This window comes from Albimonas marina (assembly GCF_029223255.1).
Taxonomy (GTDB): domain Bacteria; phylum Pseudomonadota; class Alphaproteobacteria; order Rhodobacterales; family Rhodobacteraceae; genus Albimonas.
In genome coordinates this window covers 390,522-446,726 of sequence record NZ_JARHUC010000003.1, presented here as the reverse complement: position 1 = coordinate 446,726, position 56,205 = coordinate 390,522, and the positions used below count along the sequence as shown (strand labels likewise).

Annotated in this window: 50 protein-coding genes (1 of these 50 cut by a window edge); 25 read left to right on the top strand and 25 right to left on the bottom strand. The window is 74.2% G+C overall.

Features of this window, described 5'->3' with window-relative positions; all coding sequences use genetic code 11:
• The 4 genes from P2H44_RS09660 to P2H44_RS09645 form a co-directional block, all read left to right on the top strand.
• Positions 1-44, top strand: the final stretch of a protein-coding gene (locus tag P2H44_RS09660; protein ID WP_462976276.1) for a HesB/IscA family protein. 328 nt of this gene lie to the left of the window's left edge; only the last 44 of its 372 coding nucleotides appear in the window; its start codon lies off the left edge, out of view; its stop codon occupies positions 42-44.
• 440 nt (positions 45-484) lie between these two features.
• Entirely contained in the window at positions 485-2,587 is a 2,103-nt protein-coding gene (gene recQ / locus P2H44_RS09655; RefSeq protein ID WP_275763306.1) for a DNA helicase RecQ, read from the top strand.
• 453 nt (positions 2,588-3,040) lie between these two features.
• Positions 3,041-3,823 carry an exodeoxyribonuclease III gene (gene xth / locus P2H44_RS09650; RefSeq protein WP_275763305.1) on the top strand — a complete coding sequence of 261 codons (783 nt, stop codon included), beginning with the start codon at positions 3,041-3,043 and terminating at the stop codon, positions 3,821-3,823.
• A 254-nt stretch (positions 3,824-4,077) separates the two neighbouring features.
• On the top strand, positions 4,078-5,196 hold the full coding sequence (locus P2H44_RS09645) for an Mrp/NBP35 family ATP-binding protein (protein WP_275763304.1): 1,119 nt from the start codon (positions 4,078-4,080) through the stop codon (positions 5,194-5,196).
• Between the two features lie 129 nt (positions 5,197-5,325).
• Here the strand turns inward: P2H44_RS09645 and P2H44_RS09640 are convergent, their stop codons facing one another.
• Positions 5,326-6,132 carry a delta-class carbonic anhydrase gene (locus P2H44_RS09640; RefSeq protein WP_275763303.1) on the bottom strand — a complete coding sequence of 269 codons (807 nt, stop codon included), beginning with the start codon at positions 6,130-6,132 and terminating at the stop codon, positions 5,326-5,328.
• Positions 6,133-6,517: 385 nt separating this feature from the next.
• Here P2H44_RS09640 and P2H44_RS09635 point away from each other — a divergent pair, with 385 nt between their 5' ends.
• Complete coding sequence (locus P2H44_RS09635) at positions 6,518-7,324, top strand: transglutaminase family protein (protein WP_275763301.1); 807 nt, start codon at positions 6,518-6,520, stop codon at positions 7,322-7,324.
• Positions 7,325-7,373: 49 nt separating this feature from the next.
• Here P2H44_RS09635 and P2H44_RS09630 read toward each other — a convergent pair whose 3' ends face one another.
• From P2H44_RS09630 to P2H44_RS09605, 6 genes are all read right to left on the bottom strand, one after another.
• Complete coding sequence (locus P2H44_RS09630; protein WP_275763299.1) at positions 7,374-8,450, bottom strand: zinc-binding metallopeptidase family protein; 1,077 nt, start codon at positions 8,448-8,450, stop codon at positions 7,374-7,376.
• A gap of 70 nt (positions 8,451-8,520) precedes the next feature.
• Complete coding sequence (locus P2H44_RS09625) at positions 8,521-9,147, bottom strand: glutathione S-transferase family protein (RefSeq protein WP_275763298.1); 627 nt, start codon at positions 9,145-9,147, stop codon at positions 8,521-8,523.
• A gap of 57 nt (positions 9,148-9,204) precedes the next feature.
• Complete coding sequence (gene nikE, locus P2H44_RS09620) at positions 9,205-10,899, bottom strand: nickel ABC transporter ATP-binding protein NikE (RefSeq protein WP_275763297.1); 1,695 nt, start codon at positions 10,897-10,899, stop codon at positions 9,205-9,207.
• The gene (locus P2H44_RS09615; RefSeq protein WP_275763296.1) at positions 10,896-11,840 is read right to left on the bottom strand and encodes an ABC transporter permease; all 945 of its coding nucleotides are present in this window, start codon (positions 11,838-11,840) and stop codon (positions 10,896-10,898) included. Before P2H44_RS09615 ends, nikE begins: the two co-directional genes overlap by 4 nt.
• Positions 11,841-11,844: 4 nt before the next feature.
• Positions 11,845-12,864 carry an ABC transporter permease gene (locus P2H44_RS09610; RefSeq protein ID WP_275763295.1) on the bottom strand — a complete coding sequence of 340 codons (1,020 nt, stop codon included), beginning with the start codon at positions 12,862-12,864 and terminating at the stop codon, positions 11,845-11,847.
• A gap of 58 nt (positions 12,865-12,922) precedes the next feature.
• Positions 12,923-14,506: an ABC transporter substrate-binding protein gene (locus tag P2H44_RS09605; protein ID WP_275763294.1), complete on the bottom strand. Its 1,584-nt coding sequence runs from the start codon at positions 14,504-14,506 to the stop codon at positions 12,923-12,925.
• Between the two features lie 376 nt (positions 14,507-14,882).
• Between P2H44_RS09605 and P2H44_RS09600 the strand changes: the two genes are divergently transcribed.
• Positions 14,883-15,113: a hypothetical protein gene (locus P2H44_RS09600; protein WP_275763293.1), complete on the top strand. Its 231-nt coding sequence runs from the start codon at positions 14,883-14,885 to the stop codon at positions 15,111-15,113.
• Positions 15,114-15,129: 16 nt separating this feature from the next.
• Here P2H44_RS09600 and P2H44_RS09595 read toward each other — a convergent pair whose 3' ends face one another.
• Positions 15,130-15,912: a glycosyltransferase family 2 protein gene (locus P2H44_RS09595; RefSeq protein WP_275763292.1), complete on the bottom strand. Its 783-nt coding sequence runs from the start codon at positions 15,910-15,912 to the stop codon at positions 15,130-15,132.
• A gap of 377 nt (positions 15,913-16,289) precedes the next feature.
• Here P2H44_RS09595 and P2H44_RS09590 point away from each other — a divergent pair, with 377 nt between their 5' ends.
• The 3 genes from P2H44_RS09590 to P2H44_RS09580 all read left to right on the top strand — a co-directional run bounded on the left by P2H44_RS09590 (position 16,290) and on the right by P2H44_RS09580 (position 20,623).
• Entirely contained in the window at positions 16,290-17,993 is a 1,704-nt protein-coding gene (locus tag P2H44_RS09590; RefSeq protein WP_275763291.1) for a bifunctional sulfate adenylyltransferase/adenylylsulfate kinase, read from the top strand.
• A gap of 249 nt (positions 17,994-18,242) precedes the next feature.
• Complete coding sequence (locus P2H44_RS09585; protein WP_275763289.1) at positions 18,243-19,415, top strand: glycosyltransferase family 4 protein; 1,173 nt, start codon at positions 18,243-18,245, stop codon at positions 19,413-19,415.
• A 119-nt stretch (positions 19,416-19,534) separates the two neighbouring features.
• Positions 19,535-20,623, top strand: coding sequence for a GGDEF domain-containing protein (locus P2H44_RS09580; protein WP_275763288.1), 1,089 nt, complete (start codon positions 19,535-19,537; stop codon positions 20,621-20,623).
• A 22-nt stretch (positions 20,624-20,645) separates the two neighbouring features.
• Here the strand turns inward: P2H44_RS09580 and P2H44_RS09575 are convergent, their stop codons facing one another.
• Together P2H44_RS09575 and P2H44_RS09570 are read right to left on the bottom strand one after the other, a co-directional pair.
• Positions 20,646-21,542, bottom strand: coding sequence for a cytochrome c biogenesis CcdA family protein (locus P2H44_RS09575; protein ID WP_275763287.1), 897 nt, complete (start codon positions 21,540-21,542; stop codon positions 20,646-20,648).
• A 103-nt stretch (positions 21,543-21,645) separates the two neighbouring features.
• Positions 21,646-22,659: a cytochrome c family protein gene (locus P2H44_RS09570; protein ID WP_275763286.1), complete on the bottom strand. Its 1,014-nt coding sequence runs from the start codon at positions 22,657-22,659 to the stop codon at positions 21,646-21,648.
• 125 nt (positions 22,660-22,784) lie between these two features.
• Between P2H44_RS09570 and P2H44_RS25550 the strand changes: the two genes are divergently transcribed.
• Positions 22,785-23,105, top strand: coding sequence for a sulfurtransferase TusA family protein (locus P2H44_RS25550; RefSeq protein WP_462976275.1), 321 nt, complete (start codon positions 22,785-22,787; stop codon positions 23,103-23,105).
• Between the two features lie 260 nt (positions 23,106-23,365).
• On the top strand, positions 23,366-25,297 hold the full coding sequence (locus tag P2H44_RS09560) for a calcium-binding protein (RefSeq protein ID WP_275763285.1): 1,932 nt from the start codon (positions 23,366-23,368) through the stop codon (positions 25,295-25,297).
• 89 nt (positions 25,298-25,386) lie between these two features.
• Here P2H44_RS09560 and P2H44_RS09555 read toward each other — a convergent pair whose 3' ends face one another.
• Entirely contained in the window at positions 25,387-26,352 is a 966-nt protein-coding gene (locus P2H44_RS09555; RefSeq protein ID WP_275763284.1) for a ChaN family lipoprotein, read from the bottom strand.
• Between the two features lie 285 nt (positions 26,353-26,637).
• Here P2H44_RS09555 and P2H44_RS09550 point away from each other — a divergent pair, with 285 nt between their 5' ends.
• On the top strand, positions 26,638-27,558 hold the full coding sequence (locus P2H44_RS09550; RefSeq protein WP_275763283.1) for a DUF2927 domain-containing protein: 921 nt from the start codon (positions 26,638-26,640) through the stop codon (positions 27,556-27,558).
• A complete protein-coding gene (locus P2H44_RS09545) occupies positions 27,555-28,559 on the top strand; it encodes a DUF2927 domain-containing protein (protein WP_275763282.1) in 1,005 nt (334 codons plus the stop codon). Before P2H44_RS09550 ends, P2H44_RS09545 begins: the two co-directional genes overlap by 4 nt.
• Before the next feature lie 52 nt (positions 28,560-28,611).
• On the opposite strand, the gene clpS is transcribed toward P2H44_RS09545, so the two are convergent.
• The gene (clpS, locus tag P2H44_RS09540; protein ID WP_275763280.1) at positions 28,612-28,920 is read right to left on the bottom strand and encodes an ATP-dependent Clp protease adapter ClpS; all 309 of its coding nucleotides are present in this window, start codon (positions 28,918-28,920) and stop codon (positions 28,612-28,614) included.
• A 351-nt stretch (positions 28,921-29,271) separates the two neighbouring features.
• Between clpS and xylB the strand changes: the two genes are divergently transcribed.
• Positions 29,272-30,741 carry a xylulokinase gene (gene xylB / locus P2H44_RS09535; RefSeq protein WP_275763279.1) on the top strand — a complete coding sequence of 490 codons (1,470 nt, stop codon included), beginning with the start codon at positions 29,272-29,274 and terminating at the stop codon, positions 30,739-30,741.
• 10 nt (positions 30,742-30,751) lie between these two features.
• On the opposite strand, the gene P2H44_RS09530 is transcribed toward xylB, so the two are convergent.
• Both P2H44_RS09530 and pepT read right to left on the bottom strand, forming a co-directional pair.
• Positions 30,752-31,906, bottom strand: coding sequence for an MFS transporter (locus P2H44_RS09530; protein WP_275763278.1), 1,155 nt, complete (start codon positions 31,904-31,906; stop codon positions 30,752-30,754).
• Positions 31,907-32,511: 605 nt separating this feature from the next.
• Positions 32,512-33,768, bottom strand: a complete 1,257-nt coding sequence (gene pepT, locus P2H44_RS09525) for a peptidase T (RefSeq protein ID WP_275763277.1) — start codon at positions 33,766-33,768, stop codon at positions 32,512-32,514.
• A 225-nt stretch (positions 33,769-33,993) separates the two neighbouring features.
• On the opposite strand from pepT, the gene P2H44_RS09520 reads away from it, so the two are divergent.
• From P2H44_RS09520 to P2H44_RS09510, 3 genes are all read left to right on the top strand, one after another.
• The gene (locus tag P2H44_RS09520) at positions 33,994-35,601 is read left to right on the top strand and encodes an AMP-binding protein (RefSeq protein WP_275763276.1); all 1,608 of its coding nucleotides are present in this window, start codon (positions 33,994-33,996) and stop codon (positions 35,599-35,601) included.
• 566 nt (positions 35,602-36,167) lie between these two features.
• On the top strand, positions 36,168-36,929 hold the full coding sequence (locus P2H44_RS09515; protein ID WP_275763275.1) for an SDR family NAD(P)-dependent oxidoreductase: 762 nt from the start codon (positions 36,168-36,170) through the stop codon (positions 36,927-36,929).
• Between the two features lie 95 nt (positions 36,930-37,024).
• On the top strand, positions 37,025-38,158 hold the full coding sequence (locus tag P2H44_RS09510; RefSeq protein WP_275763274.1) for an acyl-CoA dehydrogenase family protein: 1,134 nt from the start codon (positions 37,025-37,027) through the stop codon (positions 38,156-38,158).
• Positions 38,159-38,347: 189 nt separating this feature from the next.
• Here P2H44_RS09510 and P2H44_RS09505 read toward each other — a convergent pair whose 3' ends face one another.
• A complete protein-coding gene (locus P2H44_RS09505; protein WP_275763273.1) occupies positions 38,348-38,788 on the bottom strand; it encodes an Lrp/AsnC family transcriptional regulator in 441 nt (146 codons plus the stop codon).
• A 168-nt stretch (positions 38,789-38,956) separates the two neighbouring features.
• Here P2H44_RS09505 and P2H44_RS09500 point away from each other — a divergent pair, with 168 nt between their 5' ends.
• The gene (locus tag P2H44_RS09500) at positions 38,957-40,135 is read left to right on the top strand and encodes a type III PLP-dependent enzyme (protein WP_275763272.1); all 1,179 of its coding nucleotides are present in this window, start codon (positions 38,957-38,959) and stop codon (positions 40,133-40,135) included.
• A gap of 95 nt (positions 40,136-40,230) precedes the next feature.
• Here the strand turns inward: P2H44_RS09500 and P2H44_RS09495 are convergent, their stop codons facing one another.
• From P2H44_RS09495 to P2H44_RS09465, 7 genes are all read right to left on the bottom strand, one after another.
• Positions 40,231-41,139, bottom strand: a complete 909-nt coding sequence (locus tag P2H44_RS09495; RefSeq protein ID WP_275763271.1) for a hypothetical protein — start codon at positions 41,137-41,139, stop codon at positions 40,231-40,233.
• 61 nt (positions 41,140-41,200) lie between these two features.
• Positions 41,201-42,616 carry a TolC family outer membrane protein gene (locus P2H44_RS09490; RefSeq protein ID WP_275763270.1) on the bottom strand — a complete coding sequence of 472 codons (1,416 nt, stop codon included), beginning with the start codon at positions 42,614-42,616 and terminating at the stop codon, positions 41,201-41,203.
• A gap of 309 nt (positions 42,617-42,925) precedes the next feature.
• On the bottom strand, positions 42,926-43,579 hold the full coding sequence (locus P2H44_RS09485) for a protein-L-isoaspartate O-methyltransferase family protein (RefSeq protein WP_275763269.1): 654 nt from the start codon (positions 43,577-43,579) through the stop codon (positions 42,926-42,928).
• A gap of 331 nt (positions 43,580-43,910) precedes the next feature.
• On the bottom strand, positions 43,911-44,561 hold the full coding sequence (locus tag P2H44_RS09480) for a hypothetical protein (protein ID WP_275763268.1): 651 nt from the start codon (positions 44,559-44,561) through the stop codon (positions 43,911-43,913).
• A gap of 277 nt (positions 44,562-44,838) precedes the next feature.
• Positions 44,839-45,390 carry an AAA family ATPase gene (locus tag P2H44_RS09475; protein ID WP_275763267.1) on the bottom strand — a complete coding sequence of 184 codons (552 nt, stop codon included), beginning with the start codon at positions 45,388-45,390 and terminating at the stop codon, positions 44,839-44,841.
• A gap of 118 nt (positions 45,391-45,508) precedes the next feature.
• The gene (locus P2H44_RS09470) at positions 45,509-46,312 is read right to left on the bottom strand and encodes an enoyl-CoA hydratase-related protein (RefSeq protein ID WP_275763266.1); all 804 of its coding nucleotides are present in this window, start codon (positions 46,310-46,312) and stop codon (positions 45,509-45,511) included.
• 26 nt (positions 46,313-46,338) lie between these two features.
• A complete protein-coding gene (locus P2H44_RS09465; protein WP_275763265.1) occupies positions 46,339-47,919 on the bottom strand; it encodes a class I adenylate-forming enzyme family protein in 1,581 nt (526 codons plus the stop codon).
• 186 nt (positions 47,920-48,105) lie between these two features.
• Here P2H44_RS09465 and P2H44_RS09460 point away from each other — a divergent pair, with 186 nt between their 5' ends.
• The gene (locus tag P2H44_RS09460; RefSeq protein WP_275763264.1) at positions 48,106-48,906 is read left to right on the top strand and encodes a TIGR03084 family metal-binding protein; all 801 of its coding nucleotides are present in this window, start codon (positions 48,106-48,108) and stop codon (positions 48,904-48,906) included.
• Positions 48,907-49,042: 136 nt separating this feature from the next.
• Positions 49,043-49,399 carry a low molecular weight protein tyrosine phosphatase family protein gene (locus P2H44_RS09455; RefSeq protein ID WP_275763263.1) on the top strand — a complete coding sequence of 119 codons (357 nt, stop codon included), beginning with the start codon at positions 49,043-49,045 and terminating at the stop codon, positions 49,397-49,399.
• A gap of 94 nt (positions 49,400-49,493) precedes the next feature.
• Here the strand turns inward: P2H44_RS09455 and P2H44_RS09450 are convergent, their stop codons facing one another.
• Together P2H44_RS09450 and mce are read right to left on the bottom strand one after the other, a co-directional pair.
• A complete protein-coding gene (locus P2H44_RS09450; protein WP_275763262.1) occupies positions 49,494-49,823 on the bottom strand; it encodes a DUF1467 family protein in 330 nt (109 codons plus the stop codon).
• Entirely contained in the window at positions 49,820-50,224 is a 405-nt protein-coding gene (mce, locus tag P2H44_RS09445; protein WP_275763261.1) for a methylmalonyl-CoA epimerase, read from the bottom strand. Before mce ends, P2H44_RS09450 begins: the two co-directional genes overlap by 4 nt.
• A gap of 373 nt (positions 50,225-50,597) precedes the next feature.
• Here mce and P2H44_RS09440 point away from each other — a divergent pair, with 373 nt between their 5' ends.
• From P2H44_RS09440 to P2H44_RS09420, 5 genes are all read left to right on the top strand, one after another.
• Complete coding sequence (locus P2H44_RS09440) at positions 50,598-51,173, top strand: PRC-barrel domain-containing protein (RefSeq protein ID WP_275763260.1); 576 nt, start codon at positions 50,598-50,600, stop codon at positions 51,171-51,173.
• A gap of 280 nt (positions 51,174-51,453) precedes the next feature.
• Positions 51,454-52,476 (top strand): ketol-acid reductoisomerase, encoded by a 1,023-nt coding sequence (ilvC, locus tag P2H44_RS09435; RefSeq protein ID WP_275763259.1) that lies wholly within the window; start codon positions 51,454-51,456, stop codon positions 52,474-52,476.
• Between the two features lie 221 nt (positions 52,477-52,697).
• Positions 52,698-53,201, top strand: a complete 504-nt coding sequence (locus P2H44_RS09430; protein WP_275763258.1) for a hypothetical protein — start codon at positions 52,698-52,700, stop codon at positions 53,199-53,201.
• 488 nt (positions 53,202-53,689) lie between these two features.
• Entirely contained in the window at positions 53,690-54,814 is a 1,125-nt protein-coding gene (locus P2H44_RS09425; RefSeq protein WP_275763257.1) for a hypothetical protein, read from the top strand.
• A 196-nt stretch (positions 54,815-55,010) separates the two neighbouring features.
• Complete coding sequence (locus P2H44_RS09420) at positions 55,011-55,613, top strand: hemerythrin domain-containing protein (RefSeq protein ID WP_275763256.1); 603 nt, start codon at positions 55,011-55,013, stop codon at positions 55,611-55,613.
• A 128-nt stretch (positions 55,614-55,741) separates the two neighbouring features.
• Here the strand turns inward: P2H44_RS09420 and P2H44_RS09415 are convergent, their stop codons facing one another.
• Positions 55,742-56,092, bottom strand: coding sequence for a DUF4864 domain-containing protein (locus P2H44_RS09415; protein WP_275763254.1), 351 nt, complete (start codon positions 56,090-56,092; stop codon positions 55,742-55,744).
• Positions 56,093-56,205: the final 113 nt, after the last annotated feature.

Below are 56,205 nucleotides of genomic sequence, written 5' to 3'. Positions count from 1 at the left end.
ACGCCACCAGCTCCTGCGGCTGCGGCACCTCCTTCTCGATGTAAGCCGCGCCCTCGCGCGGCCCGCCCCACGCGCCCGGCGCGACGCCCGCAGGCCCGCGCGAAGCGCCTGTTCTTCGGAGCCGTCCATCGCTGATGCCGTAAAGAGCGAGTCGTCGGGAGGGGTCCAGGATCGCGAAGCGACCCGCGCTTGCGCGGGCTTGTCCTTGACCCCTCCCGGCGACTCGCTCAGGCATCTTCAGCGACGGACGGCTGCGAAGAAGAGGCGCGGCCCTGTTCTTTGGTGAGCTCCCGAAGCGGCCTTCCGGGCGCGCAAGCGCCCCCGCGCAGCGGCCAGCCGACGAGCCCCGCCTCGGAGGCCCCCCGCTCCCGCGCCGCTCGAAGGCCCGGATCGCGCCCCTCCCTCTCGCCTTCCCCGCCCCCTGCCGATACCCTGCGCCACCCGCACCCGAGAGACAGATTCCCAAGGTCCGCGCAGCATCCCCATGCCCACACCCGAGACGCTCCTGAAATCCGTCTTCGGCTTCGACGCCTTCCGCCCCGGCCAGGAGGAGATCGTCTCCGCCATCCAGAACGGCCGCGACGTGCTGGCGATCATGCCGACCGGCGGCGGCAAGAGCCTGTGCTACCAGCTTCCCGCGCTGGCCCGTGACGGCGTCACGCTGGTCGTCTCCCCCCTCATCGCCCTGATGCGCGACCAGGTGGCGGGGCTGCGCGAGGCGGGGGTGGAGGCGGGCGCGCTGACCTCGGCCAACACGCCCGAGGACAACGAGCGGATCTTCGACGCGATCGACCGCGGCGCTCTGAAGCTTCTTTATCTCGCGCCCGAGCGGCTCTCCTCCTCCCGCCAGCTGCTCGCCCGCCTGCCGATCTCGCTGCTGGCGATCGACGAGGCGCATTGCGTCAGCCAGTGGGGCCACGACTTCCGCCCCGACTACCTGCGCATCGGCGAGCTGCGCGCGGCGCTGGGCAACATCCAGACCGCCGCCTTCACCGCCACCGCCGACGAGGAGACCCGCGCCGAGATCCTGCGCCGTCTCTTCGACCACGACGACGCGGCCCTGACGGACGAGGGCGAGGACCCGGGCGCCCCGGCCGTGTTCCTGCGCGGCTTCGACCGGCCCAACCTGCATCTCGCCTTCGAGGCCAAGGCCTCGCCGCGCAAGCAGCTGATGGATTTCGTGATCCCCCGCCGCGGCCGCTCCGGCATCGTCTACGCGGGCTCGCGCAACAAGTGCGAGGTGCTGGCGACCGCGCTCCGGGCCGAGGGCTTCGACGCCCTGCCCTACCACGCCGGCCTCGACGCAGAGACCCGCGCCCACACCCAGGACCGCTTCAGCCGCGAGGACGGGATGGTGATCTGCGCCACCGTCGCCTTCGGCATGGGCGTGGACAAGCCCGACATCCGCTTCGTGGCCCACGCCGACCTGCCCAAGTCGGTCGAGGCGTACTACCAGGAGATCGGGCGCGCCGGGCGCGACGGAGCGCCGGCCGACACCTTCACCCTCTACGGGGTCGAGGACATCAAGCTCCGCCGCCTCCAGATCGACGAGAGCCTCGCGCCGGACGAGCGCAAGCGCGCCGACCACCAGCGCCTGAACGCCCTGCTGGCGCTGGCCGAGGCGCCCGGCTGCCGCCGCCAGACCCTGCTCGCCTATTTCGGCGAGGCCCGCCCCCAGCCCTGCGGCAACTGCGACCTCTGCCGGAAGCCGCCCGAGCTCTTCGACGGCGCGGTCGCGGCGCAGAAGGCCCTCTCGGCCATCTACCGCACCGGGGAACGCTTCGGGGTCGAGCACGTGGTCGACGTGCTGCTGGGCAAGACCAACGAGCGGGCCGAGCGCCTGGGCCACGACCGCCTCACGGTGTGGGGCATCGGCAAGGAGTTCGATCGCAACGCCTGGCGCGGCATCCTACGCCAGCTGCTGGCGCTCGGCCTGACCCAGGTCGACGGCCAGACCGGCGGCTGGCGCCTGAGCGAGGACGCCCGCCCGGTGCTGCGCGGCGAACAGGGCCTGCAGCTGCGCAAGGACGCGCTGACGTCCCGCGGCTCGAAGAAGGACGAACGCCGCCCCGCCCCCGCCGCGCTGGTGGACGAGGCGGACGAGCCGCTGCTCTCGGCCCTCAAGGTGCTGCGCCGGCGCCTGGCCGAGGCGCAGAACGCGCCGGCCTACATCGTCTTCAACGACCGCAGCCTGATCGACATGGCCACGAAGAAGCCGCGCACGATGGACGAGCTCGCCCAGTGCCACGGCGTCGGCGCGGCCAAGCTCGCCCGCTACGGGGCCGAGTTCCTCGAGGTGCTGACCGGCGCCCCCGCCGGCGACGCCCACCCCGGCCGGATCCGCGCGGCCGCCTCCGGCGACGGGGAGCTGTTCGACGCCCTCCATGCCGCGCAGCTGCGCCTGTCGCGCGGCGTCGAGGGCGCGGACAAGCCGCTCAACTGCACCAACGCGACGCTCGCCAAGATCGTCGAACGGCGTCCCGACAGCCTCGAGGCGCTGGGCCAGATCCCCGGCATGGGTCCCCAGAAGGCCGAGCGCTTCGGCCCCGCGTTCCTGTCGATCCTCGCCGCCGCCGCCGAGGCGTGAGCCGCGCGCCCGGCCGCGAGGCGCCGCGTCGACCGGGGCGCCTTGCGGCCCCCTCCCGCCCGCGGCGCGCCCCGGCCTCGGCGCGCGGGGCCCCCGTCTCCCGTCGCCGCCCGCCGTCTCCGACGCCCGCCGCCGGCGCCCCTGCGCCGCAAGCGCCCCCCGCGAGCGCCTGTTCTCCGGAGCCGTCCGTCGCTGATGCCGTGAAGAGCGGCTCGGGGGGCGAGGTCAGGGATCGCGAAGCGACCGGCGAAGCCGGCTTGTCCTTGACCCCGCCCCCCGAGTCGCTCAGGCATCTCCAGCGACGGACGGCTCCGGAGGACAGGCGCGGGCCTGTTTTCTGGTGGGCTCCCGAAGCGCCCCTCTTGCGCGCATCGCGCGCCCCGGCGTAGCCGGGCATGGCCCGAGCGAGCCCCGCCTCGCGAGGCCCCCGACGACAGGCAGGAGACTTCGCCGATGAAGATCGCGACCTTCAACATCAACGGCGTGAAGGCCCGCCTGCCCGCCCTGCTGGAATGGCTCGACCGCGCGAAGCCCGACGTGGTCTGCCTGCAGGAGATCAAGTCGCTCGACGAGACCTTCCCGCGCGAGCCCATCGAGGACGCCGGCTGGAACCTCGAGACCCACGGCCAGAAGGGCTTCAACGGCGTCGCCATCCTCTCGCGCCGCCCGATCGAGGACGTGATGCGCGGCCTGCCCGGCGACGACTCGGACGAGCAGGCCCGCTACATCGAGGCCACGATCTCCGGCGATCAGGGCGCGGTCCGCGTCTGCGGCCTGTATCTTCCCAACGGCAACCCCGCGCCGGGTCCGAAATACGACTACAAGCTCGCCTGGATGGAGCGGCTGGAGGCGCGCGCGGCCGAGCTGATCGCGTCGGAGGAATGCGCCGTGCTCGCCGGCGACTGGAACGTGATCCCCCAGCCCGAGGACGCCGCCCGCCCGCAGGCCTGGACCGAGGACGCGCTGTTCCTGCCGAAGACCCGCCAGGCCTTCCGGCGGATCCTCAACCAGGGCTGGACCGACGCGCTGCGCATCCACCGCCCCGGCCCGGAGGTCTACACGTTCTGGGACTACCAGGCAGGCGCCTGGCAGAAGAACGACGGCATCCGCATCGACCACCTCCTGCTGACCCCCCAAGCCGCCGACCGGCTGAAGGGCGCCGAGGTCGACGCCTGGGCCCGCGGCGGCGAGAAGCCCTCGGACCACGCGCCGGTGTGGATCGAGCTCGACATCTGATCGTACCGCCGAAGCCTCGTCCCCCGGCCCCGCCGGCCTGGGCGGGGCGCGGGCCCCGGCGCCCGGCGCCCCGGGCTCGCCCCGAGGCCTCGCCCTCGCCGCCCCGATGCGGCGGACGGCGAGGGGGCGCCCCGTCCGCGGCCATGGCGCGGCGCGCGCCCTCCCGCGCCCCGCCGCCGCCTTGCAGGCCCTCGCGCGGACCCATAGGTAGGCGCGAACCGCCGGCGCCCCCCGGGCGCGAGAGGAGATCCCAGATGAGCGTGACGCGCGAGGACATCCTGAAGGCCCTCTCCCGGGTCGTGGATCCCGGCCAGGGCAAGGACCTGGTGGCGGCCGACATGGTCCGCGCCCCGGTCTTCGAGAACGGCACCGCCCGCTTCATCCTCGAGGTCGACCCCGCCCGCGGACGCGAGATGGGCCCGGTGCTGAAGGCGGCCGAGGCCGCGGTGGGCGCCCTGCCCGGCGTGACGAAGGTTCAGGGCGTGCTGACCGCCCACGGCCCCGCGGCCCCCGCCCAGCCCGCGGCCCGCGGCCCGGCCGGCGTGCCGCCGCCGCCGCCGGGGGGGGCCCCCAACCTCAAGATCGGCCGCCATCCGCAGCCGCAGGCCAGCAAGAAGATCCCGGGCGTCGACAAGATCATCGCCGTGGGCTCGGGCAAGGGCGGCGTGGGCAAGTCCACCGTCTCGGCCAACCTCGCCGTTGCGCTGGCCAGGGCCGGCAAGCGGGTGGGCCTGCTCGACGCCGACATCCACGGGCCCAGCCAGGCCCGGATGCTGGGGCTGTCGGAGCGTCCCCGCTCGGACGGCGAGACCATCATCCCCCTCCAGGCCCACGGGCTGACGGCGATGTCCATCGGCCTGATGCTGCCCGAGGACGAGGCGGTGATCTGGCGCGGGCCGATGCTGATGGGCGCGCTTCAACAGATGATGAACCAGGTGCGCTGGGGCGAGCTCGACGTGCTGGTGGTGGACCTGCCGCCGGGAACGGGCGACGTGGCGCTGAGCCTTTGCCAGAAGGCGGAGGTGACGGGCGCGATCATCGTCTCCACCCCCCAGGACGTGGCCCTGCTCGACGCCAAGAAGGCGGTGGCGATGTTCCGCAAGCTCGAGACGCCGATCCTGGGGCTGGTCGAGAACATGTCGGTCTTCGTCTGCCCCCATTGCGGCCAGCCCAGCCACATCTTCGGCCACGACGGCGCGAAGGCCGAGGCGCAGCGCCTCGGGTTGCCCTTCCTGGGCGAGATCCCGCTGCATCTCGACATCCGCGTCTCGGGAGACGAGGGCGCGCCGATCGTGGCCCGCGATCCCGACGGCCCGCAGGCGCAGGCCTTCCACGCGCTGGCCGCGAAGCTGATCGACGGCGGGCTGGCCTGAACCCACGCCGGGGCCGGGCCCTGCCCGGCCTCGTGCGTTCGGCAGCCGCCGCACGGTTTCTCCCGCCCCGCCCCGCCGCGGCCGCTCAACTCCTCCCGGCGACGGCCGCGCGGGGCCGCGCGCGCGACGTCACTCGATCGGGGCCAGCAACGCGGGCGCGGTGACCAGTCGGCGCACGCCGTGGGCGTGGTCCTCCTCGAACGCGTTCTCGGCGCACCAGCGGTGCAGGGTCATCACGTCCACCCGTGCGCACCAGGGCCGCACCGACCAGGTCACCTGGTAGGGCGAGCAGCTCGCGTCCGAATACGCGGGCCCCGTCGTCGAGCCGGCGAACACCACCGGCTCCCCGAAGCCGGTGGGCAGCGCCCGGGGCTGGCTGAGCGCGAGGCCCGCCGGCTCGACCGACGAGGCGTAGTCGAAGGCCGAGAAATCCAGCGCCTCGGGATCGTTCACCGCCAGGAACACCTGCGTCTCGACCCGGAGCTGGGGGTTGGCGCAGGTCTCGGTCGCGCAGGCGCCCAGGCCCGCGCCGGGGCCCGCGTCGCAGGTCGTGTGGACCCAGTGCACCTCGACCGTGTCGCCCGGCTTCAGCCCGCCGCAGGCGCCGTGGCCGCGCAGGGGGTCGTCGAGCTCCTCCGCCGTCAGCGCCGCGGTCTCGTTGCAGCGCCAGCCGCCATGCTCCCCCGGCCCGCCGGGGACCGAGAAGCCGGGGCCCTTGTGCTCGGCGTTCACGTGGAAGTGGATGTTGCACAGGTTCATCCGCGACGCCGGAGGCGCGAGCGCGAAGAGGCGCGCGTTGGCGCCGGCCTTGGCCGAGATGTCCCGCGGCGTCTGCGGGCCGAACCCCTCGCACAGCGGATCGGCCCCCGCCCGCGCCGAGGCGACGGGCGCCGCCGCCGCGAGGGCCGACAGGAGAAGGACGGCGGAACGGATCATGCGCGGCGTCTCCAGCAAGGCCCGGCCAGGCCGGGCGGTCGGAGGGCAGCAAGGCGCGGAGTCGGGTTGAAACGGCGTTAAGACCCGCTCGCACGGGCGTGAGCGCCAAACGGCCGCCCGCCCCGCGAAACGCCGCAGGCCGCCGGGCCGAATTCCCTTGCCCGCAAGGCCGCGCGCCGACACGCTGGGCCCCATCGCCGTTCCGCGCCGTCGACGTCCGCGCAAACCGCGCGCCCGCAGCGGCGGCATCGTCGCGCGTGCCGAAACGGCGCGGGCGGCGGATCGCGCCTTTCCGACGCGGGGCCCCTTGCAACCGGCGCGAGGGTCGCCACCTCCCCGCCTTCCCGACGCCCGCCCCGGACCCGACGGCCAAAGAGGAGACCTCATGCGCCTGCGCCTCGGATGCGAGATCGCCTGCGACTACCAGGCCCCGACGCCCATCGTGGCGATGCTGAACGTGCACCCCTCGCGGGTGTCCCACCTCGAGCGGCCGGACCACCTGACCGTCTCGCCGGCGGTGCAGGTCGACCACTACCGCGACGCCTTCGGCAACTGGTGCGCGCGCATGGTGGCGCCGGCCGGGCGCTTCTCGATCCGCACCGACGGCATCATCCGCGACGACGGCGCCCCGGACCCGGTGTTCCCCGACGCCCGCCAGGCCGCGATCCAGGACCTGCCGTCCGAGACGATCCAGTTCCTGCTGCCCTCGCGCTACTGCGAATCCGACAAGCTGATGGAGGAGGCCTGGTCCCGCTTCGGCCACCTGCCCGAGGGCTGGGCGCGCGCGCAGGGGGTGGTGGAATACGTCCACAACCACATCCGCTTCGACTACATGGCCGCGCGCAACACCCGCACCGCCTTCGAGGCGAACGCCGAGCGAACGGGCGTGTGCCGCGACTTCGCGCACCTGGCCGTGGCCTTCTGCCGGGCCCTGAACCTGCCTACGCGCTACTGCACGGGCTACGTCTCGGACATCGGCCAGCCGCCGCCCTATTCCCAGATGGATTTCGCCGCCTGGATGGAGGTGTTCCTCGACGGGCGCTGGATCACCTTCGATCCGCGCAACCTCACGCCCCGCATCGGGCGCGTGCTGGTGGGGCGCGGGCGGGACGCGGCGGACGTGCCGCTGACCCACACGTTCGGCTTCGCCCAGCTCGCGAAGTTCGAGGTCTGGATCGACGAGATCCCCTGATCCCCGCCCCGCCGCCCGCGCCGGGGGCGCGGGCGGCGGGCGCGTCGGATCAGGCCTCGGCGGGCGCCTCGGTCGGCTCCGCCGGCGCGGCCCGGGCCGCGTCCGCCAGCGCCTGCGGGCCGGCGGCGAGCCAGCGGTGCACGAAGGCGAGCTTCTCCCGCGCGGGCTTCGGCATCACGAACGGGTAGAGATCCGCGAGCCCCATCGAGCGGTTCACGTGGTTCAGCGCCAGCCCCAGCTCGCAGCCCCGGTCGATCAGCGCGGGCGCGTCGCGCTCGGCATAGGCGTCGTAGCCAGGCGCCACCGCCGGGACGCTCAGCCCCGCCGAGACGAAGCTGTCCACGATGTCGGTCAGGTGCAGGAGATGCGCGCAGCTCTCCGCCCAGTCCTCATGGGCGTGGGCCGAGGCGTATTCGCTCACGTGCCGGTCCTGCCAGTCCGCGGGCGGCCCCTCCTCGTAATGCCTGGCCAGCGCCGCGCCGTAGTCCTCCCGCTCGTCGCCGAAGAGGGCGCGGAACGCGTCCAGGAATTCCTGCGAGGCCGAGAGCCGCAGCTGGAGCGCGTGGGCCAGCTCGTGGCGAAAGTGGCCGTTGAGGGTGCGGAACGCCTCGCCCAGGTCTTCCCGCCGGCGGGCGCGCTCGGCGCGGTCGGCCTCGGCGAGGTTGATGGTCACCACGCCGTCGGCATGGCCCATGATCACGTCCACGGGGCCGTGGCGCGTCTCCTCCGCCAGCATCCGGAAGCGGGGGCCGGGGCCGGGATCGTCCGGCGTCCACCAGCGCCAGCGGCCGAGGTTGGCCAGCACCCAGCGCTTGGCGGCCTCGGCCTCGGCCCACTGGGTCATCGCCTCGGGCAGCGACGGGTCGGGGGCGGTCTCGGTCATGGCGCAGGCGCGGCAGAACTCGCCGCCCTCCGCCCGCCAGTTGCAGCCCAGCCGCTCGCGGTGGGCGCAGGGGGCGGGCGGGTCCGCGGCAGGCGCCTCCCCCTCCGCGGGCAGGTCGAGCGTCAGGAACGCGCCCGCCCCGCCCTCGGCGTCCGGGTCGTAGACGACCCGCACGCCGCAGGCGCAGGACAGATTGTGAAACCAAAGCGACCCGCCGCAGGCGGGACAGGTGAACAGGCGCATCGATGCTCCTCGCTCGCGCGACGTTCCGCCCCGGCGGACGCGCCCCCCGTCCCGGCCGCGCCAAAAGCGCTCAGAGGGGCTTGAGCCCCTCCGCCTCCAGCGCCGCCTGGACGGCGGGTCGCGCCTGCATCCGGGTCCGGTGCTCATGCACCTTGGGGAACCGCGCGGGATCGATCTTGTCCGTCTCCATCCAACGGGAGACCGTGTAGAGATAGGCGTCCGCGACCGTGTGACCATCCCCCATCACGAAGGGGCCCTTGAAGACCTCCTCCTCCAGGTGGCGGAAGCTCTCGCCCACCGTCTGCGGCACCTTCGCGCGCATGTCGGCGTGGGAGCTCTCCTGGTCCGCCCAGCGGGCCGAGCGCCGGCCGTGGGCGTGGTTCACGTGCAGCGTGGCGCAGATGTAGGCCAGCACGCTCTGCATCTGGGCGAAGTCCCAGGGGTCGGCCGGGGCCAGGTTCGCCTGCGGAAAGCTCTGCGCGATCCAGGTCAGGATCGCGGGCGTCTCGGTCAGCGCGCCGCGCTCGGTCTGCAGCAGCGGCACGCGGCCCTTGGGGTTGAGCGCCAGGTACTCCGGGCTGCGCTGCTGGTCGGCGGCGAAGTCGACGCGGCGAAGCTCGAACTCCGCCCCCGCCTCGCGCAGCGCGATGTGGGAGGCGAGCGAGCAGGCGCCGGGCGCGGAGTGGATGACGATCACGGGGGGCTCCTTCGGTGGGGTCGGCCGCATCCTGTCGCGCGGCCTGCGCGCGGCACCCTAGCCGGGGGGATCGCGGCGGGGAAGCCTCGCGCCGGGGGCCGGGTCGGCGGGCGCCGGCGGCTCCAGCGCGCGGGCGAGGGCCGCCAGGCGCCGCGTCTCCTCGGCGCGCGGGGCGGCGAGCACCTCGGCCGCGGGCCCGGTCTCGACCACCCGCCCCCCCTCCATCACCGCGATGCGCGCGCAGGTCGCGCGCACCACCGCGAGGTCGTGGCTGACCAGCAGCAGCGCGAAGCCGACCTCCGCCTGCAGCCGGCGCAGCAGCGCCAGCACCCGCGCCTGCACGGTGACGTCGAGGGCCGAGGTCGGCTCGTCCGCGATCAGCAGCTGCGGCCGCGCGGCGAGCGCCCGGGCGATGGCGATGCGCTGGCGCTGCCCGCCGGAGAAGGCGTGGGGCCGCCGCGCCGCCGCATCCTCCGGCAGGCCCACCTGGGCGAGCAGCCGGGCGACCGCCGCCCGCGTCTCCGCCCCCGGCCGGGAGAGGCCGAGGTGGGCGATGGGCTCGGCCACGATCTCCCCCGCCCGCATCCGCGGGTTCAGCGAGCCGAACGGGTCCTGGAACACCATCTGCACCCGCGCCGCCCGCGAGGCCCGCCCCTCGGAGGGGCGCAGCAGCCCCGCCGCGATCCGCGCCACCGTGGACTTGCCCGAGCCCGACACGCCGGTCAGCCCCAGGCTCTCCCCCGCCGCCAGCCGCAGCGAGACCCCCTCCAGCGCCCGCGCCCGCCGCCGCCCCGCCAGTCCGCCCCGCACATAGGCATGGCCGACCCCCTCGAGCGAGAGCGCGGGCGGAGCGTCCGCAGGCCCGAGGGCGCCCAGCCCCCCGGACGACGAGACGACGGCCGGCGCGGCGAGCGATCCGGGGCGCGGGCCGTCGGAGGCCCCGGCCTTCGGCTCTGCCGCTTCCAACGGCCCGTCCAGCCGCGGGATCGCGGCGATCAGGGCGCGGGTCCAGGGATGGGTCGGGGCGCGCAGGACCTCGGCGGCGGGGCCGGTCTCGACGATCCGGCCGTCGCGCATCACCGCCACGCGGTCGGCGACGGCGGCCGCGGCGGCGAGGTCGTGGCCGATCAGCAGCGCCGCCATCCCCCGCTCCCGGCACAGGCGCCCCAGCAGCGCCAGCACCCGCGCCCGGTTGGCGACGTCGAGCGAGGCGGTGGGCTCGTCGGCCACCAGCAGCGCAGGCTCGCCGGCGAGCGCCAGCGCGATCACCCCGCGCTGGCGCTGCCCGCCCGACAGGCGGTGGGGGTGGCGGCGCAGGGCCTCGGCCGGGTCCGGCAGACCGACCTCGGCCAGCAGCGCCTCGGCCCGCACCGTCGCGGCCGCGGGGGCGAGGCCCCGGCGCAGGCGCAGCGTCTCGACCAGCTGCGCGCCCAGCGTCGCCAGCGGATCCAGCGCCGCCGAGGCGTCCTGGAACACCGCCCCGATGCGCACGCCCCGCAGCCGGCGCAGCTCCGCCTCCGGCGCGGCGACGAGGTCGCGGCCCTCGAACAGGATCCGCCCCGCCTCGATCCGCCCGGGCGGGGGCAGCAGGCCCAGCACGGCGGCGGCCAGCGCCGACTTGCCCGCGCCGGATTCGCCCGCCAGCGCCAGCACCTCGCCGGGCGCGAGCGCCAGGTCCACGCCGTCGACCGCCGGGGCCGCGCCGGGCGCGAAGGCGACCCGCAGCCCCTCGATCCGCAGGAGCGCGCTCACCGCCCCCCCTCCCGATGCGGATCGGCCCGCGCGCGCAGGGACTGCGCGGCGGCGTTCGCGCCCAGCGCCAGCATCACCAGCAGGGCCGAGGGGAAGGCCGCGATCCACCAGCGCCCGGCGAACATCTGCTCGGACCCCAGCCGGATCAGCGTGCCGAGCGAGGGCGTGGAGGGCGGCGCGCCGAGGCCCAGGAACGACAGCGTCGCCTCGGCGATGGCCGCCATCGGCAGCAGCACCGCGGCCAGCGCCGCCAGCGGGCGCAGCACCCCCGGCAGGACATGGCGCGCCAGGATCCGCCAGGACGGCAGGCCGGTGATGCGGGCGGCGGCCACGAAGTCGCGCCGCGCCTCGGCCGCCGCCGCCGCGCGGGCGACGCGCGCGACCTGGGGCCAGTCGCTGAGCCCGATGGCGAGCGCCGTCACCGGGATCGCCAGCGCCTCCCGCGCGCCGGGGGGCAGGAAGGCGCGGGCGAGCCCGTTGATCAGGATCGCGACCAGGATCCCCGGCAGGGTCAGCTGCACCTCGGCGAGGCGCATGAGGACCGCATCCGCCCAGCCCCCCAGCGCCCCGGCCGCGACCCCCGCCAACGCCCCGATCGCGAGGCCCAGCGCCGTCGCCGCCGCCGCCACCGCGATCGAGAGCCGCCCCCCGTGGAGCATCGCCGACAGCAGGTCCCGCCCCTGCCCGTCGGTCCCCAGCAGGAAGGGCGCGCGGCCCTCCGCCGCCCAGATCGGCGGCAGGAAGGCGTTGCGCAGCGACAGGGCGGCGGGGTCGAACGGATCCTGCGGCCCGATCCAGGGCGCGAGCAGGCAGGCCAGCGCCGGCAGCAATCCCAGCAGGATCGCCGCCCAGCCGGCGGCCGAGGGCGCGCGCAGGGCGGCGCGCAGGCCGCGCGCCCGTCCCGCCCCCCGCGGCTCGGGCCCCCTGTCCTGCGCGCCCATCGCCTCAGCCCCTCAGCCGCGGATCCAGCGCCAGGTGCGCGAGGTCCGAGATCAGCCCGACCGCCACGAAGATCGCCGCCGCCAGCACCAGGCAGCCGGCGATGGCGGGGGCGTCCACCGCCTCGACCGACTGCAGGAAGAACAGGCCCGCGCCGGGCCACTGGAACACCGTCTCGGTCACCACCGAGAAGGCGGCGAGTCCACCGAGGTTCGTGGCGCTCGCCGCCACCACCGGGGGCACGGCGTTGCGCAGGGCGTGGCGCAGCACCACCGCCCGCTCCGGCAGGCCCCGGGCGCGGGCGAAGCGGATGTGCTCGGCCGCCATCGCCTCGGCCACCTCGGCGCGGGTCAGGCGCAGGATCGTGGGCGCCTGGAACAGCGCCAGGGTCAGCGCCGGCAGCGCCAGCGAGGCCCAGCCCGCGGCGCTGAGCAGCGAGGTCCGCCACCCGCCCAGCTCCACCACGCCCCCGCGGCCCGAGGCCGGCAGCCAGCGCAGCTCCACCGCGAAGACCTGGATGAGCGCGAGGCCGATGACGAAGGTCGGGACCGAGGCGCCCAGCAGCGAGACCGCCCCCGCCGCCCGCGCCACCGAGCCGTGGGGCCGCACGCCCGCCCAGGTCCCCGCCGCGACTCCCAGCGGGATCGCCAGCAGGGCCGAGACGGCCACCAGCTCCAGCGTCGCGGGCAGCCGCGCGGCCAGCGCCTCGGCCACCGGGATCCGCAGCCGCCAGGACAGGCCCAGGTCGCCCTGCATCGCGTCGCCCGCCCAGGCCAGGAACCGCAGGAGGAAGGGCTGGTCGAGGCCCAGCGCCGCGCGCACCTCCGCCTGCCGCTCGGCCGAGGCGTCGAGCCCCACCAGCGTCGCCACCGGGTCGCCGGCGAGGTCCGAGATCGCGAAGGCCAGCGCCGCGACCGCCAGCATCACCAGCGCCCCCTGCGCGAGCCGCCCCGCGACCAGCCCCAGCAGGCCGCCCCGCGCCCCGCCGGCGACGCCGCCGGGGAGATCCCGCGGCCCGGCGCTCATGAGGCGCAGGCGCGCGGCCGCGGGAGCGGGCCGCGCGGATCGTCCGGCGGTCGCAGGCTCATTCGCCGATCACGACGAAGCGGGGGCGCAGCGCGTCGTCGGGGCAGATCGGGGCGTCGACCCCCTCGGCCATCGCCCAGGCGATCACCTGGTGATGCAGGGGCACGTAGGGCGCCTGCTCGCGCACGATCGCCCAGGCCTCGGCGATCATCGCGTCGCGCGCGGCGAGGTCCGTCTCCACCGCCATCTTCGCCACCAGCTCGTTCAGGCGCAGGTTGTCGAAACCGGTGGCGTTCCAGGCTCCGCCGGCCTCGACCAGGTAGTCGAGCACGAAGGCGCTGTCCAAGGTCGGCGTGCCCCAGCCGAGCATGTAGAAGTCCGTCTCCCGGTTCTGGACCTTGGGGAAGTGGCGGGCGCGCGGCTGCAGGTCGAGCGTCACCCGCACGCCGACGCGCGCATACATCCCCACCAGCGCCTGGCAGATCTCCTCGTCGTTGTTGTAGCGGTCGTTGGGGCAGTCGAGCTGCACCGAAAAGCCGTCGCCATAGCCCGCCTCGGCCAGCAGGGCGCGGGCGCGCTCGGGGTCGAAGGGATAGGGCGCGTCGATCTCGGGCGTCGAGCCGTGCACGCCGGGCGGGGTCAGCAGGCCGGTGGGATAGCTCAGCCCCTCCATCACGTGGTCGCGGATCGCCTCGCGGTCGACGGCGAGGTTCATCGCCAGGCGCACCCGCCGGTCGCCGAACGGGTTGCGCCCCGCGACGTCGGAGCTGCGCAGCTCGGCCGAGCCCTCGTCCATGCCGAGGAAGATGGTGCGGATCTGCGGCACGCTCGCGACCGTCATCCCCGCCGAGGCGCGGATGCGCGCGAGGTCCTGGAGCGGCGGGTCCAGCACCAGGTCCACGTCCCCCGACAGCAGCGCCGCCACCCGGGTCGCGGGGTTGCGCATCGGGCGATACTCGATCCGCGCGAGGTTGCCGGGGAACAGGCCCTTGCCCCACCAGTCGGGGTTGGCGGCCAGCACCGTCAGCTCGTCGGGGCGGCGTTCCTCCAGCGCGAAGGGGCCGGTGCCGTTCGTCTGGCGCACGGCCGCCGTCTCCTGCTTCGCCGCGTAGTCCTGGGGCTGGGCCGCGCCGATCGCCTCGGCCCAGCCCTCGTCCATGATGAAGACGTTGGTCAGCTGGTTGGGCAGGATCGGGTTCGGGCCCTTGGTGCGCAGAACCACCGTCAGCGGCCCCTCCACCTCGACCGAGGCGACGGAGCCGAGCTGCTCGCGCCAGTCCGAGGTCGGGGCCATCGCCCGGCGGATCGAGAAGGCGACGTCCTGCGCATCGAAGCTCTCGCCGCCGTGGAAGCGCACCCCCTCGCGCAGGTGGAAGCGCCAGCCGTCGGCCACCGGCTCCCAGACGGTGGCGAGCTCCGGCTGCAGGGTCATCGAGGGGTCGCGGGTGACCAGCGCCTCGTAGATCATGCCGGTCATGGCGATGGTCGGCCCCTCGTTCTGGGCGTGGGGATCGAGGGTCAGGGCGTCGGCCTGCGAGGTCCAGCGCAGGGTCTGGGCCCGGGCCGGATCGCCCTGCGCGGCCAGCGCGAGGATCACGGCGAGACTGCCGGCGACGACGCGCCGGGGCGTGCAGATCGACATAGCCCCTCCTGACGCGCCAAGAGATGTTCGCGGCGCGGATGGCGGCGGCCGTCGCGGCGAAGCGGCGCTTCAAAATGGGACGCTAGCCTGAACAGCTTTTCAGGCTCAAGGCGATACGCGACGTCGCCGGCTGTCCGAACGATGCCGGACGCAACGTCAGTTCGCAAGCGTCCGGCGCCCCGCCCACCCGCCTGCCGGCGGCCGCTGCGGCAGGCGCGGACGCGGCCCCGGCCGTCCCGCGCCGGGAGAGTCGGCGCTGGCCGCGCGACGCACGCGGCGCCGGCGCCCCTTGGCGACTCGGCCGGATTGGGCGAAAGGCCCCCGCGATGGCCGACCTCGTCCCCCTTCCCGTCCCCGCCGCCGCGGCGCGCCCCTCATGCTGATCGAGGCGCTGACCGGCGCGCTGATCGGCGCGCTCTTCGCGGCCGGCTTCCTGGGGCTGGTGCGCCTGGGGCTGGATCGCGGGATCCAGGGGCTGGCGAGCTCCGCCGGCCTCGTCGCGCTGGTGGTCTGCTGCCTGTGGTTCGACGGCTGGATCCTGACCGCGGTCGTCGCCTTCCCGCTGGCCGCCGCGGCGCTGCTGACGATCCAGTCGACCTTCCGCTGACGGCGCGGGCCGCGCGTCAGCGCTCGCCGTCGCCCTCGCCCCTGCGGCGCGCCTCTTCCCGCTCGATCATCTTGGCGACCCGCATGAAGCGGGCGAAGGCGATCACGACCGAGAAGACGAACCCGTCCCAGCCCCCCAGCACGTGCCCGCGCGCCAGCCAGGACTTGAGGAACACGAACGGCCCCTCGACCAGCAGGCGCAGGCGCAGCTTCCACAGCGCCCGCGGCTTCGCGGCCTGTCCCTGGAACGAGGAATAGGCGTTCTCCTTCGCGACCAGCCCGTGCCAGTCGAGGAAGGGGAAATGGAAGATCGGCGCCTTCAGGCGACGCACCGGCCCCTCGGTCTCCACCCGGTCGAACAGCGGATGGTCGCGGTAGCGCCCCGCGGCGCGGTGGTAGAGGCGCACGACCGCGTAGTCGTTGGCCAGCGGCCGCGGCCGCTCGGCCCCCGGATAGACGTTGAGGATGCGCAGCACGTAGGCCGCCGGCGCGGGATCGGCCGCGAGGGTCGCGCGGATCTCGGCGGCCAGTTCGGGCGTCACCACCTCGTCCGCGTCCACGTTCAGCAGCCAGTCGTGCCGGCACTGGTCCTCGGCGAAGCGCTTCTGGGCGCCGTAGCCGGTCCAGTCGCGATGGAACACCTCCGCCCCCGCGGCCTTCGCGATCTCGACCGTCGCGTCGGTCGAGCCGCTGTCGACCACCACCACCTGGTCGGCGAGCCCCTGCAGCGCCGCCAGCGTGCGCGGCAGGCGCGCGGCCTCGTCCTTGACGATCAGGAAGGCGGAGATCGGGGGCGTCACCGGGGGCGGCATCCAGGCTGGAGAAAGACGGCGGCGGCTGGGCGGACCATAGGCCGGGCCGCCGGGCGGCGAAAGCCGCCGCCGCCTGCCATCGCGACGAAAGCCTCGGGCGCTTCCTTTCGCAGCGAATGCTGCCGGGCGGTTCCGCCCCGAAAGCGGCGCGGGGCGCTCCCGCCGGCCCCGGCTTCCCTAGGGTCACCCAAGCGGCGCGCGCCCCTGCCGAATTCGCCGATGAACCGTCGCTGTCCTTGCGTCGTGCTTATTGTCGCGGTGCAGCAATTAAGCTCCTCCGTTGTTGCCTTTCGCGCGGCGGGGGTCCAGAACGCGCCCGGAACCGGCCCTGCAACTGACCGCAGATCGAAGCGAGAAGCCGACACATGACGACCGCGAACACCGCTCCCATTCCCGAGCTCTATGTTTCCTACGACAGCGCATCCAAGCTGAAGATGGAGGCGGCCGAGCTGCCGTCCTGGGATCTCACCGCGCGCCAGGTCTGCGACCTCGAGCTGCTGATGAACGGCGGGTTCAACCCGCTCAAGGGCTTCCTCTCCGAGGCCGATTACGACGGCGTCGTCGAGAACATGCGCCTCGCCGACGGCTCGCTGTGGCCGATCCCGATCACGCTCGACGTGAACGAGAAGTTCGCCGACACGATCGCGCCGGGCCAGGACATCGCGCTGCGCGACGCCGAGGGCGTGATCCTCGCGATCATGTCGGTCACCGACAAGTGGGTTCCCAACAAGGCGAAGGAGGCCGAGATGGTCTTCGGCGCCGACGACAAGGCGCACCCGGCCGTCAGCTACCTGCACGACACCGCGGGCAACGTGTACCTCGGCGGGCCGATCACCGGCATCCAGCAGCCGGTGCACTACGACTACCGCTCGCGTCGCGACACGCCCAACGAGCTGCGCGCCTACTTCCGCAAGATGGGCTGGCGCAAGATCGTCGCGTTCCAGACGCGCAACCCCCTGCACCGCGCCCACCAGGAGCTGACCTTCCGCGCCGCGAAGGAAGCCCAGGCCAACCTGCTGATCCACCCCGTCGTGGGCATGACCAAGCCGGGCGACGTCGACCACTTCACCCGCGTGCGCTGCTACGAGGCGGTGCTGGACAAGTACCCCCAGTCGACCACCCACCTGTCGCTGCTGCCGCTGGCCATGCGCATGGCCGGCCCGCGCGAGGCGGTGTGGCACGGCCTTATCCGCAAGAACCACGGCGTGACCCACTTCATCGTCGGCCGCGACCACGCCGGCCCGGGCAAGAACTCGGCGGGCGAGGACTTCTACGGCCCCTATGACGCGCAGGATCTGTTCCGCAAGCACGAGGACGAGATCGGCGTCGAGATGGTCGACTTCAAGCACATGGTCTATGTGCAGGAGCGCGCCCAGTACGAGCCCGCCGACGAGATCGAGGAGGGCGTGACCGTCCTCAACATCTCGGGCACCGAGCTGCGCCGCCGCCTCCAGGAAGGCCTCGACATTCCCGAGTGGTTCTCCTTCCCCGAGGTGGTCGAGGAGCTGCGCCGCACCCGTCCGCCGCGGGCCCAGCAGGGCTTCACGGTGTTCCTGACGGGCCTGTCGGGCTCGGGCAAGTCGACGATCGCCAACGCGCTGATGGTCAAGCTGATGGAGCTGGGCGGCCGCCCGGTGACGCTGCTGGACGGCGACGTGGTGCGCAAGCACCTGTCGTCCGAGCTGGGCTTCTCCAAGGAGCACCGCGACATCAACATCAAGCGGATCGGCTACGTCGCGTCCGAGATCACCAAGAACGGCGGCATCGCGCTCTGCGCCCCGATCGCGCCCTACACGGCCACCCGCCGTGCAGTCCGCGAGATGGTCGAGGCCTACGGCGCCTTCGTCGAGGTCCACGTCGCGACCTCGCTCGAGGAGTGCGAGAAGCGCGACCGCAAGGGCCTCTACAAGCTGGCCCGCGAGGGGAAGATCAAGGAGTTCACCGGCATCTCCGACCCCTACGAGGCGCCCGAGAAGCCCGAGCTGAAGCTCGAGACCGAGGGCACCGACGTCGACAACTGCGCCCAGACCGTTCTGCTGAAGCTGGAGCAGATGGGCCTAATCGGCTGATCCTCCCGCCCTTCGCGGACAAGAACGCGGCGGCGCCTCCGGGCGCCGCCGTTTTCGTTTCCGCCGCGATGCGCGCCGGCGATACCGATCCACTGCGATGCGCGCCGGCGATTTCGAGTCCGCGGCGATGCGCGCCGGCGAGGCACGTTGCGCCGGCGCCCGCGGGGACGACATAACGGGTCGGACCCGAAACCCCGACCGCCCGCCGCCGCAGGCGCAGGCGGCGGCGACGGCAGGAAGGCCCTCGGCATGAAGCTCGCGTATTTCGCAGGACCGGGCGACGTGGTCGGCACCTACCGCCACTGGCGCGAGGGGCGCGAGGATCCGCGCGTGCCGGTGCGCACCTACTCCGGCATGTTCTACGACCTCGCGACCGAGCTCGACGCCCAGGCGCTGGTGCTGCACACGCACGAGGGGGTCGAGGATCTCTCCGACGGCCGCTTCGCCTTCCAGCGCGTGCCGACCCGCCCCGCCGAGGGCGCCCTCGCCTACTGGCGCGAGCAGCTCCGCTTCGGGCGCGACGTCGCCCGGCGCATCGACGCCTTCGGGGCCGACGCGGCGATCCTCTCCAGCATGGGCCCGATGGTCTCGGCGCGGCTGATCGGGCGGCGGACCCGGATCGTCGCCTCGCTCCACAACACCTTCTGGCCCATGGGCCGCCCCCCGCAGGGCGCGGCGGCCCGGCTGAAGCGCGCGATCCTCGCCTGGACGCTGGGGCCGGCGGAGGGGGCGGTCTGCACCTCGGTCGAATGCGCGCGCCAGTTCCACGCCCTGCGCGGCGCGGGCGTCCCCGCCCCGGTCGAGCGGCCGGTGCTGAACCGCCCCCTGCGCCTGCGCGCGGCGCCGGAGCGGGCGGCGCGGTTCCTCTTCGTCGGCCGGGTGACCGAGACCAAGGGCGTCTTCGCCCTGCTGGAGGCCTTCGCCCCCGTCGCCGCGCGCCATCCGGAGGCGACGCTGACCTACGTGGGCGACGGCGACGCGCTCGAGCCGCTCGCGGCCCGCGCTGCCGCCCATCCCGCCGCCGAGCGCATCCACGTCCGCGGCCGCCTGCCGGCGGAGGGCGTGCTCGAGACCATGGCCGACAGCGACGTGCTGGTCTGCCCCACCCTCTCGGGCTTCAACGAGGGGCTGGCGCTGGTCTGCATCGAGGCCGCCGCCTGCGGGGTCCCCTCCATCGCCAGCACCGTGGTCCCTGCGCGCGAGACGCTGGGCGCGGCCTGCCGCGTGCACGAGGCCGATTCGACCCCCGCCCTCGCCGCCGCCATGGCCGAGCTCGCCGACGACCCCGTCGCCTACCGCCGCCTCGCCGAGGCCGCGCGCGCCCTGGGACCCGTCTTCCGCGACCCGTCCGAAAGCTGGGCCGCGCAGGTGAAGCGCCTGCTCGTCCCGCGGCGGGACGCCGGCCGCGGCGCGCCGGGTTAGGCATTCGACAACCCGCGCCGGTGCATTCTGCCGGTCCCCTGCGTCGTCCGCCGGGGGCCTGGCCCCTGCACCCTCTCCGACGGGCGGCGCGGGACGGGGGCCGCGTGCAGGAGCCGACCGTGTCGACCGACCCCTCCGAGAGCGCGCCGAACCCGCGCGTCGTTGCGGCGCGCGCCCCGGCGCCCGGGGCCGCCCCCCAGGTGCAGGAGACGATCTCCCAACGCGCCGCCCGCGCGATCGCGGATGCGGAGCTTCGCGGCCTGCCGCCGGATCCGCGGGTGTTCGAGCTCTTCTACCTCTACCACCTGGGCGAGGACGCAAAGCTGATCGCCGCCGTCGACAGCCTGCTGCCCCCCGACGGCGGCCCCAACATGGACGCGGTCGAACGCATCCACGAGGCGCACCTGTCGCTGGGCGACAAGGCGGAGCGGTTCCTCGACGTCGGCCGGCAGGTGGAGCTGGAGCTGGCGCTGCTCTCGGAATCGCTCGCCCGCCGCTCGGCCTCCTACGACGCCTTCCAGTACGACCTGACCCGGGCGCGCGACGGCATGTCGATCCTCTCGCGTCCCGGCACCGTCAAGCAGACGATCCGCGAGCTGATCGACCTCACCGGCCGCTACGCCCAGCAGGTCGAGGGCCACAACGCCGAGCTCGCCGCCGCCCGCGCCCAGATCTCGGAGCTGACCGACGAGCTGCAGGAGCTGCGGGAGAACGCCTACCTCGATCACCTCACGGGCCTGGCCAACCGCCGCCGCTTCGACGGGACGCTGGAGCTTGCGATCCACGAGGCGCCGGCGCAGGGCCCGCTGTGCCTGGTGATCTGCGATCTGGACCATTTCAAGCGCATCAACGACGGCTTCGGGCATGCGGTGGGCGACTCGGTCCTCAAGCAGTTCGCCCGCCTGCTGCGCCAGAACGTGCAGGGCAAGGACACCGCCGCCCGTTACGGGGGCGAGGAATTCGCGCTGATCCTGCCGAAGACCGAGCGCCTGGGCGCCCGCCACGTCGCCGAGCGCGTCCGCCAGGAGCTTGCGGCCCGCGCCTTCGTCGTCTCGGGCACGCGCAAGCGGCTGGGCACGGTCACGGCCTCGCTGGGGGTGGCGGAATGGCGCCCGGGCGAAACCGCCGCCGAGTTCGTCGCGCGGGCGGACGCCGCCCTCTACAAGGCGAAGAACACGGGGCGCAACCGGGTGATCGTGGCGCCCTGAGCCGCCCGCTCCGAGGCGCCCCTCAGCCGATGGTGGCGAGCGCCGGGAACGTCTCCAGCAGCCAGAAGGCCAGCGTCTCGAAGGCGCCGGTCATCATCAGCACGCCCACCACCACCAGCAGCGCGCCCATCGCCATCTCGACCCGGCCCAGGTGCCGGCGGAACCCGCGCATCCAGCGCATGAAGGGGCGCACGAAGGCCGCGGCCAGGATGAAGGGGACGCCCAGGCCCAGCGCGTAGACCGCCAGCATCCCCACGCCCTCGCCGATCGTCTCGCGCTGGGCGGCCAGGAACAGGATCGAGCCCAGCACCGGCCCGATGCAGGGCGTCCAGCCGAAGGCGAAGGCGAGGCCGATGACGTAGGCCCCCGCGAAGCTGCCCGCCGCCCCGCCCGCGTCGAAGCGCGCCTCCTGCATCAGGAAGGGGATCTTCTCCATGCCCGAGAGGCGCAGCGCCGCGGCCAGCAGAGCCAGCGCGACCAGCACCGGCCAATGCGCCTGCGCCTGCTCGACGAAGCCCTCCCAGCCGCCCAGCAGCGCCAGCAGCGCCGCGGCGGCGATGGCGATGGCGGCGGTCTGGGGCGCGCGGCGGAAGCCGATGAAGTGCTGGCCCATCACGTAGATGACGAAGCCCGCGGCAATCCCGAACTCGTAGCGCCAAGCCTGCAGCGTCTGGCCCACCAGGCTCGCGCCCGCGCCCAGCGCCACGAACACCGTCCCCAGCCCCGCTACGAAGAACAGCGAGGAGATGAACACCCGCCGCGCCAACGCCGCGTCGGCCACATGCTCGTCGGAGGTCAGCCGGTCGAGGGTCGAGCCCGCCATGAACGCGAGATAGGGCGGCGCCAGCGGCAGCACGCAGGGCGACAGGAAGCTGAGAAGGCCGCCGAAGAAGGCGGCGAGCAGTCCGATGTCGGTCATGCGCTGCGCAAGGCTCCTTGTTCCGGCGATCTCGGCGTCGCGGTCGCGCGCCGTTCTGCCCGCTCCCGCCCGCCGCGTCGACCGCGCGGGAGGGCGCGCCCGCTCAATTCCCCGTGCTCGCCGGGGTCTCCGCCTCGCCTTCGGACGCCTCGCCGTCTCCGGTGGGCCCGGCCTGCCCGGCCGCGGCGTCGTCCTGGGAAGACGCACCGGCGTCGGCGGCGCTCCCGGGAACGGCCTCTGCCGCCGGCTCCGCCCCGGCCTCCGCCGGCCCTTCGGCCTCCGCCGGCGCGGGCTCCGGCTCGGTCGCTTCGGGATCGTCGAGGGTCGCGAGATAGGCGACCACGTCCTCCACCTCCTGCGCGGTCAGCCAGGGCTGGCGCAGCGACGGCGTGATCGCCGCCTGGGCGAAGGAGACGTTGTGATAGGCGGGCATCCGCGAGCCGGGCCGCACGATGCGCGGGTTGATGACCAGCAGGCGCAGTTCCCCCCGCTCCAGCCGCGTCGCGGCGCCGGCCAGGTCCGGGCCCTGGGGCAGCGGCAGCAGGGCCGCCGCGGCAGGCGCGAGCCCGCCGGAGCCGTCGCCGACCGTCTCGGCCTCCTCCGCCTCCGCTTCGGCCTCCGCTTCCGCGGCCAGCGCCTCGGGATCCGGGCGCAGCGGCGGGGGCGCGGCGGCCTCGGGCGCGTAGCGGCTGTCGGAGCTCGACAGGTCCTCCTCCGTCCCGGCGTCGAGGTCGTCGGTCCCCGCCTCGGGATCTTTGGCCGTCGCCTCGGGCTCCGGCTCGAGCTCCGGCATCGCCGCGCGCCCGGCGAGCGCGAGGGGCACGAAGACCTGCCGCGGCAGGCCCGGGGCCGCGTGGCAGGCGCGGCAGCCGCCCAGCGCCGGGTCGTCGTAGATCGCCCGGCCCCGCTCGGCGTCCCCGAGGGCCGCGCCCAGCGGCGCCGGCACGGTGCGCCCGTCGACGACGGTGTAGGCATGCGCCCGCGGGCGGGGATCGCGCTCGACCGTGGCCGCCGCGTCCGCCTCCTGCCCGGCCGCCGGCATGGCGGCGCAGGCCGCGGCGACGAGGCCTGCGGCGTGGAGAAGGGGGGATCGGCGAAGGCGAGGAAGGGGCGGCATGGCGTCGTCGGCTTGTCTCGGGACCCGGACCCTAGGGTCGCCGACCGGCCTTCGCAAGCGAGGGCGGCGTCTTGCCCCGGCCCGCCGGGAGGGCTAGCCGTGGGGGCCGAAGCCGGAGCCAGAGCATGAGCCGATCCCCCGACGCCCCCTCCCCCGGCGTCCCCTCGACCCCGACGCCCGACGCGCGCCCGCAGGCGCAGGACGCCCCCGAGGTCGCCGCCGACCTCGAGGTCGACGCGCTGGGCCTGATCTGCCCCCTGCCCGTGCTGAAGGCGCGCAAGCGCCTGTCGGACCTCGCCCCCGGTCAGGTGCTGGCGATCGTGGCCGACGATCCCGTGGCGGTGATCGACCTGCCGCATTTCTGCACCGAGGCCGGCCACGACCTGCTCTCGGCCGCGCCCTCCCCCGCCGGCGGCCGGCGCTTCGTGATCCGCAAGGGCGGCTGACCCCGCCGCCGCCGGGCGCCGCGCGCCCTTCACGCTTCCGCAACCCTGCTTCGAAACGCCTGAGAAACCACGGGCGTCAACGTTCCAATTACGGAGCGATCACCCCCTATTAACCCCACCTCTTCACGCGCAGATCACCAATAAACCGAAGCGCGACGAAGAAAAATCCCATTTAACCAGCCCCTTTCACTTAGCGAAGACGTGCGCCCGCCTAGAAACGCCCTCGGGAAATGATCCCGGCACCCAGGGGTGGGGGCGAGATGAGCACGAACACGATCACCGGCCGGACCATGTCCGGCGGCGCCGGCGCGCAGACGCTCGTCGGCACGATGGGCGACGACGTCATCTACGGAGACTCGAAGACCGACGCGCCCTTCGACCTGCGCGTGGCCGACCGCGAGGGCGGCGACCAGGCCCGGGGTCCGGGCGACGTCGTCCTGGTCACGCTGGCCGGCAAGCTGCACGCCTACGCCGCCGCCTCGGGCCTCGGCGCGGGGGGCGTGCAGGGCTGGCGCATCGACGACGGCATCCTGGGCGCCTCGCTCAAGAAGACCTACGCGCAGGACGCGGCCTGGTACGACGTCGACGACATGCTGACCGGCGCCCAGACGCTGGCCACGATCTACCACCAGGGCCAGACCTACCTGGTCACCGCCGGACTCGGCGTCAGCCTCGCGCGGCTCGACAACGCCGGCGTGCCCCAGTTGCTCGCCAGCATCGACTGGGACTGGGGCAACGGCCTGCTGCGTCCCGGCGCGCTGGTCCCCTTCGACCTGAACGGGGAGCTCCGCATCCTCGTCGGCGGCGGCGTCGAGGGCGGGGCCACGGTGCTGCGCTATCGCGACGGCGCGCTCCAGATCGCCCAGCGCACCGAGGACGACTACCGGGTCGAGATCGGCGACGTCTCGGCGATGGAGATCGCCATCGTCGACCGCGTCCGCTACGCCGTCGTCGCCTCGCGCGACGAAGGCGCGGTCTCGGTCTGGCGCTTCGGCGGCCCCAGCCCCACGCAGATGAAGCTCAAGCGCGCCGGCGACGGCGAGAGCCGCTTCGACCTCACCGAGGTCGAGGACCTCAAGATCGCCAAGGTCGGCGAGGTCCACTACGTCTACGCCGCCGGCCCCGAGAAGCTGGTGACCTACCGCCTGACCGGCGCCGGCGACCTGGTGCGCGTGGCCGCGACCGAGGGGGCGCTGGCGCTCGAGACCGCCAGCTTCGGGGGGCGGGAGCTGCTGTTCGCCGCCGAGGCCGACCGGATCCGCGTCTACGAGATTGGCGAGGGCGGGCGCCTCGACCTGGTCGAGACGCACGACGCCGGCAGGGGCGCGCGGATCACCGACCTCGCCGCCTCGACCGACGGCGACCGCGTGGTGCTGATGGCCGCGCGCTCGGACGCCGACGGCCACGACCTGCTCAGCTTCGGCGCGCCCGGCGACGACCGCATCCAGGCCGCCGGCGGCGACGACGTGGTGCACGGCGGCCTGGGCGACGACGTGCTCTACGGCGGCGACGGCGAGGACCGCATGTTCGGCGCCGAGGGCGACGACTTCGTGCGCGGCGACACCGGCGACGACCGCCTGGACGGCGGCGCCGGCGACGACGTGATCGAGGGCGGCGGCGGGCGCGACCTGATGCTGGGCCGCGGGGGCGACGACGTGATCTCGGCCCAGGGCTGGTACAATTGCACCCTGCGCGGCGGCGACGGGCGCGACCGGCTGTCGGGCGCTGCGGGCAAGGACCGGATGTGGGGCGACGACGACGCCGACTTCGTCTTCGGCGCCTCGGGCGACGACCAGCTCCACGGCGGCGCGGGCGCCGACAAGGTCGACGGCGGCGACGGCAAGGACCGGATGTGGGGCGACGGCGGCCAGGACCTGCTGCGCGGCGGCACCGCCCGCGACAAGATCTACGCCGGCGGCGGCAACGACCGGGTGATCGGCGGGCGCGACGACGACCGCATGTGGGGCGGCCAGGGCAAGGACGTCTTCGTCTTCTCGAAGGGCGACGGCAAGGACCGGGTGATGGACTTCGGCGGCAAGGACCGGCTGGAGATCCGCAGCGTCGACCGCTTCAAGGACCTCGACATCGACTTCCGCAAGGGCGACGCGATCATCGAGCACAAGGGCGGCGTGGTGATCCTCGACGACGTCTCCCCCCGCCAGCTCGACGCCCACGACTTCCTGTTCGGCTGAGCCTCCGGCCCGGCCCCCCGGGTTCGGCCGGCGTCGCCGGCCGACCTCCCTGCGCCCGGTTCACCGTCCTCCCTCGGGACGGCGACTCCTCACCCCTGGTTTCGGAACCGGGCGCAGGGATCCTCCCGCTCCGGCGCGGGCGAGATCACCGCGAGGTCGTAGGGCAGCGTCCCGTCCGCCCGCCGCCAGGGCGCGAGCGCGGCGGCCACGTCGCCGGGCGCGTCGGCCGCCCATTCCGCCTGCAGGATCGACAGCACGCTCAGCTCCGGCGCCGCGTCCGCGAGCACCCAGGGCACGCCCCGGTCGCGCCGGGCATGGCCGTTGCCGGTGACCAGCATCGCCTGCGCGCCGCCCGCCCGCGCGCGGGCGCGCAGCAGCGCCTCGGCGAAGCGCGCGTCGCGCAGGCGCTGCGCCTCGACCATCGGGGCCAGCATCTCGCCCGGCAGCGCGCCGCAGTGGGAGGCGTCGAGCTCCGCCTCCAGCGCCGCCTGCTCGGCCTCCGGCAGAGGCGCGTCGAGGCCGTAGCGCGGGGCCTCAGGCCCGAAGGCCGCGGCGACCCCGCCGGTCATCGCCGCGCGCAGATCCTCGCGCGCGACGCCGCCGCCGGCGACTTCGGCGCGGGGGACCGCCTCGATCACACCCTGCCAGGGCGCGTAGTCGTCCCAGGCGGCGGCGGCGCGCATCGCGTCGTCGGGCGCCTGCGCCGCGCGCAGCTCGGCCAGCGCCGGCTCGGCGGTCCGGGGAACCATCTCCAGCGCCAGCGCCCGCACGTCCAGCGCCCGCGCCAGCGCCGCCTGCACCTGCTGGTGCACGGGATCGTCATGCACCTCGCCCACCACCACCAGGTCTGCGGCGCGGGCGCGCTCGGTCAGCGCGCCGGCGTCCAGCACGCGGCCCGAGACCGGGTCGGCCACCGTCGCCTCCGCCGGCAGCTCCGCCGCGGGCCCCGGCGGCTGGGCGCAGGCCGCGAGCCCCGCCAGCGCGGCGGCGGCGAGCGCCAGGGAGACACGGCGGGGGACGGGGCGGCGGGCGGGGGGCGAGGGTGCGCGATCCATTCCCCCAGCCTAGCCGACACGCGCCTGCGGGCAAGCGCGGGCCGCGGCGCCGGTCGCGCCCGCCGCTACGGCGCCTGTCGCAGCCAGGCCGCGCTCCGCCGCGACCCCGCGGGATGCGCCCCCGCGATGCATGGCGGGGCGCAATGCGCCGCGCTAGAACGAGTCCGGTCCCCGCAGCGACCGACCGACCGCAAAGGAGCCGAGCGCATGCCGCGAAAACCCGAGTTCTCCGGCGTCGCCCCCGACCGGTCCCCGCGCCCCCGCGGCGCGGCCGGAGCTCCGCGCATGCGTCCCGCGTCCCGGTTTCCGCGCAGCCTGCGCGCCGCCCGCGTCCTGCCGGCGCTCGCCGCGCTCGCGCTCGCGTCCGGCTGCGTGCAGAACACCGACGAGCTCTACGCCCAGGCGCTGGAGCGCTACGCCGCCGCCGGCCTGATGCGCACCGAGACCGCGCCCGCCGACGCCCCCTTCACCAACGCCGACCTCGCCCGCGACTTCGAGCGGATCGCCTTCCACATGGAGTTCGAGGAGAGCGAGGACCTGATCCAGAACTCGACCCCCGTCACCCTGGTGAAATGGGACGGGCCGATCCGCTGGAAGCTGATGGGCGACGGCGCGCGGGCGGAGGATTTCGCCTCCTACCGCGGCTACATCGCCCGCCTTTCGCGCCTGACGGGCCTCGAGTTCATCGAGACCGAGGGCGAGCCCGACATCCTGCTGGTGATCGCCACGCCCGCGATGCGCGCCGCCATCCTCAAGGAGATCGACGCGGCCAAGGACTCCACGCGCCAGCCGCTGATGCGGGAGTGGGCGCGCAACGACCTCTACCCCTGCGTCGGCCAGGTCACCCGGGCGCGCAAGGGCGGCAAGTGGCGCAACAGCGCCAAGATCGTCATCAAGTCCGAGACCCGCGGCGTGCTGCGCGAAAGCTGCATCCACGAGGAGCTCGCCCAGACGCTGGGCCTGCTGAACGACGACGGCGAGGCCCGCCCCTCGATCTTCAACGACGACCAGGAGTTCGCGCTGCTGACCGTGCATGACGAACTGCTGCTGCGCATCCTCTACGACCCGCGCCTGAAGGCCGGGATGACCGCCGAACAGGGCATGCCCATCGTGCGCCGGATCATCGACGAGATCGGCCCGGGCCCGCGCCTCGACGGCCGCGCCGCCCCGCCGCCGCCGGTCCCGGCCGGGGACATGGAGGGATGAGCGTCCGCCGTCCCGTCCGCGCCGCGCGGCGCCTCGCGATCCTCGCGCCCGCCCTCGCGCTTTCGGCCTGCGCGCAGCCCTCGGCGAAGGAGCATTTCGCGGCGCTGCAGGCCTCGCTCCTCGCCAAGGGCGGCCTGCGCACCGAGATCGCGCCCGCCGACGCCCCCTACGATCGCGGCGACCTGGAGCGGAACTTCCGCCTGATCGCCTTCCGCACCGAGTTTCCCAGGTCCGGCGACATCATCGACGAGCGGCCGCTGAGCAAGTGGCGCTTGCCCGTCACCTGGCGGATGATCGGCGACGACCGCCCCTCGGACCACGCCCGGATGCGGGCGCTGGGCGCGCGGATCTCGGAGGCCACCGGCCTCGAGGTGCGCGAGGCCGCGAAGGACGAGCGGGCGCGGATGCTGATCATGTATCTCGGCCCCGAGACGCGCCCCGCGATGCGCCGGGCGCTGGGCCAGGAGATGTCCGATTCGTCGCTCGAGATGTTCGACCTCTGGGCCTCGCAGCTCTGGGTGGTGTGCTACGCGACGACCTTCCACGGCGGCGACGACGACTGGACCTCGGGCGCGATGATCGGCATCCGCGACGAGCTGCCGGACCTGCTGCGCGACTCCTGCCTCGACGAGGAGGTGGTGCAGGCGATGGGCCTGCCCAACGACGACGCGACGGTGCGCCCCTCGATCTTCAACGACGACGAAGAGTTCGCCTTCATGACCCGGCATGACGCGGACCTGCTGCGCATCCTCTACGATCCCCGCCTGAAGCCCGGCATGACCGAGGCCGAGGCCGCGCCGATCGTGCGCGAGATCGTCTCGGGCATGACCGACGTGCCCCCGGCCGACCCCGCCCGGGCGCGCCCGGCGCTCCGCAAGCCCGCGAAGCCGGCGCCCCGGGCGCCGCAGGCCTCCCTCGACCTGCCCGTGCCCGAGGCCGAGCGCGGCGTGCTCGTCCCCGGCCCCGCCGGCTCCCCGCCCTGGAGCGGGCGCACCGGCTAGCGCGCGCCGTCGCGGGCGACGGGCGCGTCCGGCTCGGCCGCGGGGGCCTGCGTCAGTCTTCGGGTTCGGTGGTGAAGCGCAGCGGGAAGCCGTTGGCGCGGCCCGCCTCGGTCGCGTCGCCGGCCTTGGTCTCGGCGACCTCGCGCGTGTAGACGGCGACCACGCAGACGCCTTTCTGGTGGGCGGTGACCATCACCCGCCAGGCCTGGTCCTCGCTCAGCCGGAACACGCTTTTCAGCACCGCGGTGACGAACTCGCGCGGCGTGAAGTCGTCGTTCAGCAGGATCACCTTCCACAGGCGCGGTCGCTGCGCCTTCGGTTTGACCCTGGCTTCGAGATCGGAGTCGGTGGTCCCGCTCATGGGCGCCTCCCGTGGCCGGTGCGGATGGGAACGGCCTCGGCCTCGGGTCGTGACCTCGCGCCACGACCTTACCCTTCCACGTTGTCACGACCCGCCGCGCAGGTCCATGCCCTGCAACGCTTTCGCACGTCGGCGCGAGCGCGCGGAGGCCCCGGCCCGGACCGTCCCTCGCCGCGCGCGCCGACCGGCGCCGAGCGCCCCTGAGGCGGGCGGCGCCCTTGACGTCGCGCGCCCCAGCGGGGATGGGAAAGGCCCCCCTCGGCGACGCCGGCCCCGCGCCCGGTCGCCCGCGACCCGCCCCCGCGCCGGCGACGCCGGCCGCACAGCCCCCGCTCAGCCCGGAGATCCGCGATGACCTACCTCGGCCTCGACCTCGGCACCTCCTCGGCCAAGGCGGCGCTGATGGATGCGGACGGCGCGGTGATCGCCTCGCGCTCCGCGCCCCTGAGCGTCTCGCGCCCCGCGCCCGGCTGGTCGGAGCAGGCGCCCCAGGACTGGATCGACGCCTGCTGGGCGGCGCTCGACGCGCTGGCCGCCGACCACCCGGCGGAGATGGCGGCGGTCGAGGGCATCGGCCTCTCGGGCCAGATGCATGGCGCGACGTTCCTCGGCGCCGACGACCGCCCCCTGCGCCCGGCGATCCTGTGGAACGACATGCGTTCGGCCCCCGACTGCGCCACGCTCGACGCCGCAGCCGACTTCCGCGGCATCGGCGGCAACCTGGTGATGCCCGGCTTCACCGCCCCCAAGGCCGCCTGGCTGGCGCGCGAGGAGCCCGCGGTCTTCGAGGCCACGACGCGCATCCTCCTGCCCAAGGACTACGTGCGCCTTGCGCTGACGGGGGAGGCCGTCTCGGACATGTCCGACGCCTCCGGCACGCTCTGGCTCGACGTCGCCGCGCGCGACTGGTCGGACGCGCTGCTGGCGGCGACCGGCCTCTCGCGCGCCCAGATGCCCGCGCTGGTCGAGGGCTCCGCCCCCTCCGGCCGCCTGCGCGACGCGCTCCGCGCCCGCTGGGGCATGGCGAAGGCGCCGGTGGTGGCGGGCGGCGGCGGCGACAACGCGGCCGCGGCCTGCGGGGTGGGGGCGCTGGCCGCCGGCACCGCCTTCGTCTCGCTGGGCACCTCGGGCGTCCTGTTCGTCGCGGGCGACGCCTTCCGCCCGAACACCGCCGGCGCCGTCCACGCCTTCTGCCACGCCGCCCCGGACCTGTGGCACCAGATGGGCGTGATCCTCGCCGCCGCAGATGCGCTGGAGTGGCTCTCGACGGTGACCGGCGCCCCCGCCGCCGAGCTGATCGCCGAGGCTGAGGCCGCCGACGCTGCAGGCGAGGGCGCGACCGAGGCGATGTTCCTCCCCTACCTCTCCGGCGAGCGCACGCCCCACAACGACCCCGCCGCCCGCGGGGCCTTCGCGGGGCTGGGCCGGGCGGCCTCCCGCGCCGACCTGACCCGCGCGGTGCTGGAGGGGGTGGCGCTGGCCTTCGCCGACTGCCAGGCGGCGCTGGGCGCGGCCGGCACGGATTTCGAAAGCGCCTGGGCGGTGGGGGGCGGCGCCCGCTCTCGCCTCTGGCTCAGGATCGTGGCCGCGGCGCTCGACCGCCCGCTGACCCTGCCGCCGGCGGGCGACTTCGGCGCGGCGCTGGGGGCCGCGCGCCTCGGCCTCTGCGCGGCCACGGGCGCCGAGGCGACCGCGGTCTGCGCGCCGCCGGAACCCGCCGAGATCGTCGCGCCCGAACCCGCGCTGGTCGAGCGCATGGCCGCCCGGCGCGAGGCCTGGCGCGCCCTTCACCCCGCGATCAAGGGCGCGCTGGAGGCCTGAGGCGCAGGCCTCAGACCACGCGGCCCTGCCAGCGCCGGCGCGAGGCGTCGTCGAGCGCGGCCAGCGCCACGAAGACCATGCCCCCGGCCGCGAGCCCCGCGCCCACCACCCCGACCGAGGCCCAGCCCCAGCCGGCCGCCAGCGCCAGCCCGCCCAGCCACGGGCCCAGCGCGTTGGCCGCGTTGAAGGCGCTGTGGTTCAGCGCGGCCGCCAGCATCTGCGCGTCGCCCGCCACGTTCATCAGCCGCGTCTGCAGGATCGGCGACAGCGCGCAGCCCCAGCCCACCAGGAACACCGCCGGGACCATCCAGGCCGCGTCGTCGGCGACCGTCGAGAAGAACAGCATCGAGACGACGCTCAGCCCCAGGCTCGCCAGGATCGCCGGCGTCATCGCCCGGTCCGCCGCCCAGCCCCCCGCCATCGAGCCCAGCGTCATCCCCAGACCGAACACCGCCAGCATCGCCGGCAGGCGCGAGGCCGGGGCCCCCGCATGCTCGATCAGGATCGAGCCGAGGTAGGTGTAGACGCAGAACATCCCCGCGAAGCCGATCGCGCCCATGCCCAGCGTCCACCACACCTGCCGCCGGCGCAGGGCGCCGAGCTCGCGCAGCGGGCTCGCCAGCGCGTCAGGCGCCTGCAGGGGCGCGAAGAGCGCGATCATCGCGGCCGAGGCCGCCGCGATCGCGGCCACCATCCCGTAGGCCCAGCGCCAGCCGAACCCCTGCCCCAGGGCGTTGGCCAGCGGCACCCCCACGATGGTCGCCACCGTCAGCCCCAGCAGCACCCGCGCCACCGCCGTCCCGCGACGGCCGGGCGGGACCAGCGAGGCCGCCATCAGCGCCGCGGCGCCCAGGTAGGCGCCATGCGGCAGACCGGCGGCGAAGCGCGAGGCGACGAAGGCCCCGTAGCCCTCGACCAGCCCCGACAGGCCGTTCGCCAGCGCGAAGACCGCCATCAGCCCCACCAGGATCCGCCGCCGCGCGATGCGCGCGGCCAGCACCGTGATCACCGGCGCGCCCACGCACACGCCCAGCGCATAGGCGCTGATCGCGTGGCCGGCCTGGGTCTCGCGGATGCCGAAGTCGGCGGAGAAGAAGGGCACGAGGCTCATGGACGCGAACTCCGCGACCCCGATGGCGAAACCGCCGAGGGCGAGCGCGAGCATCACGAGCGCGCCCTGCGCGGCGCTCTGCTGGGAAGACAGGATCGGACCTTTCGTCGGGCGGCGCCCAGGCTCGGGCGAGGCGCCGCGGAAACGGATGCGGCGGCGCCGAGGCGACTCGCATCGCCCGACCCCGCCGTTTCGATCAGTCTACCCAGCCAAACCGTTGCTGCACGTGATGATTTCGCGACGCCATGCAGAGCCGATCTGCATCTGCTGCATGGCAGCATTCGGGGCGGGGGCGGATGGCGGAAGGCCGACCGAAACAGGGTCTGGAGGCGAGCGGTCTGCAGGCGCCCTGCGGGCGGGCTTGGACCTCCTGCGGCCGGCGCGCCTGGATTTCGGAGGGCAGGAGCCTCCGGCGGGCTCCCGACTCACCAAAGAACAGGGCCCGCGCCTGCTCTCCGGATCCGTCTCTCGCTGATGGATGCCTGAGCGACTCGCCCGCCCCGGTCAAGGACAAGCCCCGCTTCGCGGGGTCGCTCCGCGATCCTTGACCGGGGCGGCCGAGTCGCTCTTTCCGGCATCCGCGAGAGACGGCTCCGGAGAACAGGCGCTTTGCGAGGGCCGTAGGCGTCGCGCCCGGGCGCGTGGGGCGGGCGCGCGCGTCAGTCCTCGCCGGCGGCGAGCGCGGCCAGGCGCAGGCAGACGCCGGTGGCGGCGGCCATGTCCTGGACGCTGATCCACTCCAGCGGGCCGTGGATCTCGGTCATGCCGGTGAAGAGGTTGGGCGTCGGCACCCCCATCTCGGTCAGGCGCGAGCCGTCGGTGCCGCCGCGGATCGGGGCCGAGACCGGCTCGATCCCCTCCGCGGCGCAGGCGCGCCGGGCGAGCTCGACCGGGGTCATGTCCGTCTCCAGCCAGTAGCGCATGTTGCGGTACTGGGGGCGGATCTCGCAGGTGATCTTCGCCCGCGGCTCGCCCGCCTGCACCGCGGCGCAGACCGCGCGCAGCAGCTCGCCCTTCGCCGCCAGCCCGTCCAGCTCGAAATCGCGCAGGATGACGCCGATCTCGGCCTCGGCCGCCGTCCCCTCCAGCTTGTAGACGTGCAGGAAGCCCTCCCGCCCCTCGGTCGTCTCGGGGGTCAGGGTCGCCTGCGGCAGGGTCTGCACGATCTTGGCGGCGAGATGCAGCGCGTTGACCAGCTTCTCCTTCGCCCAGCCGGGATGGACCGAGACGCCCTCGATCCGCACCAGGCCCGCGTCGGCCGAGAAGCTCTCGTACTCGATCTCCCCCTTGCGGGCGCCGTCGAACGTGTAGGCGAAATCCGCCCCCAGGTCCTTGGGCAGGCGCGCGTCGACGCCGCGCCCGATCTCCTCGTCCGGGGTGAAGGCGATGCGGATGCGGGGGCGCGGCCGCGAGGGGTCGGCCAGCAGCGCGCGGGCCGCGGTCATGATGATCGCCACACCCGCCTTGTCGTCCGCCCCCAGCAGCGTGGTCCCCGAGGCGACGACGATGTCCTCCCCCTCCTTGCCGGCGAGGTAGGGCGAGACCTCGGGGCTCAGCACCAGGTCGGGCGCGTCGGGGTAGGTGATCGGCCCGCCGTTCCAGTTGCGGATCACCCGCGGCTTCACGCCCGAGGCGCGGAAGGCGGGGGCGGTGTCGACATGGGCGAGCAGCCCCACCGTCGGCCCCTGCGCCCCCTCGCTCGCGGGGATCGTCGCCAGCACCGCGCCGTAGGGGGTCAGCGTCACCTCCTGCGCGCCGATCTCCTCCAGCTCCGTCACGAGCAGCCGCTGCATGTCGAGCTGGATCTCCGAGGAGGGCGAGGTCGCCGAGGTCTCGTCGCTCTGGCTGTCGATGGCGGCGTAGCGGACCAGGCGCGCTTCCAGCTCGCGGTCGAAGGCGGCGGTGTCGGCGGTCATCGGAGGCTCCGGGATCGGGGGGAGGGAAACGGCGCGCCCCCGTGATCGCAGAGCGGCGCGCGGGCGTCCAGCGCGGGCGGCCGGCCCGCTCGTCGCAACGGACGTCGCGCTCGCCCGCGCGAGGCGCCATAAGGGAGACGTATGGAGCGGACGACGCATCGGCGCGGCGCGTCCCCCAGGGCCGTCCCGCGGCCTTCAAGAACACGACGCGCCCGGAGGAGACCCATGACGCAGCCCGAGCTTTCGCCGGCCTCGTCCCCGGCGCCGGCGGCCTCGACGGCGACCGTTCACGACACGCCCACCGACTCGACGCTGGTGCTGCGCGCGCTGGCCCGCCACCCCTCGCGCACGGCCTTCCGCTCGGACCATCTCGACCTGACCTACGCGGAGACCGCGGGCCTGATCGCGCGCCTGCAGCGGGTGCTGGAGCGGCACGGCGTGGGCCCCGGCGCGCGGGTGGCGATCCTGTCGGCGAACCGGCCCGAGTCCTGGTGCTCCAGCGTCGCGACCATCGCGCTGGGCGGCGCGGTGACCATGCTGCACCCGCTGGGCGCGCGCGAGGGCCAGACCGCCCAGATCGAGGAGCTCTCGGCCCAGGTGGTGATCGTCGACGCCGCCAACCACGCCCCGCGCGGGGCGGAGCTGCAGTCCGACCACCCCGGCGCGACCTTCCTCACCCTGGGCCCCGCCGACTACGGGACCGACCTGCTGGCGGCCGCCGCGGCCGAGCCCGCCTGCGAACCGCTCAACCGCTCCCACCCCCGGCAGCCGGCGCATTACAACTTCACCGGCGGCACCACCGGCCGGCCCAAGGGGGTGATGCGCACCGCCGGCGGGGCGGGGCGGATCACGCTCGCGGTGATGGCGGATTTCGACCTGCCCAAGGCGCCGCGCTACCTGGCGGTGGCCCCGATCTCCCACGTGGCGGGGACCAAGATCACGCCCACCCTGCTCAAGGGCGGCACGATCCACCTGATGAACGGGTTCGACCCCGCGAAGGTGCTGGCGACGATCGAGGCCGAGAAGATCTCGATGACGCTGCTGGTGCCGACGATGATCTACGCGCTGCTCGACCATCCCGACATGGCCACGCGGGACGTCTCCAGCCTCGAGATGGTGCTCTACGGCGCGGCCCCGATGTCGCCCACCCGCCTCGGCGAGGCGATCGCCAAGTTCGGCCCGGTCTTCGCCCAGCTCTACGGCCAGACCGAGTGCTACCCGATCGCCGTGCTGCCCGTGGCCGACCATGACGTGAGCCGGCCCGAGCTGCTCTCGGCCTGCGGCTTCGCGGTCTCCTCGGCCACGGTGCGCCTGCTGGACGCCGAGGGGAACGACGTGCCCGAGGGCATGCCCGGCGAGATCTCGGTCCAGGCGCCGCAGGTGATGGAGGGCTACTACCAGCGCCCCGAGTTGACCGAGGAGACGCTGGGCGACGGCTGGCTGCGCACCGGCGACGTGGCGGTGCGCGACGACGAGGGGCGGCTCTACATCGTCGACCGGCGCAAGGACATGATCGTCTCGGGCGGCTTCAACGTCTATCCGCGCGAGGTCGAGGACGTGCTGGCCGAGCATCCTGACGTCGCCATGGCCGCGGTGATCGGCGTGCCGCACGAGAAGTGGGGCGAGGCGGTCTGCGCCTACGTGGTGGCGCGCGGCGGCGCGACGCTCGACACGCAGGCGCTGGCCGAGATGGTGAAGGCGAGGAAGGGCGGCGTGCACACGCCCAAGTCCTTCCACGTGGTCGACGCCCTGCCCCAGACCGCGCTGGGCAAGATCGACAAGGTCGCCCTGCGCGCCCCCCACTGGGAGGGCCGCGAGCGCAAGGTCGGCTGACCCCCGCCGGGCGGCCCCGCCCCCCCGCGCCGGGCCGCCCCCCTCTCCCCCTCCTCCCTCTTCGCTTCCCGGGCGCCCCGCCCGCCGCCCGCCGGCCCCGGGCTCCCCGGGGAGCGCCTGTTCTTCGGAGCCGTCTCTCGCGGATGCCGGAAAGAGCGACTCGTCCCCGCCGGTCAGGGATCGCGAAGCGACCCCGCGCTTGCGCGGGGCTTGTCCTTGACCGGCGGGGGCGAGTCGCTCAGGCATCCATCAGCGAGAGGCGGCTCCGGAGAACAGGCGCGGGGCGCTTTGTTCTTTGGTGAGTCAGGAGCCCGCCGGAGGCTCCCGCCCTCCGCGATCCCGGCGCGCCCCCAGCCGCAGGCCCAAGCCCGCCCGCAGGGCGCCTCCGTCCCTCCCTCCCCGCCCCCGCTTCGGTTTCCCGACGCAACCGCCCGCGCGTAGTGTCCGACACTGCTTGCGCCCGCCTGCGCCGCCCATTACCGATCGTCCCCGACCCGGCGGAGCGTGCGCGGCCTGGCTTTCGGCCAGCCCCCGTCCGCCCGCGGCAAGGAGAGGAGACGCAGCTAATGCAGATCGACGGACTGGCCGCCATCGTCACCGGCGGGGCTTCGGGCCTGGGCGGGGCGACGGCCGAGATGCTGGCCGCCAAGGGCGCCAAGGTCGCCATCTTCGACCTCAACGAGGAGCTGGGGACGAAGAAGGCCGAGGCCATCGGCGGCAGCTTCCACAAGGTGAACGTGGTCGACGAGGACGAGGTCTCGAAGGCCATCGCCGAGGCCGAGGGCCTGCACGGCAAGGCCCGGATCCTGGTCAACTGCGCCGGCATCGGCCCGCCCGCCAAGGTCATCGACCGCGAGGGCAACCCGCTGCCGCTGGCGAAGTTCGCCTCGATCATCAACGTGAACCTGATCGGCACGTTCAACGTGCTCTCCAAGTTCGCCGCCCGCATCCAGGCCGAGGATCCGGTGGGCGAGGAGCGGGGCGTGATCATCAACACCGCCTCGGTCGCCGCCTACGAGGGCCAGATCGGCCAGGCCGCCTACGCCGCCTCCAAGGGCGGGATCGTGGGCATGACCATCCCGATCGCGCGCGAATTCGCCCGCTCGGGCATCCGGGTGTGCACCATCGCGCCGGGCCTGTTCCTGACCCCGCTGCTCGCGTCCCTGCCCGAGGAGGCGCAGCGCTCGCTGGGCGCGCAGGTGCCGTTCCCGTCCCGCCTGGGCGACCCGTCCGAGTACGCCAAGATGGCCTTCTCGATCATCGACAACCCGATGCTGAACGGCGAGACGATCCGCCTCGACGGTGCGATCCGCATGGCGCCGAAGTAAGGCCCTCCCGCCTCCGGCCGGAGGCGCGCACGACCGTCGCCTCCCCGCAGCGCCGGGGAGGCGGCCGCACGACACCCAGAGGGAGGAGAGGCGCGATGCTGCCCACCGAAGACCAGGCGATGGTTCGCGACATGGCGCGCCGCTTCGCGGCCGAGAAGCTGGCCCCCAACGCCGCCCGCTGGGACGAGACCGGCGAGTTCCCCAAAGAGGTGATCGCCGAGATGGGCGGCCTCGGCCTGATGGGCATGCTGGTCCCCGAGGACCACGACGGCGCCTTCACCGACAACGTGGCCTACGCGATGGCGCTCGAGGCGATCGCGGGCGGCGACGGCGCGATCTCGACGATCATGTCGGTCCACAACTCGGTGGGCTGCGTCCCGATCCTGCGCTACGGCACCGACGCGCAGAAGGAGCGGTGGCTGCGCCCCATGGCCCGCGGCGAGAAGCTGGGCGCCTTCGCCCTGACCGAGCCGCATGCGGGCTCCGACGCCTCCGCCCTGAAGACCCGCGCCGTGCGCACCAACGCCGGATACGTGCTGAACGGCGTGAAGCAGTTCATCACCTCGGGCAAGAACGCCGACGTCGCCATCGTCTTCGCCGTCACCGACCCCGAGGCCGGCAAGAAGGGCATCTCCGCCTTCATCGTCCCCACGGACTCGCCGGGCTGGCGCGTGGCATCGCTCGAGAAGAAGCTCGGCCAGACCCTCTCCGACACCGCCCAGATCGCACTCGAGGACCTCGAGATCCCGGCCGAGAACCTGCTGGGCGAGGAAGGCGAGGGCTACCGCATCGCGCTCTCCAACCTCGAGGGCGGGCGCATCGGCATCGCCGCGCAGTCGGTCGGCATGGCCCAGGCCGCGCTCGACTACGCGGTCGGCTACGCGAGGGAGCGCGTCTCGATGGGCAAGCCGATCATCGAGCACCAGGCCGTGGGCTTCCGCCTCGCCGACATGGCGACCCAGGTCGAGGCGGGGCGGCAGATGGTCCTGCACGCCGCCTCGGTGAAGGACGCAGGCCTTCCGGCCCTGCAGGCGGCGTCCATGGCCAAGCTCTTCGCCTCCGAGATGGCCGAGCGGGTCTGCTCCGTCGCCATCCAGACGCTGGGCGGCTACGGCTACACCCGCGACTTCCCGGTCGAGCGGATCTATCGCGACGTGCGCGTGTGCCAGATCTACGAGGGCGCTTCGGACATCCAGCGGATGCTGATCGCCCGCGGCCTCGCCGCCTGAGGCCCGCGGCCCCGGCCGCAGCCCGGTCGCCGCGTCCGCCCCAAGGGCGCCCCGGGCCTGACCCGGGGCCCCGCCCCCTCCGCCGCGTCCGTCGCCCCTGCGGATCGTCGAAGGGCCGCGCCCCGACGACGCCCCGACGACGCGCAGGCGCGCGCCTTGCGCCGGCGCGTTCCTGTCCCGGCACCGGCCTCACCAGCGCCGGTCGACCTTGGTGGTCAGCTGCACCAGGGTCTCGATCCCGCGCACCCCCTCGATCATCGCGATCCGGTCCAGCGCGGCGTCGAGCTGCGCCGTGTCCGGCGCGCCCACCTGGGCGGCGAGGTCGAAGCGGCCGGAGGTGGTGTGCAGGCTCTCCACTTCCTTCATCCGGCTGATCGTGGCGGCCACAGGCCCCGCGTATCGCGGCTCCACCTGCACTAGGACGTAGGCGCGGATCATCGCGCCGGGGGCGGTCTCGGTGCGCACGGTGTAGCCGCGGATCACGCCCGCGCGCTCCAGCTTCTCGATGCGCGCCTGGACGGTGGTCCGGGCGAGGTTGAGCTTGCGCGCCAGCTCCGTCGCGGGGGAGCGGGCGTTGCGGGCCAGCAGACCCAGCAGGGCGCGGTCGGTGTCGTCGATCGACTCGGTCATCTGACATACTGCCGTTCAAAATGGCGGATCGTCGGCAAAATACATCATTATGCGCATTTAGTCAGGTCGATTTCGACCGCATATCCCGCATCCTCAGTTATCGGAACAAACGGCAACGGAGCGATCCGACCGACCCAGTCTACCGCGCAGCAGAAGGAAACGCCGCGCATGTCCCAGGCCGCCCCCATCTGGTCCTCCCTGGAAGCCTTCATCGCTTCCGAGCAGCCGGACGAGCCCGTGTTCTTCCTCGCCCCCGCCGCGGTCACCGCGGGCGCGCGGGCGTTCCTGGACGGGTTCCCGGGCCTGGTCACATACGCCGTGAAGGCGAACCCCTCCCCCGCCGTTCTCCTGGGCCTGATCGCCGCCGGCCTGCGCGGCTTCGACGTGGCCTCCCCCGAGGAGATCGCGATGCTGCGCCGCCTCTGCCCCGAGGCCGCCCTGCACTACCACAACCCGATCAAGTCGCGCGCCGAGCTGCGTTTCGCGCTCGAGCATGACGTGCGCACCTACTCGGTCGACAACCGCGCCGAGCTGGAGAAGATGATCGAGGTCTTCACCGCCGAGGCGAACCCGGCCGACATCGAGCTGTCGATCCGCTTCCGCATGCCCGTGAAGGGCGGCGCCTACGACTTCGGCACCAAGTTCGGCGCCACCGAGGCCTATGCGACCGAGCTGCTGGCCCGCGCGGCCGAGGCCGGCTTCGTCACCTCGCTGACCTTCCACCCGGGCACCCAGTGCAAGTCGCCCGACGCCTACGTCTCCTACATCGAGGCGGCCGGCCGCATCGTGAAAGCGGCCGGGGTTCGATGCGCGCGGCTCAACGTCGGCGGCGGCTTCCCGGGCGGCAAGGCCGAGGGCGCCCCCGCCCTGCCCGTCTACTTCGCCGCGATCAAGGCCGCCGCGGTCGAGGCCTTCGGCGAGGATCACCCCGCCCTGGTCTGCGAGCCGGGCCGCGGCATGATCGCGAACTCGATGGCGCTGGTGACCCGCGTGAAGCTGGTCCGCGAGGACGGCGCGGTGTTCCTCAACGACGGCGTCTACGGCGGCCTCGCCGAGGCGCCGCTGACCGGGACCGTGCCCGCCATGCGCGCCTGCCGCGCCGACGGCTCCTCGATCGAGGGCCCGCAGCTCGCGCGCGTGATCTTCGGCCCGACCTGCGACTCGGTCGACCGGATGCCCGGCGACAACGAGCTGCCCGAGGCGCTGGCCGAGGGCGACTTCGTGATCTTCGACGGGCTGGGCGCCTACGGCACCGCCACCGCGACCCGCTTCAACGGCTTCGGCCCCGGCCGCACCGAGCTGGTCGAGACGCTGGCCGCCGCCGAGACCCTGGCGCTGGCCGCCTGAGGCCGCGCCGGCCCGAGGCCCCGAACGAGAAACGGCCGCGCCCCCGGGCGCGGCCGTTTCGATTCCAGCCTTTGGCTACAGCGCTGCGGCAGGCCTCAGGACCCGCCGTCGCGCTCCCGCTCGGCCAGCGCGCGGGCGACCTCCCGCTCGACCAGCGCGCGGATGTTGGTCGAGATCCGCTCGCCCAGCGGCCCCGCCAGCTCGTCGCGGATCGCCTGGCGGATCATCGCCTGGAGCTCCTCCCCGTTGCGCGGCAGGCCGGTCGCGGCCAGCGGACCGGGGGTCGCGCCCGAGAACGCCTCGCGCACCTCGCGCGGGGAGACCTTGGGCCGCTCCCGCTCCACCTCCGGGTCGGCGGCGGCGGGGCGCAGGGCCCCCTCCCCCGGCGCCTCGGCGGCGGCGAAGCCGGACGAGGGCGCGGGCGCCGACGGCTCGGGGTCCCAGACCGGCGCGTCGGGCGCGGGCTCTGGGGCGGGCGGCGACTGCTCCGCCGCGGGCTCGGTTCCCGAGGCGGCGCCGGGGAAGGCCGGGGCCTGACGGAACCCGGGGGTAACGGACGTCTCCTCCGGCTCGGGCGCGGGGCTCGGCGCCCAGGCGGGGGCCTCGGTCTTCTCCGCGACGGGCTCCGGCGCCCATTGCGGGGCCTCGGGCGCCGGCGGCGCGGGATCCGAGCCGGGCTCCGTACCCGGCGCGAGATCGGCCGCGGTCTCCGCCTCGGCGGGGGTCGGCGCGGGGACCCACTGCGGGGCCTCCGGGGCGGGCTGAACCGCCTCGGCCGGCGTGGGATCGACCGGCTCCGGCGCGCCCCCGAAGGCGGGCGGGAAGGCCGGGGCCGGCGCCGGGCCGCCCCCGTCCACCCGCTCGGTCAGCACGAACGGCGGCTCCTCGTCGTCGGAAGCCGGCGGCGGAGGCGCGCCCCATCCGGGGCCGTCCTCGCCGCGCATCTGGGGCGTCAGCACCAGCACGCCGGCGCCGTCGTCCTCCTCGGCCATGACGCCGCGCACGGCGTCTCCCAGTCCTGCTCCGCCTGCGCCCGTCATCCGGCCGTCTCCGTTCGTCATCGGCTCACGGCCGATAGGACTTGGCCCACGTGGTCTCTTCGCCGCGCGGATAGCCGTAGGGATCCTCGTTGATCACCCCGGTCCGGTAGAGATCCGGATCGTAGGGGGTCACGTCGAGGCCCAGGTGCGTCACCGTCAGCGCGCCCACCGAGGCCAGCAGGTTGTAGCCCGCCACGTACTCGTCCCGCAGGGCCGCGATCAGGTCCGCCTTGGCCGAGGCCAGCTCCTGCTCCGCGTCCAGCACGTCGAGCGTGGTGCGCGCGCCCAGCGTCGCCTCCTCGCGCACGCCGTCGAAGGCGATCTGCGAGGCCTTGATCTGCTGGCGCGCCGCCGTGATCGAGGCCCGCGCCACCGACAGGCCGGACCAGGAGTTCGACACGTCCTGGCGCACCGAGCGGCCGGTGTTCTGGATCAGCGCCATGGCGCGCGCGTAGTTGGCCTGCGCCTGGCGCACCGCCGAGGCGTTCCGCCCGCCGGTCCACAGCGGCATGGACGCCGTCACCCCGACCGACACCGCGTTCGAGTCGGTGGCCGTGGGGATGTCGTCGATGAACACCGAGTCGTCCGAGTAGCCGGCCGAGCCGTTCAGGCTGACCTGCGGCAGCGACCGCCCGATCGCCGCCTTCACCTGGAACTCGGCCTGGCGCGCGTCGAAGCGCGCGGCGATCAGGTCGGGGTGCTGGGCCTCGGCCAGGGCGATGGCCGCGGCCTCGCTTTCGGGCAGCGGCGGCAGGGGCGGCGGGGTCTCGAGCTCACCGGCCGGCTCGCCGACCGCGGCGAGGTACGCCTGGCGCGACCGCGCCAGCTGCCCGGTGATCGCCGCCAGCGTCGAGCGCGAGGCCGCGAGGCGCGACTCCGCCTGGGCGACGTCGGTGCGGGTGACCTCGCCGACCTCGAACCGGTCCTGCGCGGCCTTCAGCTGCTCGCCGATGACCCGGACGTTGGAGCGCGCGACGCCCACCAGGGCGATGTCGCGGCGCACGTCCTCGAAGGCGGTGACCGCGGCCAGCAGAACGCTCTGCTCGGCCGAGGTCAGCGTCGATCGCCCCGACTCGACCGCCTGCAGCGCAGCCTCCGCGTTGTTCTCGATCTGGCCGCCGGTGTAGAGCGGGATCGAGCCCTGGAGCCCCAGATCCAGCGGATCCGCGTCGTCGCGCGAGCGCGGACGCGCCAGCGAGCGCTGGACGTCCGTGTTCTGCCAGCCGTAGTCCGCCTGGAGATTGACCGTGCCGTAGGCTTGCGCACGGGCCTGGTACTCGGCTTCGTCGAGCCCGCGCAGCGCGGCGCGCTGGGCCGCCAGCCCGGGGTGGTTCGCATAGGCCTTGGCCATCGCGTCGGCCAGGCTCTCGGCCTGCAAAGGACCGGCCAGGGCCAGCAGCGCGCATAGCGCCGTCGCCAGGCCCAGGGGTTTGCTCGTCATCGCCTGTTTTCCCGCCGTTGTTCTGCCCGATTTCGACCGGGCCGGGCGCGGTGCGGGCCGACCCGGCTCCTCGGGGGCGACCCTACCGGAGGGAAATGCGGCCGAAAAGCGAAACCGCGCGTCATCATACGGCCGGACCGGGCGGCGTGACCCTCGGGACTCACCACGCGCGGGGCCGGGGGGTTCGGTTGCTCACGAACCTCGGCCGGCCGGGCGCGGCGCCCGGCCCCGCCCCGCAAAGGAAAACCGGCGCGGGTCGCCCCGCGCCGGCTTCGAACTGGATCGTGTCGCGGTGCCCGTCGGCGCGGCTCAGAATTCGAAGACCGCGGCCTTCTCGAACCCCTCGAGCACCGGCGCGGCCGCGTCGAAGGCGCGCCAGGACGAGGCGCCGGCGGCGGTGCGGGTCAGCACCTCGCAGCGGCCGTAGGCGCCCGACATGCGGATCGCGATCAGGCGGCCGCCCTCGCGAAGCTGCGCGACCAGCCCCTCGGGGATCTCCTCGACGCCGCCCTGCACGAAGATGACGTTGTAGGGGGCGTGATCCTTGGCGCCCTCGGCCATCGGGCCCTCGATCACCTCGGCGTTGTCGACCTCGTGCTCCACCAGCGCCGAGCGGGCGGCACGGGCCATGTCGGGGTCGGCCTCCACCGCGATCACCGCGGCGGCGAGGCGGGCGAGAACGGCGGTGGAATAGCCCAGCCCGCAGCCGATATCGAGCACCAGGTCGTCGGGGCCGACGTCCGAGAACTCGATCATCTTGGCGAAGGTGCGCGGGTCGAGCATCACGCGGCCCGGGCCCAGCGGCAGATGCTCGCCCGCGTAGGCGACCTCGCGCAGGGGGCCGGGCGCGTAGGCCTCGCGCGGGACCGACAGCATGGCGTCGATGATCGGGTAGGAGGTGACGTCCGAGGGACGCACCTGGTTGTCCACCATGGCGACGCGGGCTGCGGCGTAGTCGGTCATCCGGATCTCCGAGGCGCTCGGGCCGCCGGCGCGCGGCCCCTGACGTTCTGGCGGATACCGCAGGACGCGCGCGCGTGCAATGCGGCGGGAGACGGCAGGCGCCGACTTTCGCGCCCCGCAGGCCTCGCTCCCCGCCCCGACAGGCCTTCGCCGACGGCGGAGAAGGCCCCCGCGCCGGGCGCCGCCGGAGATCCGGGCCCCGGCGGGGCGCAGGCGAGTCCCCGCACGCGGGCCGCGGCGGCGAGCCCCCGCGCGCGGGCGCGGGCGGAGGGAAGGAGGCGTCCCGGCGCGCCCGGGGCGTCGCCGCGTCCCGCCCCGCGCCCGGCCGCGCTCATCCCAGGCATTCGCCCTGCCCCAGCGGCTCCTCGACGGCGGCGAAGAAGATCCAGTCGGCGTCCGGGCCGACCTCGAACACCACCGAGACCTGCACCTCCTCCGGCGCCAGGTCGCGGGTCTTGATCTTGCGGGCGTAGCTGCGCGGCCCCGTCGGGCAATGGATGTCGAGAAAGGCGTGCTCGACCTGCGCGGCGGCGAACCAGGCCTCGAACGCGGCGATCGCGTCGGGGATCGAGACGGGGACCGAGGGCGGCGCCAGCGGATCGGCGGCGGGCGTGAACGCCACCCGGCAGCCCACGTAGATGCGCCCGCCGGCCGCGTGCTGCATGTGGGCGAGGCGCACCGCCCCCGTCGCCCCCGCCCAGGCGAGCCCGGCGGAGCGCACGTCGATCAACTCCGCCGTCAGCGGATCGAGCGGCGCGAGCCCGCTCTCGTCGGCGTCCTGCGCGTCGATCATCGCCTGCGCGCAGCGGGTCAGGGCCAGGTCCGACCAGTCGTCCTCCACCGGGCCTGCCAGCGCCTCGACCGAGGCGGCGAAGAGCACCAGCGCCGCCAGCACCGGGCGCAGCAGGCTCAGGCCCTGGGGGCGGGCGGGACGGTCCCCGAACACGCGATTGGCGAGGGGACGAGGGCGACGCATGCACATGGCGCGGCTCCGCAGCCGGAGCGGCGGGGGCGGCCGCGGACGCGATCCCTGGGCGGCGCCTCCCCCGGGATCGGACCGATGGCCCCTGCGCCGCGCGTGTCGGGGCAGGAATGCGCGGCAAGAGTTGACGCAAGGTTGCGATCCGCAGGGAAAAACCGGCGATCTGTAGGATAAAGGCGAGGTTTTCCGGCGGGATTCCCTCCGGGAGCCGGGCGCGCGGGCCCGCAGGGCCGGTCGCTGCGTCCCTCGCCCGTCGCGGTCTTCCGGGACCTGCGCCCTAGGCTCCCCAGCGCCCTTCGGCCTGCACCCGGTCGGCCAGCGCCTCGACCGGCCCCTCGCCGGTCAGGCGCAGGACCGGCGCGGACCGCGCCCCGAGCCAGCGCTCGTGCCCCGCGCGGTTGCGGCCGGAGAAGTTCGGATCGTCGTAGCGCGAGGCCCAGTCGCGGAAGGCGAGATGGGCCTCGTGCATGTCGCCGCCCGGTCGGATGCGGGCGCCGTGACGCTCGGCCTCGCGCCGGTCGAGGCGCCGGAGGCGCACCGGCGTGGGCGTGTCGAGGAAGACGATCAGGTCGACGCCTTCGACCAGCGCGTCGCCCCATCCCAGGAGGGAGCCGGCCAGCACCCATCCGTCCGCCGCCGCCTGGCGCGCCTGGATCAGCGCCACCCGCCCCTCCGGCGGGCGCTTCTCGGTGTAGGGCGGGTCGGTCGGCAGCCAGTAATGGTCGTCGACGTCGATCTGCGGCACGCCGAGGCGCGCGGCGAGCTCCGCGGCCAGGGTGGAGACGCCGGAACAGGACGCCCCGGTCAGGTGGAGACGCGGTTTGCGCAACGGGATCTCCCTTGCCTGAGCGCAACGGCTCGCCCGCCCGGCGGGGCGATGCGAGGGCGGTCGCGTGCGAAGGCCCGGCCGTCGTCGGCCGGGCCTCGGGCATGTCTGCGCGCGGGCCTCAGCGGCCCTTGAACTGCGGCTTGCGCTTCTCGAGGAAGGCCTTCGGCCCCTCGCGGGCGTCCTCCGAGGCGAAGACAGGGGCGGCGAACTCCTGCTCCAGCGCCAGCGCCTCGGGCTCGGTGCGGCCCAGGCAGGCGCGGGCGGAGCGGCGGATCATCTTCACCGCCAGCGGGCCGTTGGCGGCGATCTTCTCGGCGAGCTCCAGCGCGGTGTCGAGCACCTGGTCCTGCGGCACCACGCGGTTGAGGAATCCCCACTCCATCGCGGTCTTGGCGTCGATCAGGTCGCCGGTCAGCAGCAGCTCCATCGCGCGCGCGAAGGGCAGCTGCTCGGGCAGGCGGACCGAGGAGCCGCCGGCGGGGAACAGCGCCCACTTCACCTCCTGCACGCCCAGCCTGGCGGTGTCGGCGGCGACGCGCAGGTCGGTGCCCTGCACCAGCTCCATGCCCCCCGCGATGGCGTGGCCGTTGATCGCCGCGATCACCGGCTTCTCGACGTCGAAGCCCCGCAGCAGGCCCTTGGCCCCCAGCTCGCGGTCCTTGAGGTAGCGCTCGTCGTACTCGTCCTCGGCCCCGCGGGCCTTGGAGATCAGCGGGATCAGCCGGCCCAGGTCCGCGCCCGCGCAGAACGTGTCGCCCGCGCCCGTCACCACCACCGCGCGCACCGCGTCGTCGTCGCGCGCGGCGGCGAAGGCGTCGGAGAGGTTGCACAGAAGCTCGGGGTCGAAGGCGTTCTTCTTCTCGGGGCGGTTCAGGGTCAGGACCAGCACGTGGCCCCGCATCTCCTTGAGCAGCTTGGGCATTCTCTTTTCCTCCTGGATGGCGGCCGTTAACCGGCCTTTTCCTGTTTCAGACGGGCCTCGAGGTCCTGGCGCTTGATCTTGCCGGTGACCGAGCGGGGAAGCTCGGCGTCCTCGACGAAGCGCACGGCCTTGGGGATCTTGTAGCGGGCGATCTCGCCGCGGCAGGCCTCGATCAGGGCCTCCTCGGTCACCGCCTCGGTGCGGCGCACGACGAAGGCGACGGGGACCTCGCCCCATTTCGCGTCCTCGCGCCGGACCACGATGGCGTCGACCACGCCGGGATAGGCCAGCAGCACGCGCTCGATCTCGGCGGGGTAGATGTTCTCGCCCCCCGACTTGATCAGGTACTTGCGCCGGTCGACGAAGCTGAGCGTGCCGTCGGGGTTGCGGGTGAACACGTCGCCCATGTGGAACCAGCCGCCGCGGAAGTCCTTGGCGTTGGTCTCGGGGTTGTTCCAGTAGCCGGAGAACAGCGTCGGGCCGCGCACGCACATCTCCCCCGGCTCGCCGTCGGCGACCTCGCGATCCTCCTCGTCCACCAGCTTCACGAGGCACCAGGAGTTCTGGGTCTTGTCGAGCCGCGCGGGCACCTGCCCCACCGGGATCCGCCCGCGGGAGGCGGGGGTCGAGCCGGTCTCGGTCGCCCCGAAGGTGTTGAGGTAGGGCGCGTCGAGCAGCGTGGTGATCTCGACCAGCTGCTCGCGCGGCACCAGGTCGGCCATCACGCCGCAATACTTCACGCCCTTCGCGGGCTTGCCCTGGCGCTTCATCGCCTCGATGAAGCCGCCGATCATGCCGGGCATCAGCGTCAGGCGGCCGATCGTCTCGCGCGCCACCACGTCGGCCAGCGCGTCGGCCTCGTAGCCGTCCTGCACGATCACCTTGCCCCCGTTCATCAGGGTCGCGAGCGAGGTGTCGGTCGAGGCCATGTGGAACAGCGGCGCCCAGGCGACGAAGGCGTCCTCGGGCGTGGTCGGCAGGTCCGAGGCCGCCACCATCGCGCGCGCCACCTCCGCCCGCTGGGAGATCAGCGCCCCCTTCGGCAGGCCCGTGGTGCCGGAGGTGTAGAGGATCACCAGCCCGTCCTCGGGATGGGGCGTCGCGGCGGGCGGCTGCTCCGATTCCGTCGCGAGGGCGGCTTCGTAGGCCTCCCCCATCTCCAGCACCTCGGGCGCGCCCGGCAGCTCGACCGCCAGCGACCGGGCGGTGTCGGCGAAGCGGGGCGAGGCGACGATCAGCGCCGGCTCCACCAGGCCCAGGCAGTGGCGCAGCTCGCCGTCGGCCATGCGCCAGTTCTGGCAGGCCGCGATGCAGGCGAGCCGCGCGCAGGCGAGCAGCAGCTCGATGTACTCGGCCCGGTTCTCCGACAGGATCGCGACCCGGTCGCCCCGCCCCACGCCCCGCGCCGCCAGCGCGTTGGCGAGCTGGGAGGCGCGGGCGTCGAGCTGGGCGTAGGTCCAGCGCCGCTCCCCCTCCTCCAGCGCCACGCGCCCGGCGTCGAGCCTCGCGCGCTGGGCGAACAGCGCCGCCACCGTCAGGCCGGCCGCGCCGGCAGCCACGGCGGGGTCGATCCCCGCCGGCGCGGCTGGTCTCGCCGCTCCATCCATGTCCGTCTCCTCCCGCGTCTTCGCGCGCAGGGTCGCACGGCCTCGCCGCGTCGACCTCGTCCCGTCCGACGACTTCCGCGCCGGGTCGGGACATGGCAGAACCTTCCCCGAAACCGGCGCCGCCGCAAGACGCGACGTACCCGAGAGTATGTCGGGCGCCGGACAAATGCCATGGGAGGATTGGCGATGCTCGAGCAGGCCGAAGATTTCCGCGCCGAGAGCCGGGGGCTGCACGCCCTGCTGGCCGACGTGGACGACGCGGGCTTCCGCACCGAGACGCAGTTCAAGGGCTGGACCATCGACACGGTCATCCAGCACCTGCACTTCTTCAACTTCGCCGCCGACCTGGCGCTGACCGACGAGCCGGCGCTGGTGGCGCTGTTCGCCGATCTCAAGGCCGCGCGGGCGGCGGGCGAGACCACCATCGCCTACACCGACCGCTGGCTGGAGGGGCTGAGCGGGCGCGCGCTCCTCGCCGCCTGGATCGAGACCTGCGAGCGGGTGGCCGACCTCTTCGTCGACGCCGACCCCAAGGCGCGCCTCAAGTGGGCGGGCCCGGACATGAGCGCGCGCAGCTTCATCACCGCCCGCCTGATGGAGACCTGGGCCCACGGCCAGGAGGTCTACGACATCCTGGGCGCCGAGCGGGAGGAGCATGACTACGTGCGCAACATCGTCATGCTGGGCGTGAACACCTTCGGCTGGACCTTCGCCAACCGCGGCGAGCCGGTCCCCGAGCCGCGCCCCTACCTGCGCCTGACCGCCCCCTCCGGCGAGATCTGGGAATACGGCGAGCCCTCGGAGGTCGAGCGCATCGAGGGCCCGGCCGTCGCCTTCGCCCAGGTGGTCGCCCAGACCCGCAACATCGCCGACGTGGACCTGACGGTGACCGGCCCGGTGGCGAGCGAGTGGATGTCCAAGGCCCAGTGCTTCGCCGGCCCCCCCAACCCGCCGCCCGCCCCGGGCACGCGCTTCCGGGTCCGGTGAGCGCCGCGCGCCCCCTTTCGACCGGGTCGCCGCCCCTGCCGGGGCGTCGGTCCTCCCGGCAGGACCGGGCGCCGCGCCGCCCCGCGCTCCGCGACGCCTCGCGCCCGCGCGCGCCCGGTGGGGACAGGTCCCGGCCGTGACCCGCGTGCTCTTCATCTGCGGCAAGGCCCGGCGACGCAGCCCGACGGCGGCGGCGGTCGCGGCCGAGCGGCTGGGCTGGGAGACCGACTTCGCCGGCCTGAGCGCCGATGCGGACGAGCGGGCGGGCCCCGGGGCCCTCGGCTGGGCCGACGTGATCGCGGTGATGGAGACGTCCCAGCTCGCCCGCCTGAAGCGTCAGCTCGGGGGCGCGTTGAAGGGCAAGCGGGTCGTCTGCCTCGACATCCCCGACCGCTACGCCTTCATGCAGCCGGAACTGGTGGAGCTGGTCATCGCCCGCCTCAGCCGGCTGGGGGCCGAGCGACGCGGGCCGTCTCGCCGACCCCGTCCCTGACCGGCCCGGTCCCGGTCAGGAAAAAGGGCGGGACGCCCGCGCGCCCCGCCCCTCGTTCTTCCGGCCGCGCAGCCCCCGCGGGGCCGCGCCGGCGTCACTCGGCCGCCTTCGTCGCGGCCTCGGCGGCCGCGGCCGCCTCGCGCTGGACCTTCCAGCCCGGCTCGATGCCGGAATAGAAGTCGAGGTCGCCCATCGACCAGGGCACGAACCAGATCACCGCGCACACGGCGATCCAGATCGGCGTCGCGATGATCGTCACCCACTTCAGCTTGCGCCTCAGGTGGAAGTCCGACGGGGCCGAGGCGGGGGTGCCCGGCGCCACCTCGCCCACGTCCCCCTGGCTCTTCATCCCGATCGGAAGCGAGATGTAGAGGGTCATGAACCAGATGACGGCGAGCAGGACGATGGCGGCTGTGATGGTCAAACTTGTTCGAGCTCCGTCAGCGTGCCGTTGAAGTCCTTGGGGTGCAGGAACAGCACGGGCTTCCCATGGGCGCCGATCTTGGGCTCCCCGTCGCCCAGCACCCGGGCGCCGGAGGCCTTGAGGTGATCGCGCGCGGCGATGATGTCCTCGACCTCGTAGCAGACGTGGTGGATGCCGCCCGAGGGGTTCTTGTCGAGAAAGCCCTTGATCGGCGAGTTTTCGCCCAGCGGGTAGAGCAGCTCGATCTTGGTGTTGGGCAGCTCGATGAAGACCACGGTCACGCCATGGTCGGGCTCGTCCTGCGGCGCGCCGACGTTGGCGCCCAGCGCCGTGCGGTACTGCGCGCAGGCGGCCTCGAGGTCCGGCACGGCGATGGCCACGTGGTTCAGGCGTCCGATCATGGGCGTTGGTCTCCGTCTCTCTCCCGTTCGGGCGAGGAGGTAGACGCGCCCGCGCTCCCGCGCAAGGCGACGCGGCGGCGCGGGGGGGACGGCGGGCGCCGCGGCGGGAGCGAGGGCCGGCCGCCGGACCGGCGCCGGGGGCGCCGTCTCGAAATCGGCCAGAAGTCTCCCAGATCCAAACGCCTCCCCGCCGCGGGAGCGCCCTTTCGCGAGAGATATCTAGAAGCGTCGGCCGAAGAGAGGCGCAGCCCCTCCGCCGACCGGCGCCCGACCGCGATGATCGCGGCGCCGCGACGTTCGCCGAGGCCGCCGGACCGGCTCCGGCCCGCGGTCCGCCAGCCCCCCGGCGTCCGCCCCTAGAGAGGATTTCGTCATGAAGACCAGCAACCGTTTCGCCCTTCTCGCCGCCGCCGCGATCGCCCTGCCGCTGTCCGCCTACGCCCAGTCGAACGCGACAGTCACGGACGACGACATGCAGGCCGGCCGCGACGAGCCCGCCGCCTCCGCCACCGACGCCGTGCCCTCCGCCGACAAGGTCGAGACCGGCGAGGTCCTGAACCGCGAGCCCGGCGAGACCGAGGCCGTCGACCGCGACGCCGGCGCTATGGCCACGACCGACGCGGCCGCCCCGGCCCCGGCCGCGACCCGCAGCGTGATGGTGCGCGACCTCGACGACCTCGAGGTGGTCGGCGCCGACGGCGAGGAGCTGGGCGAGCTCGACGGCGTGATCCGCTCCGCCGACGGCGACCACCTGGTGATCGAGCGCGGCGGCTTCCTCGGCATCGGCGAGAAGCACTACGTGATCCCCGTCGAGGTCGCCTCGTTCATCGGCGACGAGCTGCACGTGAACCTGACCGAGGCGGATCTCGAGGCGATGATCGCCGAGGATCCCTCCGACGACCTGGAGCTGGCCGAGGAAGAGACCGTCCAGATCCGCGAGAGCATGTGATCTCCCGCCCGGTCCGGCCCGCCCGACGGCGCGCCGGACCGCCTTCGACGCCCCCGCGCGTCGTCCCGGCCCGTCCCGCTCGCGCGGGGCGGGCCGCGGCGCGTCCGCCCCCGGGCGGCGGCCGCTCCCCCCGCCCGACGTCGCGGCGCATGGGCCGGCGTCGCGCGGCGCCGCTGGACAAAGCGTCGCCCCTCGTCTACCCCGCGCACGGAAATTGCGGCGGAGGCGCCTTCGCCGCAATGCAACGAAACGCGAAGCGCCCGAACCGAAGGGGAGACCCATGCGCGTCTATTACGATCGCGACTGCGACATCAACCTGATCAAGGACCTGAACGTGGCCGTCGTGGGCTACGGCTCGCAGGGCCACGCGCATATCCTCAACCTGAAGGACTCGGGCGCGAAGAACCTGGCCGTCGCCCTGCGCCCCGGCTCGGCGTCCGCCGCCAAGGCCGAGGCCGCCGGCCTCGCCGTCAAGTCGATCGACGAGGCCGCCAAGTGGGCCGACGTCATCATGATGGCGATGCCCGACGAGCTGCAGGCCGAGACCTACTACAAGTACATCCACGACAACCTGAAGGACGGCGCGGCGATCGCCTTCGCCCACGGCCTGAACGTGCACTTCGGCCTGATCGAGCCGAAGCCCGGCGTGGACGTGATCATGATGGCCCCAAAGGGCCCCGGCCACACCGTGCGCGGCGAGTTCCAGAAGGGCGGCGGCGTGCCCTGCCTGGTGGCGGTTCACCAGAACGCCTCGGGCCGCGCGCTGGAGATCGGCCTGTCTTACTGCTCGGGCATCGGCGGCGGCCGCTCGGGCATCATCGAGACCGACTTCAAGGAAGAGTGCGAGACCGACCTGTTCGGCGAGCAGGCCGTTCTGTGCGGCGGCCTGGTCGAGCTGATCCGCATGGGCTTCGAGACCCTGGTCGAGGCCGGCTACGCCCCCGAGATGGCCTATTTCGAGTGCCTCCATGAGGTGAAGCTGATCGTGGACCTGATCTACGAGGGCGGCATCGCCAACATGAACTACTCGATCTCCAACACCGCGGAGTTCGGCGAGTACCACTCGGGCCCGCAGATCCTCCCGCGCGAGGAGACCAAGGCCCGCATGAAGAAGGTCCTGACCGACATCCAGCAGGGCGCGTTCGTGTCCGAGTGGATGCGCGAGTACAAGGCCGGCGCGCCGATGTTCAAGGCCATCCGCCGCAACAACGACGCCCACCAGATCGAGCAGGTCGGCGAGAAGCTGCGCGCGATGATGCCCTGGATCGCCGAGAACAAGATGGTCGACAAGTCCAGGAACTGATCCCGGCCGACAGGCCCGGAGGTCGGGGGCGCCGCGGGACACCGCGGCGCCCTTTCGCGTTCCGGGCCCTGCGCGCCGGGCGCCCTGAAGCCGCCCGGCCCGACGCTTCCGGGCGCGATTCATTCAAATGCAATTTTCATCATATGACGTTGCGTCACCACCCGACGGAGCGTCGACGCCCCCGCGTTGAAGCCTCGAATCCAGTTCAGGAGGAGACGCAGATGCGTATCGGATCCTATCTCGCGGCCGGCGCGGCGCTCGTCGCGCTCGCAGCCCCCCTCGCGGCCCAGTCCGCGCCCTCGCCCCGCTCCCAGCCGGACGGCGCGCCCCTGCAGATGATGCGCCTCGCCCAGGGCGGCGGGGGCGGCATGGGCGGGGGCATGGGCGGCCCCGGCGCAGGCCGCGGCCCGTCCCAGAGCCAGTCCCAGGACCGCTGGACCCAGGGCGGCGGCGCCCCCGGCGGCCAGGGCCAGGCGACGGAGCGGGGCCGCGGCGCGATGCAGGGCGCCCCTGCCCGGCATCAGCTCCGCCACCAGGAGCGGGAGCGGGAGCGGGAGCGCCTTCATGTCGGCGACCGCGAGCTCGGCGGCCAGCGGACCCGCGACCTCGCGCAGGAGCGTCTGCGCGAGCGCGAGCGCCTCGAGACCGGCCAGGGCCCCTGGCAGGGCGGCGGCGCCCCCCGCTCGGGCGCCCGCGGCCCGCAGGCCGGCCCCGCGGCCGACTGATCCCGCGCCCCGGACCCGCGACGGGCGGCCCCGCGCCGCCCGTCGCGACCTCCCGCCCGGAGCGAGCGGCCGAGACCGGCCCTCCGGGGTTCACGGCTTGGTGACCGCCGCGACGGACCCGCGCCCCCGGCGCGTGACAGGGACATGCGGGCGGGCGAGGCCTCGTCTCTCCCGCCTCGAGCGAAGCTCAGAGCTCTCCGGCGTCGCCGACCGCGAACCCCTCCGCGGCGCGAGGTCGGGGATGGCCGGCGGCGGCGGCCTGCCGGCGGGGGGCGCGGCGCGCATGCGTCGCGCCCTTTCCGCGCGCCACGCTCCGACCTGCGCGCAGGTTAACCCCCGCTGAAGGCGCCCCCCGCGGCGCGGCGCACGGCGCCGGCGGGCGGAATATCCGGCCCCCGGCCCCCCGCACGCTCGGGTTTCGGCGCCGGTTCGCCTTGTTCCGCGACACACCTGTTGCAGACCCCGATGCCCGCGAAGGAGCCCGGACCATGAAGATCCGCTCTCTCATCGCCGCCGGGGTCGCGGCCGGCGCGCTGCTCGCGCCCGTCGCGGCTCCGGCGGTCCAGTCGATCGCGATCCCCGCCTCCGGCCCCGCAGGCGCCGAGGTGATCCAGGTCGCCGGCAAGAAGGCCGAGGAGACGCGCAGGAAGGCCGGCGCGAAGAAGAAGAAGCAGCGCCAGGCCGGCGGCAAGGCCCGCAAGGGCGACGGCAAGCGCCACGCCGGCGGCAAGTCCGAGCGCAAGGCCGGCCAGCGCAAGACCGCCGAGGCCGGCGGGCGCAAGGCCAAGCGCGACGACTCGGCGGCGGCCTGGCGCGAGCGGCATCGCGACGACGACCGCCGCGAGGCCAGGCGCAAGGACGACCGCCGCGAGGCGCGCCGCGACGACGACCGCCGCAAGAACAAGGATCTCCGCAAGGACCGCAGCGACGACGGCCGCCGCCTGACCGCGGCCGAGGCCTGGCGCGCGAAGCACCGCGACGACCGCCACGCCTGGGCGGACTGGCGCGACGACGCCCGCTGGCGCGAGGATCGCCGCCTCGCCGCGCGTCACGCCGACTTCGGCTGGCGCGAGGATCGCGACGACCGGCGCTGGCGCGACGCTTGGCGCGCGCAGGAGCGCGAGCGCGCCCGCCTGCTATTCGCCCCCGCCCGCACGGAGCGCTGGAGCGGCTGGAACGAGCCGCGCCAGGTGCGCGTGCTGCCCGCGTCCGGTCCCGCTTGGGCGCGACCCGGGGGCGCCCGGCTCTCGGTCGCCTCGCTGATCGCGCCCGCCTTCGGCTGGCGGCCGACCCCGGTGACCACGCTCTTCGGCGTCGGGGCCCCGGCCTACGCCTATCCCTACGGCTGGGACGCGCGGCCCGTGCGATACGCGCCCGTGCGGTATGACCCAGTGCGCTATGGCTCGGTGCGCTATGCCGAGCCGCGGCGCACGACGCTGGTGCGGGTGGTCGACCCCTACCGCTCGGGCCCCTACCGCTCGGCCTACCCGACGCCCTATTCGACCTGGCGTCCCGACGGCTACGCGTTCGGCTACGACGCCTGGGGCGCGAACAGCCTGTTCGGCGACCTCAGCGTGCCGCTGGCCGCGCTGCTGCTGGCCGCCTATCTCTGACGCGCCGCGGCGGGAGGCGCCGCCTCCCGCCGCGCTTCCCTCCCCGCATCGGCGAGGACAGGGGCGAGGCCGCTTCGGACCCGCCCCGTCCGCAGGCATCGTCTCCCCCTCGGAAACGATCCGTTCGCCCCGCCCCGCCCTTGGCCTCGGGGGCCCGCGGCCCTACCGTCCCCAGCGCACAGCCGCCGGAGCCGCCATGACCGCCCCCCTGCCCCCCGAGCTCGACCCCGCGCTCGCCCTCGACCAGCGTCCCGGCCTGCCGGAGGACCTTCGCTTCCTGCTGGGCGACTACCCGCGCCACATCTGGGGGGACCATCCCAATTTCGGGCCCACCACCCGCTTCTACCTCGACCGCCACGCCATGTTCCGCGAGGCGATGGGCGTGATGACCCGGCTGACGGACGAGGCGCTGGACGGCGCCAAGCCCGCCGGCCGCTGGAGCCAGGAGTTCGGCCGCATCGCGGGCTTCTTCCTCCAGCAGCTCCACGGGCATCACCAGATCGAGGACATGCATTACTTCCCCGCCCTGCTGAAGCTTCAGCCGAAGCTCCAGCGCGGCTTCGACATCCTCGACCGCGACCACCACTCGATCCACGACGCGCTCGACCGCTTCCAGGCCGGCGCGGTGGGGGCGCTGAACGCGCTTCAGGCGGGGCCCGCGGACCCCAAGCGTCCGATGGCCGACGTGCTGGCGGAACTGAAGCGCATGGACCGGCTGCTCGACCGCCACCTCTTCGACGAGGAGGAGATCGTGATCCCGATCATGCTGGACGCGGGCGAGGCCTCGCTGGGGCTCTGAAGACCGGCGCGGGGGTCAGACCGTCGCCTCGGGCTTGCGCAGCGTGACGCCGTCGATGCGCCAGGCGCCGTCGACGACGGTCATGAAGTAGTCCGCGATCCACACCGCGCCCGAGGCGTCGCGCAGCATCACCGACTGGCGCAGCCGCGGGCCGCCGCCTCGGGCGCGAGCTCGAGAAAGCGCCACTCCGCCGGGCGCCAGACCATCGGGTAGCCCTCGCGCACCATCCGCCCGAAGTTCTCGACCGAGCCGAACAGGCCCTGGATGCCGGGCGAGGCGTAGCCCCAGGCCGCGTCCACGTCGCCGGCCAGGAACGCCTCGAGCTGGCGCTCGATCACGCCGCGGATCTCCGCGGCCGCCCCCGCCTCCTGCGCCGCGGCCGGCGCGAAGGGGCCCGGCGCGGCGAGGCCCCCCGCAAGGCCCAGCGCCAGCGCGAAGGCGAGACGCGGGATGCGGCGGGCGGGGCTTCGTGCGATCATGGCGTCGTCCTCCTGCGCCGCGCCGCCGGGACCGGCGGGCGATGTCCGCCGCGGATGCGGCGCCTCGCTCAAGGATACGGGCTTCGCGCCGAAACGGTTTCACGCAGCGTCCG

Coding starts and splice junctions, on each gene's coding strand:
- P2H44_RS09615 (WP_275763296.1), bottom strand. CDS start 11,840: ATGGGCGCGCAGGACAGGGGGCCCGAGCCGCGGGGGGCGGGACGGGCG.
- P2H44_RS09640 (WP_275763303.1), bottom strand. CDS start 6,132: ATGATCCGTTCCGCCGTCCTTCTCCTGTCGGCCCTCGCGGCGGCGGCG.
- P2H44_RS09415 (WP_275763254.1), bottom strand. CDS start 56,092: ATGATCGCACGAAGCCCCGCCCGCCGCATCCCGCGTCTCGCCTTCGCG.
- P2H44_RS09430 (WP_275763258.1), top strand. CDS start 52,698: ATGCGTATCGGATCCTATCTCGCGGCCGGCGCGGCGCTCGTCGCGCTC.
- P2H44_RS09590 (WP_275763291.1), top strand. CDS start 16,290: ATGACGACCGCGAACACCGCTCCCATTCCCGAGCTCTATGTTTCCTAC.
- mce (WP_275763261.1), bottom strand. CDS start 50,224: ATGATCGGACGCCTGAACCACGTGGCCATCGCCGTGCCGGACCTCGAG.
- P2H44_RS09500 (WP_275763272.1), top strand. CDS start 38,957: ATGTCCCAGGCCGCCCCCATCTGGTCCTCCCTGGAAGCCTTCATCGCT.
- P2H44_RS09635 (WP_275763301.1), top strand. CDS start 6,518: ATGCGCCTGCGCCTCGGATGCGAGATCGCCTGCGACTACCAGGCCCCG.
- P2H44_RS09570 (WP_275763286.1), bottom strand. CDS start 22,659: ATGCCGCCCCTTCCTCGCCTTCGCCGATCCCCCCTTCTCCACGCCGCA.
- P2H44_RS09515 (WP_275763275.1), top strand. CDS start 36,168: ATGCAGATCGACGGACTGGCCGCCATCGTCACCGGCGGGGCTTCGGGC.
- P2H44_RS09510 (WP_275763274.1), top strand. CDS start 37,025: ATGCTGCCCACCGAAGACCAGGCGATGGTTCGCGACATGGCGCGCCGC.
- pepT (WP_275763277.1), bottom strand. CDS start 33,768: ATGACCGCCGACACCGCCGCCTTCGACCGCGAGCTGGAAGCGCGCCTG.
- P2H44_RS09485 (WP_275763269.1), bottom strand. CDS start 43,579: ATGACCGACTACGCCGCAGCCCGCGTCGCCATGGTGGACAACCAGGTG.
- xylB (WP_275763279.1), top strand. CDS start 29,272: ATGACCTACCTCGGCCTCGACCTCGGCACCTCCTCGGCCAAGGCGGCG.
- xth (WP_275763305.1), top strand. CDS start 3,041: ATGAAGATCGCGACCTTCAACATCAACGGCGTGAAGGCCCGCCTGCCC.
- ilvC (WP_275763259.1), top strand. CDS start 51,454: ATGCGCGTCTATTACGATCGCGACTGCGACATCAACCTGATCAAGGAC.
- P2H44_RS09460 (WP_275763264.1), top strand. CDS start 48,106: ATGCTCGAGCAGGCCGAAGATTTCCGCGCCGAGAGCCGGGGGCTGCAC.
- P2H44_RS09605 (WP_275763294.1), bottom strand. CDS start 14,506: ATGTCGATCTGCACGCCCCGGCGCGTCGTCGCCGGCAGTCTCGCCGTG.
- P2H44_RS09530 (WP_275763278.1), bottom strand. CDS start 31,906: ATGCTCGCGCTCGCCCTCGGCGGTTTCGCCATCGGGGTCGCGGAGTTC.
- P2H44_RS09585 (WP_275763289.1), top strand. CDS start 18,243: ATGAAGCTCGCGTATTTCGCAGGACCGGGCGACGTGGTCGGCACCTAC.
- P2H44_RS09630 (WP_275763299.1), bottom strand. CDS start 8,450: ATGCGCCTGTTCACCTGTCCCGCCTGCGGCGGGTCGCTTTGGTTTCAC.
- clpS (WP_275763280.1), bottom strand. CDS start 28,920: ATGAGCGGGACCACCGACTCCGATCTCGAAGCCAGGGTCAAACCGAAG.
- P2H44_RS09610 (WP_275763295.1), bottom strand. CDS start 12,864: ATGAGCGCCGGGCCGCGGGATCTCCCCGGCGGCGTCGCCGGCGGGGCG.
- P2H44_RS09425 (WP_275763257.1), top strand. CDS start 53,690: ATGAAGATCCGCTCTCTCATCGCCGCCGGGGTCGCGGCCGGCGCGCTG.
- P2H44_RS09555 (WP_275763284.1), bottom strand. CDS start 26,352: ATGGATCGCGCACCCTCGCCCCCCGCCCGCCGCCCCGTCCCCCGCCGT.
- P2H44_RS09560 (WP_275763285.1), top strand. CDS start 23,366: ATGAGCACGAACACGATCACCGGCCGGACCATGTCCGGCGGCGCCGGC.
- P2H44_RS09440 (WP_275763260.1), top strand. CDS start 50,598: ATGAAGACCAGCAACCGTTTCGCCCTTCTCGCCGCCGCCGCGATCGCC.
- P2H44_RS09600 (WP_275763293.1), top strand. CDS start 14,883: ATGCTGATCGAGGCGCTGACCGGCGCGCTGATCGGCGCGCTCTTCGCG.
- recQ (WP_275763306.1), top strand. CDS start 485: ATGCCCACACCCGAGACGCTCCTGAAATCCGTCTTCGGCTTCGACGCC.
- P2H44_RS09470 (WP_275763266.1), bottom strand. CDS start 46,312: ATGCCCAAGCTGCTCAAGGAGATGCGGGGCCACGTGCTGGTCCTGACC.
- P2H44_RS09490 (WP_275763270.1), bottom strand. CDS start 42,616: ATGACGAGCAAACCCCTGGGCCTGGCGACGGCGCTATGCGCGCTGCTG.
- P2H44_RS09505 (WP_275763273.1), bottom strand. CDS start 38,788: ATGACCGAGTCGATCGACGACACCGACCGCGCCCTGCTGGGTCTGCTG.
- P2H44_RS09550 (WP_275763283.1), top strand. CDS start 26,638: ATGCGTCCCGCGTCCCGGTTTCCGCGCAGCCTGCGCGCCGCCCGCGTC.
- P2H44_RS09420 (WP_275763256.1), top strand. CDS start 55,011: ATGACCGCCCCCCTGCCCCCCGAGCTCGACCCCGCGCTCGCCCTCGAC.
- P2H44_RS09465 (WP_275763265.1), bottom strand. CDS start 47,919: ATGGATGGAGCGGCGAGACCAGCCGCGCCGGCGGGGATCGACCCCGCC.
- P2H44_RS25550 (WP_462976275.1), top strand. CDS start 22,785: ATGAGCCGATCCCCCGACGCCCCCTCCCCCGGCGTCCCCTCGACCCCG.
- P2H44_RS09545 (WP_275763282.1), top strand. CDS start 27,555: ATGAGCGTCCGCCGTCCCGTCCGCGCCGCGCGGCGCCTCGCGATCCTC.
- P2H44_RS09575 (WP_275763287.1), bottom strand. CDS start 21,542: ATGACCGACATCGGACTGCTCGCCGCCTTCTTCGGCGGCCTTCTCAGC.
- P2H44_RS09520 (WP_275763276.1), top strand. CDS start 33,994: ATGACGCAGCCCGAGCTTTCGCCGGCCTCGTCCCCGGCGCCGGCGGCC.
- P2H44_RS09480 (WP_275763268.1), bottom strand. CDS start 44,561: ATGTGCATGCGTCGCCCTCGTCCCCTCGCCAATCGCGTGTTCGGGGAC.
- P2H44_RS09645 (WP_275763304.1), top strand. CDS start 4,078: ATGAGCGTGACGCGCGAGGACATCCTGAAGGCCCTCTCCCGGGTCGTG.